46 protein-coding genes and 2 pseudogenes (2 of these 48 running past the window's edge) are annotated in these 57,671 nt (G+C 69.4%); 19 read left to right on the forward strand and 29 right to left on the reverse strand.

Annotated features, from left to right (window positions below):
- From FJR00_RS09860 to FJR00_RS09900, 9 genes are all read right to left on the reverse strand, one after another.
- Nucleotides 1-1,162, reverse strand: the 5' portion of a protein-coding gene (locus FJR00_RS09860; protein WP_141338571.1) for an MFS transporter. Its footprint begins 332 nt before the window's first position; only the first 1,162 of its 1,494 coding nucleotides appear in the window; the start codon lies at nt 1,160-1,162; the stop codon falls past the left edge of the window.
- Between the two features lie 144 nt (nt 1,163-1,306).
- Nucleotides 1,307-1,708, reverse strand: coding sequence for a hypothetical protein (locus FJR00_RS09865; RefSeq protein ID WP_141338572.1), 402 nt, complete (start codon nt 1,706-1,708; stop codon nt 1,307-1,309).
- 53 nt (nt 1,709-1,761) lie between these two features.
- Nucleotides 1,762-3,210: an amidase gene (locus tag FJR00_RS09870; RefSeq protein ID WP_141338573.1), complete on the reverse strand. Its 1,449-nt coding sequence runs from the start codon at nt 3,208-3,210 to the stop codon at nt 1,762-1,764.
- Nucleotides 3,211-3,213: 3 nt separating this feature from the next.
- The gene (locus tag FJR00_RS09875; RefSeq protein ID WP_141338574.1) at nt 3,214-3,861 is read right to left on the reverse strand and encodes a hypothetical protein; all 648 of its coding nucleotides are present in this window, start codon (nt 3,859-3,861) and stop codon (nt 3,214-3,216) included.
- Nucleotides 3,862-4,164: 303 nt separating this feature from the next.
- Nucleotides 4,165-7,281, reverse strand: a complete 3,117-nt coding sequence (locus tag FJR00_RS09880) for a helicase-related protein (protein ID WP_141338575.1) — start codon at nt 7,279-7,281, stop codon at nt 4,165-4,167.
- Complete coding sequence (locus tag FJR00_RS09885; RefSeq protein ID WP_141338576.1) at nt 7,278-9,053, reverse strand: phospholipase D family protein; 1,776 nt, start codon at nt 9,051-9,053, stop codon at nt 7,278-7,280. Before FJR00_RS09885 ends, FJR00_RS09880 begins: the two co-directional genes overlap by 4 nt.
- A 61-nt stretch (nt 9,054-9,114) precedes the next feature.
- Nucleotides 9,115-10,302: a DUF6361 family protein gene (locus FJR00_RS09890; protein ID WP_141338577.1), complete on the reverse strand. Its 1,188-nt coding sequence runs from the start codon at nt 10,300-10,302 to the stop codon at nt 9,115-9,117.
- A gap of 35 nt (nt 10,303-10,337) precedes the next feature.
- Nucleotides 10,338-11,561 (reverse strand): UvrD-helicase domain-containing protein, encoded by a 1,224-nt coding sequence (locus FJR00_RS09895; protein WP_141338578.1) that lies wholly within the window; start codon nt 11,559-11,561, stop codon nt 10,338-10,340.
- A complete protein-coding gene (locus FJR00_RS09900; RefSeq protein ID WP_181409577.1) occupies nt 11,558-13,669 on the reverse strand; it encodes an Hsp70 family protein in 2,112 nt (703 codons plus the stop codon). Before FJR00_RS09900 ends, FJR00_RS09895 begins: the two co-directional genes overlap by 4 nt.
- Before the next feature lie 1,021 nt (nt 13,670-14,690).
- Between FJR00_RS09900 and FJR00_RS09905 the strand changes: the two genes are divergently transcribed.
- The 6 genes and pseudogenes from FJR00_RS09905 to FJR00_RS09930 all read left to right on the forward strand — a co-directional run bounded on the left by FJR00_RS09905 (nt 14,691) and on the right by FJR00_RS09930 (nt 26,549).
- Nucleotides 14,691-17,648 (forward strand): SNF2-related protein, encoded by a 2,958-nt coding sequence (locus tag FJR00_RS09905; protein WP_141338580.1) that lies wholly within the window; start codon nt 14,691-14,693, stop codon nt 17,646-17,648.
- Nucleotides 17,645-19,573 carry a site-specific DNA-methyltransferase gene (locus FJR00_RS09910; protein ID WP_141338581.1) on the forward strand — a complete coding sequence of 643 codons (1,929 nt, stop codon included), beginning with the start codon at nt 17,645-17,647 and terminating at the stop codon, nt 19,571-19,573. Before FJR00_RS09905 ends, FJR00_RS09910 begins: the two co-directional genes overlap by 4 nt.
- Complete coding sequence (locus FJR00_RS09915) at nt 19,573-22,545, forward strand: restriction endonuclease (protein ID WP_141338582.1); 2,973 nt, start codon at nt 19,573-19,575, stop codon at nt 22,543-22,545. Before FJR00_RS09910 ends, FJR00_RS09915 begins: the two co-directional genes overlap by 1 nt.
- A gap of 860 nt (nt 22,546-23,405) precedes the next feature.
- Nucleotides 23,406-24,930, forward strand: a pseudogene (istA, locus tag FJR00_RS09920) (IS21 family transposase).
- The gene (gene istB / locus FJR00_RS09925; protein WP_238330424.1) at nt 24,927-25,706 is read left to right on the forward strand and encodes an IS21-like element helper ATPase IstB; all 780 of its coding nucleotides are present in this window, start codon (nt 24,927-24,929) and stop codon (nt 25,704-25,706) included. Before istA ends, istB begins: the two are co-directional and overlap by 4 nt.
- A gap of 537 nt (nt 25,707-26,243) precedes the next feature.
- Nucleotides 26,244-26,549, forward strand: coding sequence for a hypothetical protein (locus FJR00_RS09930; protein ID WP_141338583.1), 306 nt, complete (start codon nt 26,244-26,246; stop codon nt 26,547-26,549).
- Nucleotides 26,550-26,847: 298 nt separating this feature from the next.
- Here FJR00_RS09930 and FJR00_RS09935 read toward each other — a convergent pair whose 3' ends face one another.
- Both FJR00_RS09935 and FJR00_RS09940 read right to left on the reverse strand, forming a co-directional pair.
- Nucleotides 26,848-30,186, reverse strand: a complete 3,339-nt coding sequence (locus FJR00_RS09935) for a UvrD-helicase domain-containing protein (RefSeq protein WP_141338584.1) — start codon at nt 30,184-30,186, stop codon at nt 26,848-26,850.
- A complete protein-coding gene (locus tag FJR00_RS09940; protein WP_202876637.1) occupies nt 30,183-33,317 on the reverse strand; it encodes a PD-(D/E)XK nuclease family protein in 3,135 nt (1,044 codons plus the stop codon). Before FJR00_RS09940 ends, FJR00_RS09935 begins: the two co-directional genes overlap by 4 nt.
- 309 nt (nt 33,318-33,626) lie before the next feature.
- Here FJR00_RS09940 and FJR00_RS09945 point away from each other — a divergent pair, with 309 nt between their 5' ends.
- A complete protein-coding gene (locus FJR00_RS09945) occupies nt 33,627-34,556 on the forward strand; it encodes an FMN-binding negative transcriptional regulator (RefSeq protein ID WP_141338586.1) in 930 nt (309 codons plus the stop codon).
- Between the two features lie 11 nt (nt 34,557-34,567).
- On the opposite strand, the gene FJR00_RS09950 is transcribed toward FJR00_RS09945, so the two are convergent.
- The 3 genes and pseudogenes from FJR00_RS09950 to FJR00_RS09960 form a co-directional block, all read right to left on the reverse strand.
- A complete protein-coding gene (locus FJR00_RS09950; protein WP_141338668.1) occupies nt 34,568-34,987 on the reverse strand; it encodes a type II toxin-antitoxin system VapC family toxin in 420 nt (139 codons plus the stop codon).
- Complete coding sequence (locus FJR00_RS09955; RefSeq protein WP_141338587.1) at nt 34,984-35,217, reverse strand: FitA-like ribbon-helix-helix domain-containing protein; 234 nt, start codon at nt 35,215-35,217, stop codon at nt 34,984-34,986. Before FJR00_RS09955 ends, FJR00_RS09950 begins: the two co-directional genes overlap by 4 nt.
- 268 nt (nt 35,218-35,485) lie before the next feature.
- Nucleotides 35,486-35,680: pseudogene (locus FJR00_RS09960) on the reverse strand (transposase); the annotation flags it as partial.
- Between the two features lie 74 nt (nt 35,681-35,754).
- Between FJR00_RS09960 and fucP the strand changes: the two are divergent.
- The 3 genes from fucP to FJR00_RS09975 all read left to right on the forward strand — a co-directional run bounded on the left by fucP (nt 35,755) and on the right by FJR00_RS09975 (nt 39,237).
- Nucleotides 35,755-37,071 carry an L-fucose:H+ symporter permease gene (gene fucP, locus FJR00_RS09965; RefSeq protein WP_141338588.1) on the forward strand — a complete coding sequence of 439 codons (1,317 nt, stop codon included), beginning with the start codon at nt 35,755-35,757 and terminating at the stop codon, nt 37,069-37,071.
- Between the two features lie 15 nt (nt 37,072-37,086).
- Nucleotides 37,087-38,079, forward strand: a complete 993-nt coding sequence (locus tag FJR00_RS09970) for a substrate-binding domain-containing protein (protein WP_141338589.1) — start codon at nt 37,087-37,089, stop codon at nt 38,077-38,079.
- A gap of 234 nt (nt 38,080-38,313) precedes the next feature.
- Complete coding sequence (locus FJR00_RS09975; protein ID WP_238330426.1) at nt 38,314-39,237, forward strand: LysR substrate-binding domain-containing protein; 924 nt, start codon at nt 38,314-38,316, stop codon at nt 39,235-39,237.
- A 304-nt stretch (nt 39,238-39,541) separates the two neighbouring features.
- On the opposite strand, the gene FJR00_RS16315 is transcribed toward FJR00_RS09975, so the two are convergent.
- Entirely contained in the window at nt 39,542-39,754 is a 213-nt protein-coding gene (locus FJR00_RS16315; protein WP_377466665.1) for a Mu transposase domain-containing protein, read from the reverse strand.
- Between the two features lie 121 nt (nt 39,755-39,875).
- Between FJR00_RS16315 and FJR00_RS09985 the strand changes: the two genes are divergently transcribed.
- The 3 genes from FJR00_RS09985 to FJR00_RS09995 all read left to right on the forward strand — a co-directional run bounded on the left by FJR00_RS09985 (nt 39,876) and on the right by FJR00_RS09995 (nt 41,336).
- Complete coding sequence (locus tag FJR00_RS09985) at nt 39,876-40,496, forward strand: FMN-binding negative transcriptional regulator (RefSeq protein ID WP_141338670.1); 621 nt, start codon at nt 39,876-39,878, stop codon at nt 40,494-40,496.
- Between the two features lie 64 nt (nt 40,497-40,560).
- Entirely contained in the window at nt 40,561-40,998 is a 438-nt protein-coding gene (locus tag FJR00_RS09990; RefSeq protein ID WP_141338590.1) for a hypothetical protein, read from the forward strand.
- A complete protein-coding gene (locus FJR00_RS09995) occupies nt 40,995-41,336 on the forward strand; it encodes a transcriptional regulator (RefSeq protein ID WP_141338591.1) in 342 nt (113 codons plus the stop codon). Before FJR00_RS09990 ends, FJR00_RS09995 begins: the two co-directional genes overlap by 4 nt.
- Before the next feature lie 18 nt (nt 41,337-41,354).
- On the opposite strand, the gene FJR00_RS16525 is transcribed toward FJR00_RS09995, so the two are convergent.
- Genes FJR00_RS16525 through FJR00_RS16325 form a run of 4 tightly spaced genes read right to left on the reverse strand, consistent with a single transcriptional unit; the run spans nt 41,355 to nt 42,445 of the window.
- A complete protein-coding gene (locus FJR00_RS16525) occupies nt 41,355-41,663 on the reverse strand; it encodes a DUF2804 family protein (RefSeq protein WP_202876638.1) in 309 nt (102 codons plus the stop codon).
- On the reverse strand, nt 41,546-41,839 hold the full coding sequence (locus FJR00_RS16660) for a DUF2804 family protein (protein WP_202876639.1): 294 nt from the start codon (nt 41,837-41,839) through the stop codon (nt 41,546-41,548). Before FJR00_RS16660 ends, FJR00_RS16525 begins: the two co-directional genes overlap by 118 nt.
- The gene (locus FJR00_RS10005) at nt 41,775-42,170 is read right to left on the reverse strand and encodes a type II toxin-antitoxin system VapC family toxin (protein WP_141338592.1); all 396 of its coding nucleotides are present in this window, start codon (nt 42,168-42,170) and stop codon (nt 41,775-41,777) included. The genes FJR00_RS16660 and FJR00_RS10005 overlap by 65 nt, the downstream gene beginning before the upstream one ends.
- Nucleotides 42,170-42,445 carry a type II toxin-antitoxin system prevent-host-death family antitoxin gene (locus tag FJR00_RS16325; protein ID WP_238330427.1) on the reverse strand — a complete coding sequence of 92 codons (276 nt, stop codon included), beginning with the start codon at nt 42,443-42,445 and terminating at the stop codon, nt 42,170-42,172. Before FJR00_RS16325 ends, FJR00_RS10005 begins: the two co-directional genes overlap by 1 nt.
- A gap of 190 nt (nt 42,446-42,635) precedes the next feature.
- On the opposite strand from FJR00_RS16325, the gene FJR00_RS10015 reads away from it, so the two are divergent.
- Complete coding sequence (locus tag FJR00_RS10015) at nt 42,636-42,869, forward strand: type II toxin-antitoxin system VapB family antitoxin (protein WP_141338594.1); 234 nt, start codon at nt 42,636-42,638, stop codon at nt 42,867-42,869.
- Nucleotides 42,866-43,300 carry a type II toxin-antitoxin system VapC family toxin gene (locus tag FJR00_RS10020; protein ID WP_141338595.1) on the forward strand — a complete coding sequence of 145 codons (435 nt, stop codon included), beginning with the start codon at nt 42,866-42,868 and terminating at the stop codon, nt 43,298-43,300. The genes FJR00_RS10015 and FJR00_RS10020 overlap by 4 nt, the downstream gene beginning before the upstream one ends.
- A gap of 33 nt (nt 43,301-43,333) precedes the next feature.
- Here the strand turns inward: FJR00_RS10020 and FJR00_RS10025 are convergent, their stop codons facing one another.
- A complete protein-coding gene (locus FJR00_RS10025; RefSeq protein ID WP_181409578.1) occupies nt 43,334-43,906 on the reverse strand; it encodes a DUF2399 domain-containing protein in 573 nt (190 codons plus the stop codon).
- A gap of 103 nt (nt 43,907-44,009) precedes the next feature.
- Here FJR00_RS10025 and FJR00_RS15750 point away from each other — a divergent pair, with 103 nt between their 5' ends.
- Nucleotides 44,010-44,153 (forward strand): hypothetical protein, encoded by a 144-nt coding sequence (locus tag FJR00_RS15750; protein WP_181409579.1) that lies wholly within the window; start codon nt 44,010-44,012, stop codon nt 44,151-44,153.
- Between the two features lie 81 nt (nt 44,154-44,234).
- Here the strand turns inward: FJR00_RS15750 and FJR00_RS10030 are convergent, their stop codons facing one another.
- The 8 genes from FJR00_RS10030 to FJR00_RS10065 are packed head-to-tail and all read right to left on the reverse strand — an operon-like array spanning nt 44,235 to nt 53,144.
- Nucleotides 44,235-44,873: a nucleoside/nucleotide kinase family protein gene (locus FJR00_RS10030; RefSeq protein WP_141338597.1), complete on the reverse strand. Its 639-nt coding sequence runs from the start codon at nt 44,871-44,873 to the stop codon at nt 44,235-44,237.
- A gap of 31 nt (nt 44,874-44,904) precedes the next feature.
- Nucleotides 44,905-46,329 (reverse strand): xylulokinase, encoded by a 1,425-nt coding sequence (locus FJR00_RS10035; RefSeq protein ID WP_141338598.1) that lies wholly within the window; start codon nt 46,327-46,329, stop codon nt 44,905-44,907.
- A 6-nt stretch (nt 46,330-46,335) separates the two neighbouring features.
- Nucleotides 46,336-47,394, reverse strand: coding sequence for a zinc-dependent alcohol dehydrogenase family protein (locus tag FJR00_RS10040; protein ID WP_202876640.1), 1,059 nt, complete (start codon nt 47,392-47,394; stop codon nt 46,336-46,338).
- A 10-nt stretch (nt 47,395-47,404) separates the two neighbouring features.
- Nucleotides 47,405-48,454, reverse strand: a complete 1,050-nt coding sequence (locus FJR00_RS10045) for an NAD(P)-dependent alcohol dehydrogenase (RefSeq protein WP_141338599.1) — start codon at nt 48,452-48,454, stop codon at nt 47,405-47,407.
- On the reverse strand, nt 48,441-49,943 hold the full coding sequence (locus tag FJR00_RS10050) for a mannitol dehydrogenase family protein (RefSeq protein WP_141338600.1): 1,503 nt from the start codon (nt 49,941-49,943) through the stop codon (nt 48,441-48,443). The genes FJR00_RS10045 and FJR00_RS10050 overlap by 14 nt, the downstream gene beginning before the upstream one ends.
- Complete coding sequence (locus FJR00_RS10055) at nt 49,940-50,803, reverse strand: carbohydrate ABC transporter permease (RefSeq protein WP_141338601.1); 864 nt, start codon at nt 50,801-50,803, stop codon at nt 49,940-49,942. Before FJR00_RS10055 ends, FJR00_RS10050 begins: the two co-directional genes overlap by 4 nt.
- Nucleotides 50,800-51,744: a carbohydrate ABC transporter permease gene (locus FJR00_RS10060; RefSeq protein ID WP_141338602.1), complete on the reverse strand. Its 945-nt coding sequence runs from the start codon at nt 51,742-51,744 to the stop codon at nt 50,800-50,802. The genes FJR00_RS10055 and FJR00_RS10060 overlap by 4 nt, the downstream gene beginning before the upstream one ends.
- On the reverse strand, nt 51,741-53,144 hold the full coding sequence (locus FJR00_RS10065; RefSeq protein WP_377466672.1) for an ABC transporter substrate-binding protein: 1,404 nt from the start codon (nt 53,142-53,144) through the stop codon (nt 51,741-51,743). Before FJR00_RS10065 ends, FJR00_RS10060 begins: the two co-directional genes overlap by 4 nt.
- Nucleotides 53,145-53,288: 144 nt before the next feature.
- Here FJR00_RS10065 and FJR00_RS10070 point away from each other — a divergent pair, with 144 nt between their 5' ends.
- From FJR00_RS10070 to FJR00_RS15755, 3 genes are all read left to right on the forward strand, one after another.
- Nucleotides 53,289-54,233: a sugar-binding transcriptional regulator gene (locus tag FJR00_RS10070; RefSeq protein ID WP_141338603.1), complete on the forward strand. Its 945-nt coding sequence runs from the start codon at nt 53,289-53,291 to the stop codon at nt 54,231-54,233.
- A gap of 139 nt (nt 54,234-54,372) precedes the next feature.
- On the forward strand, nt 54,373-54,720 hold the full coding sequence (locus FJR00_RS10075) for a hypothetical protein (protein ID WP_141338604.1): 348 nt from the start codon (nt 54,373-54,375) through the stop codon (nt 54,718-54,720).
- 12 nt (nt 54,721-54,732) lie between these two features.
- Entirely contained in the window at nt 54,733-54,870 is a 138-nt protein-coding gene (locus FJR00_RS15755; protein ID WP_181409581.1) for a hypothetical protein, read from the forward strand.
- A gap of 24 nt (nt 54,871-54,894) precedes the next feature.
- Here the strand turns inward: FJR00_RS15755 and FJR00_RS10080 are convergent, their stop codons facing one another.
- Nucleotides 54,895-57,671, reverse strand: partial view of an ATP-binding protein gene (locus FJR00_RS10080; protein WP_141338605.1) — the 3' portion only. It continues 154 nt past the right edge of the window; only the last 2,777 of its 2,931 coding nucleotides appear in the window; the start codon falls outside the window, past its right edge — the gene reads right to left on this strand; its stop codon occupies nt 54,895-54,897.

The raw sequence follows: 57,671 nt of genomic DNA on the forward strand, positions 1-57,671 counted from the left end.
GCCACAACCAGGACCGGTCCTGGGCCCAGGCGGCGAGCACGGCCAGCAGCACGAGCCCGGTCATCATGACGCCGAGCGCCCGGACCACCAGCGACCGCCCCATCCGGGTCACCGCCCTCCCGGCCCACATCGAGGACACCGCCGAGCCGACGGCGAAGGGGGTGAGCAGCAGCCCGGTGGCCAGGGTGGAGTAGCCCAGCCCGTCCTGCAGGTAGACCGAGAGCACGAGGAACACACCGGTGAAGCCGGTGAAGTAGAGCGCGCCGACGACGATGCCGTTGCCGTAGCCGGGGGTCTGCCTCAGCAGCGCGATGTCGAGCAGGGGTGCGCCGCCGGTGCGGGTCAGCCGGCGCTCCCACGCCACGAAGGCCCAGCCGGCCACCGGCACCCCGACGAGCAGCCACAGGAGGCCGGTGGCACCGGACTCCAGCGCCACGACCGGCAGCAGCAGGCACAGCACGGCCAGCCCGAGCAGCACCGCACCGCCCGGGTCCAGCCGGGTGTCGGACTCCCCAACCTCGACCCGGGTGTCCGGCACCAGCCGGGCGATGGCCACGAGGAGCACCATCCCGATGGGCACGTTGACGAGGAAGATCCAGCGCCAGCCGCCCTCCTCGCCGGCGAGCGCGATGATCACGCCGCCCAGCACCGGCCCGATCGCCGAGGCCACCGACACCACGAGGCCGAAGAGCCCGAAGGCCCGGCCCCGTTCGGCCCCGCCGAACAGCTCCTGGATGAGCCCGGTGTTCTGGGGCGCGAGCAGCCCCGCGGAGAGGCCCTGGACCAGCCGGGCCGCGACCAGCACCTCGACCGAGGGCGCCAGCCCGCACGCGGCGCTCGCCAGCACGAAGCCGGTCAGCCCGACGAGCATGAGCCGACGCCGGCCCCAGGCGTCCCCGAGCCGGCCCCCGGTGACGAGCACGAGGCCGAAGCTGAGGGCATACCCCGACACGACCCACTGGATCGTCGCGGCCGAGGTGTCCAGGCCCAAGCGCATCGACGGGATCGCGACGTTGACGATCGTCACGTCCAGGAGCGACATGAAGCCGACGGCCAGGGTGACGGCCAGGACCCGCCAGCGCGCCGGGTCGGGCTCGGCCCCGGTGGCGTCGCCGCTCCGCCGTTCCGGCGTCACGTCGTCGCCCCTGGTCACCCGGCCCATGCTAGGACCCGGGGCGGCGCCGCAGTCCGCGGTCGCTGGCCTGGTGCGACTATCGGTGGTCGAGCCGCCCGAGGCGCTGGACATCCACCACCAGGTCCCCGGTGCGACCGGACCACCGGTGGGCCGATGCCCTTGGGGCGGCCGCTACAGGGCGAGGACGAAGGCGATCGGGCTGATGCCGAGCAGCAGCAACAGCGTGCTGCCGGCGAGGACCACGGCGGTGACGGCGGCGAGGACCCCAACGGCGATGGGGTGCCAGCGCCGGGCTCGCGTCCTCCTGGCGAGCCACACCAGGGCGAGCGCGACGGCGACGTTGGTCGTCACCGCGACCAGGAGGGCACGGACGTAGTCGTCGAGGTGGGGCGCCACGACCATCTCCCGCGGCCGGAGGACCTCTAAGGCGGCGTACGCCATACCGTGAGTCACCAGCAGCGCCCAGGCGAGCAGCCCGAGACCTGCCGTCGTGAGCAGGAGGAGGGCGAGGGTCCACCACACCGAGGCGAGTGTCGGGCGCGCCTCGACCGAGACGGACGCCGTCCTACCCATGTGCTGGAGCGTAGGGCGCTGCCGACCGGCGTGCTGGAAGGGTCACCGAGGGATCAGTGCGGCTCCGGGGCGAGCTCTGCGTACCCTGCCGACCACGGCCTGAGCTGCTCGACGAGGGCGCCCACGGCGAAGACGCGGCCGTCGTCGTAGGGGTGCCCGACGATCTGCACCCCGGTCGGCACGCCGGTGCTCGCCCTGCCGCTCGGCACGGCCAGGACGGGGCAGCGGTTGGCGATGTTGAACGGCAGCGTCAGGTGCGACTCCCAGTAGTGCTCGAGCCGCCGCTCACCCACGACGATGCCGTCGGTGTAGCTGCCGTCGGCCTCGAGGGCCGGGATCGCGTTGGTCGGGCAGAGCAGGACGTCGAAGGGCGCCATCGCCGCGGCGAGCTCGCCCTGCACCTGCGCCTGGGCGGTGAGCCCGTCGAGGAAGGTATGCCGTTCGGCCGCCGCGCGGGCGTCGGCGATGAACCGTCGGGTGTAGCCGGCGAGGTGCTCGTGGCCCTGCGTCGCGGCGGCTATCGCCGGGCCGAGGATGTGGCCGAAGTGGGTGAAGCCGATCTCGGTGATGCGGCGACTGGTCCACGGCAGCTCGACCTCCTCGACCAGGGCGCCGGCCGACGCCAGGACGTCGGCCACCGCCCGCGTGGCGGCCTCGACCTCGGTGTCGACCGGGTAGTCGCCCAGACGGACGCACAGCGCGACCCTCAGGCCCGCCGGGTCGGCGGGCTCGGCCCCCACGGTGGCCGTCGGCCACAGCGAGGTGTGGTCCGCCGGGTGCCGCCCGGCGAGCGCGTTGGTCAGCAGCGCGACGTCGGCGACGCTGCGACCCATCGGCCCGTCCCCGCGGTAGTGGTCGGCCGACAGCGGCGGCTGTCCCGGGATGCGGCCGTACGGCGCCTTGAAGCCGACGGTGCCTGTGGACGCGGCAGGGACCCGCGTCGACCCGGCGATGTCCGAGGCGGTGGCGAGCGTCGTCATACCTGCCGCCAGGGCCGCCCCGGCACCCCCGGAGGATCCGCCGGGTGAGTAGCGCGTGTTCCACGGGTTGCGGGTGACGCCCCAGAGCCGGGTGTGGGTCACGGTCGCGCAGCTGAACTCGGGGGACGTGGTGCGTGCGTGGATCACGGCACCGGAGCGCCGCAGCGCCGAGACGACCGGGTGGTCCTGGGTCGCGACGTCGTCCCGGCAGGCCACCAGCCCCTGGGACAGCGTCCGTCCGGCGAGGGCGTGCTTCTCCTTGGTGGCGACGGTCAGCCCGAGCAGGGGAGGTATGTCGTCGCCCGCGCGGTAGCGCGCCTCCGCCTCGCGCGCCCCGGCGAGGGCCTCCTCGAACAGCGTCTCGGTGAAGGCGTTGACGACACCGTCGACCTGCTCGGTGCGCTCGACCTGCGCGGCGCCGAGCTCGGTCCAGACGGCCCGTTCGAGGGAGGCACCCCGCCCACGTAGCCGGACCTCAGCGGGAGAGATCCCGCCGCCGTGGAGACGTACTCGTCCTCGCATGAGTCACTTACCCGAACGTGCTGTGCGCCAGATCTGGTGGTCGAGTCGCGTGAGCAGGGCATGGGGGGAGTTGGAATCGCCATCCGACAACTGGGCCGCTACGGCTCCGAGGAGGCTTCGAACCTCCTTTGAGGAGACGTCCCGGCTCAGTTGCTGAGAGACCCACCTGACCACCCATGTGTCTGCCTTCGCCCCCGGTCGACCGAGCAGCATCGTGAAGTACTCCCAGGTGACCCACCCAAGTCCGTGTACACGCGTGTAGGCAGGCTTGTGCTTCTCGGGCTCCAATTCGCTCGCCGATCGTAAGCCAGTGTGCACGAGGTTCTTTGCCGCCTCGACGATCGCCTCTGCCTTGGGTCGACCGCTGGTGCGCTGGTCGTTTCTGAGGGCCTCTGCGAGCCGATTCGCGTCGAAGCTCGCGAGGCGGGGGAGATCATCGAGGGGCCCGCCACCGACCCCTTGCCGATATCTCTTGATGGCACGGCGCACACCCGTGTCCTCGCTGCCGTAACGCGCACGGATCGAAAGGACGGCGTCGAGAAGTGCCGCCTCAACCTCGTCCGGCCAGCCGCCCGGCCACTCAGTCCACGGCTGCGGCAACTTCGTTTCGATCGCGCGCTGCAGCGTCGCAACATCCCTCGTGGGTGTCATGGTGTTCCCCTTCCCGGGCTGGGGTTGCGACCGCCTCCCCATCTCACCCAGGGCCTCATGCGTCGGTCGCTTCGTTGCAGGCCGTAAACGACGCTGCCCCGGACGCCGGGACGTTAGCAGAGCCCTCGAGTTTTGTCGCCAAGAGGCTGGTGAGTCGCGTCTCGTGCCCGGGCCCGCTGCCCGTCTTCACGTCTGAGAGCGTCCGCGTGGCCCTGCCGCCGCGTGCGATCGCGAAAGCCGTGTGCGGCGCGCTCGGAATGGTGCAAGGGCCCGACTCACCCAGGTGTCGCCGCCGCATCACCCTCATGGTGCGAGGTTTAGGGCGAGGTCAGAATGCTGGCCGACATACGCGAGCAGCTCCTCCTGCCGTGGCTGCCCGAGGGCCAACCGATACGCGCCCAGGGTCTTCATGAGGCGGCGGTAGTGCTGAGTTCCACGGCTCATCGGCAACAGCGGCACGAGCCGCTGGATGGAAGAGTTCCCGGGGTAGACCCAGTCCGGGAAGATCTCGGAGCGGTCACCGCGCTCCGCCGCGGCCAGCTCGAATAGGGTGGGCCACGGGTTCGCGCCGCCGACCAGGTGCGGGCTGCTTGCATGCGCTTCCGCGACGTTCTTGCGGACTGCGTGGCCACGGTAGCGGTGGACCCGCCCCTCCCGCTGCTCGAGATCGACAGGGTTCGAGGGCAGGTTCCAGTGCACGACCGCATGCGAGTAGTGGTGGAAGTCCAGCCCCTCCTGCCCCACGGACGTCGAAGCGAGGACGAACGGCCAGAATGGGGAGTTGAAGGCCTCCCGGACCTGAGTCTCGCGCTGCACGGTCTGCTGGTCGATGGCAGCGGCTCGCCCGTAGCGCACGGCGAAATGGGTACGGATCCTTCGCCGGTCAGCAACGTCGACCCCGTTGGTGAAGAAGTCCATCGCCTGGGGCGATGCGAGGAGCCCGCTGCCCTCCTTGAAGGCGCTGGCCAGCCGCACCAGCTGCTCGCCTCGGCCCTCACCGTCAAGGGAGTGGGCCGCGGTCAGCACCTGGGCGTACTCGTCGAGAACTGCCTGCAGGTTTCCCTCGAGCGCGTGGTGCAGCACCTGTCGCCAGTAGGTGTCGTCACCGGCGCCTTCGAGGACCGCCATGAGCTCGGCTCCGTTGAAGAGCGCGCGCAAGGACCAGGCCCAGTCCGATGCGGTCGAGCGCACGTCGTGGAACTCGAGCGCTTCAGGTGAGCCGGTGACCCGAGCGAGGGTGCGCAGGGATGAGACCCCCAAGCCGCTGATGGCGAGCTCAGCCAGAAGGTCGGGGAGGTCCTCCGGTCGCGGTCCGAGCTCTGCGGCCTCGATGCGCAACGCCTGGTCGAGGTGCTGCCGGAAGCCGTCGACCCCCGTGTCGGCGGCCCTGTCGCTCCCGAACGCGAGCCCCTCGACGGTGGTGACACCGAGCTGTCGGTCGAGCAGGAAGGGTGCCGCCCAGTACCACCTCTGGTCGACCGGCCCCTCCGGCCTGCCTGCAGGTATGCGGTGCAGCAGCCGCTCCACCCGAGATCGCACCTCGTTGAACAGGACGTCCCTGTCGAGAGGCAGCGTCAGGCCCAGGTCGGCGGCGACACGCAGCGGGTCACCGATCCTCGCCAGCTCGACGGACGGGTAGAGCAGGGCCAGGACCGGCATCCCACTGAGCCGTTCGTCGCTGACAGTGAAGGTCAGCAGGCCGCGGCGCCGCGTCGCGAAGTAGCCGCGGTTGCGCATGGTGGCCGACCGCTCGGCCAGCCGGCGCTCCACCTCATAGCTGAGGCTCGTCGCGATGCCCTTCGGTGCGACGGACCAGGCAGAGAAGACGAGCCGCTTGGTGAACGCTTGGAAGGGTGCCTCGGCATAGACACCCCCCGGGGTGTAGTAGGGCAGCGAAGGTGGAAGCCATGCGGCACGCCAAGCCCCCGTGGTGAGGACGTCGTCGGTGAGCCAGCGCACGCGCGGGTTTCCCGGCTCGATCTGTCGGTACGTGTCGATCTCCTGGGGCGAGAACCGCGTACGGAGGAGCCCTTGCAGCAGCCCGCTCCCGGCACGAAGCTCGTCCTCGATCCGGCGCTTGACGTGATAGCGCTCCATCAGCTCGAAGATGTGTGGCGCACTGCGCCAGTACTCCAGGACCTCCTGGGAGCCGAGTGCCTTGGCGACGGCTGCCTGTGCCAGGTAGTCCTGCACGTCCGTCGTGGTGACTCCCACGGTGTACCGCTGCGAGGTGAGCATGCCGTCACGGTCGGCGCTGGCAGCCAGTCGCTCCGTCCGAGCCATCACTCGCCGCAGCTCCGCCTCAGCCGTGTCCTTCGCCGTCGTCGCGTCGACGAGGTCACCACGGAGGAGGGCAGCTCGCATCTCGCTCATCGCGTTCTGCACGGTGCGCGCCCGGCGCTTTCCGGCCAGCACCTCGACAGTGTGCAGGAAGTCGGTGTAGTGCTCGTCGCCCTCCGGCTCGTCGGGCAGGGTGTACATCTTGAACGGCGTTGCCGACAGCAGCAGCGCACGGGCCGTGCGCTGCTGGCCCGAACGCTCGACCTCGACAGGCCCCAGCAACGACTGGACGAGCACCGACGCATCGTCGTCCCCGGTAAGGAGCTGGCTGAAGCGCTGGAACTCGTCGAGGATCACCAGATCCGGTCGCAGATGCCGGACCGAGACGGTGGCCAAGGCCTGTCGAAGGCGGCCGATCAGGCGGTAGCGCTCGGCAGAGACCGCGTAGTCAACCCTTGAGTCTTCCCGCAGCCAGCGGAATCGGTCGACGCAGTCCCGGAGTTCTTCCTCCAGTGTCTGTCCGCCTGCGGAACGCAGATCCAATGCCTCGCTGAACGCCTCGGCTAGTGGCTGAGAGATCGTCCCCCTCCGCGCCCAGCGGATCTCGTCCCGCATGCGCGGCTCACCGGCACCGCCCTGGAAGAACTTCAGCCACTTTCGCCCGTTGAGCGTCGTGCCCCAGGCACGCTCGAGCAGCACGTAGAGCAGGGCCCGTTCCGGCGCCGTTCCGCCGCTGCTGCCGAGATGGAATGACGTGCCTGGCGTGAAGGAGATGATGTTGACCTTCTCCCGGTCCATCTCGTGCAGGACGGTCGGCAGCATCGTCAGCCGGTCCGCGTGCGGGATCTCGGTATACAGGCCGGCGTGCAGCCTGCGCAGGTTCTGCCGGGCGATCTGGCTGTTGGAGCAGATGTAGACGATGTCGATCCGGTCGTCCTCGTCCCACAGGTGGTCGACCGTGCGGGCCAGGACCCCCTTGGCCACGAGCGTCTTGCCGAGCCCGACCTCGTCGGCCACGAGGAACCGCGCCGACGCGTCACCGTCGCCCCACAACCGTTGGAATGCGACGTCGACCGTACGCCGCTGGAAGTCCTTGAGACCGGCCAACGCGGACGTCAGGTCCGGCTTGCCGTCGTTCACCGTCGCCTCTCCTGTGAGGCCCGCCAGACCGCTTGCCACAGGTCGAGAAACTCCTCCGGAACCACGTTGGGTCTCTCCGGTCCGGCTCCCAGGTCTCGCAGCAGGGCCTCCACGCGGTCCAGCGTCTCGCTTCCGTCGGCGGCCGCGCGCAGGAGGGGCTCGAGGATCGCGAGGTCCTCGAATGTCCCGGACGGACCTCGCCGCCCCTCTCCGGCTGGATCCTCCAGCTCCAGGTCGTCCCAGACTGAGCCGATCTCGGCCTCGTCGAGGAGGAAGCGCAGGTAGCGCACGATGCTCTCCTCCGACCCGAGGTAGCTGCGCAGCACCTGCGCGGCCCGATCCTCCGGTGCGTCGACCAGCTCGGCCTTGAGCACGCTCGCCACCTCCAGGTCGTCCTGCCCCGGGACCGGGACGTGGGTGACAATCTCGAGGTATGGCGTGAGCTGCATCAGCTGCACACCCTCCCACCGTGCCCGGTCCGGCGGGGCAGCGTCGGTGCGAGGCCGGCTGACGAGCCGGACGCGGGTCGGCCCCGGACCGGCCGGGAAGGGGCGGGTGAACCGGAGGGACACTGCATACCGACCTTCGTCCTCCTGCTCACAGAGGAGACGTGGACCGGCCTGGAGCAGCGCCTCGTGGTGCAGCTCCGCTTCCCGCTCCGCCTCGAGCGCCAGATCTTCGCCGGGGTCGGGGTCGGTGATCTCATGGTCCTGCAGGACGTGGGCGAAGGTGATTCGGTCGCGGGATGCCTCGCCGTCGGGGAGGAGCGCCTCGACGCCACAGGTCCGGCGTGGACCCCTGAGCAGCACGCCGAACTCGACGTTGCCGTTGAATGCCGCATGGGTGGCGTTGGCCGAACCGGTGAAGACATGGCCAGTGTGCCCCTCGTCCCAGACGAGGACCTTGGCATGCAAACCGGTGCGGACCTCGCTCGGCCTCACGCGCTCGGAGCCGAGGTCTCCGTCGATCTCACCCTCCGCATGAGGGCTGAGCACCTTCACGCTGGTGTGCTGCACAGCTCGCGCGCCTACGAGGGCGTAGGTCTCCTCGCGCGACACCAGAACAGGCGTCGTGCGCGCCGCGATCCGCGCTGATGTGGGGACGTCGAGGAAGGGTGAGATGACGACGGCACGGTCGGCTCGTGCGGGCATCGGCCAAGTTGGGGGAGCGGGGCGCAGGCCGAGCGGGCGCAGTTCTCCGCTCGTGAACGGTTTGGGTAGCTGGAACCAGACGTCGCTCAACGACGAGGCGAGGTCATGTGCCTGCTCAGGGCGGTTCTCGGCGATAGGCCCTGCAGCCATGCCAGGTAGGGCGCGCACGAAGTCCGCCGCAGGAGCGCCGGGGATCCCCGTGCCGCGCTCGCCCTCGTCGAGAACCAGCAACGTGTCCCACGAGGAGTCGTCGGTGAGGTTGCGGCTGCAGACGACCAGACGGTGAACGAGCTCGGCGTCGCGGCGGAACCTGAGCGCCCATACCTTCGGGTGGAAGATGTGGCCTGGTGTGGGCGTGAAGACCTGCACCACGCAGTCCTCAGCGAAGGTGAGCAGGCGCGGGTAGGTGCCGGGAGAGCCGATACCTGAGGCGTGGCAGTAGACGGTCGTCCGGTCGGCGTAGCGGCGGACCGACTCCAGCAGCGCGAGGGTGTCCACCTGGGCGTGGTCGGCCTCATCGGTCCCGTCCAGAAGCTCCACCTCGCGGTCGTGCGCGGCCATCGCCAGGGGTGGGAGAAAGAGCATGCGCAGGTTCAGGGTGTAGGTCGTGCCGACCGCCACGTCGACGTGGTGACCTGCCGGTGGGCGGAAGGCGTCGACGAAGAGCGCACGCGTGGTGGGTTCAAGCACCGGTGCGCTCCAGCCCCTCACGGACGTCGCGGAGGAGTTGTCTAGCTTGGGGCCAGCGGTAGGTCATCAGGCCCATGCCGCTCCCGCCCTCCCACGCCTCGAGCGCGTCTGCGTTGACGAAGCGCGAACGGCGACCCTTGAGCTGGAGCTCGCGGTCTCGGATCAGCCGCTCGACCTCTGGGCTGGCGACCAGTTTGCCGCCCTCCCGGACGAGTTCGACCCACGCGTCGACGTAGTTCCGCGTAGCCGCTCGAAATCGCCAGCGTGCCTGGGCCAGGCACCTCCAGAAGTCGTCACGCTCCCAGGTCGTCAGGGCCTGTTGGGTCTCCGCGTCATCCACCCAAGCCTGGAGGCGCTCGGTGTAGTCGTGGACGCCGTCCGCCCAGTTCTTCTCCCTCGCGAGCAGCAGGTTGTAGAGAATTGGCGCGCCTTCGTGCAGCACGCTGAAGCGGCGCGCGTGGGAGAGCACACGAGCGGGGCCCGACGGAAGCCCGGCGACGAGTTCGGGGTCCCACGGCAGGTCGGGGTAGAGGCCGTGGCTGTGCTGGACGAGCCAGCCGAGGAAACGGTCGCTGGAGGAGTCGAGGATTCGGTCCCGCAGGAACTCTGCCTCGTCGCGGGTGAGGGCGAAGTTGGCGGTCGTGAGCCAGTCGTCCGGGGGAGCGGGGAGCTGGCGGAAGCACGGGTCGACGTGCCGTAGCTGCGCGATGTCGTCCTCGTCGGCGGAGGACACCGGCCGCTGAACAGCGTGGCGATGGTGTTGTTCGATGGTGTGACCACAGCGCTTGATCCCGTATGCGCTCAGGGCGCCCCAGTACACGACGCTCGGCATGCGCCCGAGGTTCGCCCTCGCGTCCCGGCCGATGACACCACCATTGATGTCCCCGTCCCGCAATGCCTCGATCAGCCGGACCTCGAGCTGCCGCATCTCCCGCAGCGCTCGGTCGACGGGCCATCTGCGCTCGGTGACGGTCGTCACCACCCAGGGCACGAAAAGCAGGTAACGAGCCCGGGTGTGCAGGGTGGACGTCCCCGGGAAGAGCACCTCGCTGAAGGTCTGCCGGATCGTGCCGATACCGAGTTCGTCGACCGTGCCCTTGTCGCGGAAGGCGTCGAGCAGGCGGTCCATCTCCCCACGGTGTGCTGAGGAGTAGTCCACCCAGGCGAGCAGCGATGCCATGTCGAGAGTCTGCCTGAGCCGGGCGGCACGCCGGACTACAGGTAGTCCTCTAGGAAGTCTGCCTCCTTCACCAGGGGAGCGGCAACGCGCCTCATAGAGGTTGCGCCTACTGGGTCAGGCGGGGCCAGGTGTGCCGTGCTGACCGACTCGAGGGTGCTCCACTCCTTGACCTCCAGACCCGCGACGGTGCTGAGGAAGAGGTATGAAGTGGCGCGGGTGAGAGCCACAAACAGCAGCGACTCGCGTGAACCCAGGCGGGCCACGCTTGAGTAGTTCGCCTCGTACAGGCGGGGCAAGAACACCGAGTCGAAGGAGAGTCCCTTGGCGCTGTGATAGGTGAGTACCTTGACAGCCCCGCTCGTCAGGTCCAGCGAGCTCTGGTCTTCGACGAAGAACTCGTTACGCAGGGCCTTTGCGAGTCCGAAGGCCCAGCGGCGCTCGGGGAGCAGCACGGCGCAGGTCTGATGTGCGTCAAGACGGGCACGGAGGGCCGCCTTGAGATGTTCCTCCTCCTCTTCCCGGGACTGAGCCACCACGCGGAGGGACGTGATCTCGGCGCCTCGTCTGGCGACGCCTGCCGGCAGTGCTGCACGATCTTCCGGGTCCACTGCCAGCGAAGACGCGATCTTGATGACGTTCTCTGAGCACCGGAAGGTCGAGAGCAGAGTCGTCGTCTCATAGCGCAAGCCCAGTGCGCCAAGCAGATCGCTCGTGGATCCACCACGCTCATACAGGCGCTGTCGTCCGTCCAGCACGACCGTCACGTGGCGACCGAGAAGCGCAAGGGTCGAGATGTCGGTAGCGCTGAGGTCCTGTGCCTCGTCTACCAGGACTGCGTCCCAAGGGGGTTCGAAGTCGAACAGTCCGCTCGAGGCTTCGTGGCTCACGAGGGAGTGGACCTCGTCGCGCAGTCTCTCGTACCGGTCGCGTCCAGCCGGCTTGTCACGGCGTTGACGTGCCCGGCCGGTGATCCGACGGTGCTGCCGCCTGACAAGGTCATCGAAACTGATCACCATTGAACGCGGTAGTCCGAACTCGTGGAGGCCCGCCGCGATGTAGTCCTCTAGCGCGTTGGTGTACGTGACGATCAGTACGCGCTCGGGTGCAGTGCCCCTCTCGATGAGTTGCAGCGCTCGGTGGAGGAGCACGAGCGTCTTACCCGAACCGGGCGCTCCGATGGCCGCGACATGGCGCGTGGTCGGGAGTCTGGCGAACTGCTGCTGCTCCGTCGTGAGGTCTTCGAACGGTACCGGTCTCATGCCACGTCAACTGCGTCGGGCAGGACGCCGCCCTCATGGTGGCCGTCACCAGCATCGGACCTTCGTGCTTCAGCCAATAAGTGCAGCACGTCCCGGTCTCCGCGTTGCTTGGCGACGTACTCCATCCACGAGCGCTCGAATGCGTTCATCGCGAGCGGGTGGCCGAACTCGTTGGTTGCCTTCTCCCAGGCATCTGCTGCCTCAGCGCGCCGCCCCATGGCCTTGAGCACCTTGCCCTGCAAAGCCAAGTTCGGGCCATCAGCGTCGTGGAGCACGCACTGATTGATTTCATGCAGAGCCGCATCCTGGTCGCCTCGTTCATGCAAGCGGTAGGCGAGGCTGAACCGTAGACCCTCCGCGCCCTTCTCCACCCCGGAGCGCAGAACTGACAAGGCTTCGTCCCGGGCTCCTCGCGACCACAGTGCCATAGCCAACGAGTGAGTCGCCCGTGCCTCGAGGACGGTCGAAGAAGCGTGCCGGAGTGCATAACGGCTCGACTCAACGGCCTTCCCATAGTGACCGATCTTGCGGTACAGGCTCATCAGTACCAGCCGGATTTCGTACTTGCGCTGCGCGGTGGTGTCGTTCTGCTGGTACTCGGCCTCAAGCTGGAGGATCTCTGCGCGGTCGTTACCCGGGTTGTCAACGAAGGTCCACGGTCTCTCCAGACGAATCGTGTGACTTCCCCCGTCCGCAAACTTCCTCTCGAGGTGCACGGTCTGGTTGGCGTCGACCCATGCGGCCAGGGTCATTGTGTCGCCGTCTTCCACACCTGGCGGCAGCGGGATGGTTTCGCTCCAGATCGTGACGCCTGCCCGTGCGAACTCCAGGCGCAGGCCGCGCTGATTGCTGCCTTCCCCTATGCGCAGCACCGTCTTGGCGCCCATCGGGTGGGCGGGCCACGGCACGTCGACCCCGCCGGGAACCACCTCTTGCGCACCTCCGGCAACGTTGACGACGAGTGGCTCATCCGTGCGGGCGCGCACCAAGGGTCCCTCGGGGTCGAGGGCCAGGGAGAAGGCCTGGAGGGCAGCACCGAGACTGATCTCTGCCTGAAGGTCGACCGTGCCCGCAGAAGCCACGAACTCTGGTTCGACTCCGAAGGCGTCCTGTAACGAGTCCAGGACGGGCACCAGCTGAGAGCTTCCTCCAGCCACCAACAATCGTTCCCCATCGTCGAACTCCCAGCCGCGCCGCTCCAGCACCTCCCGCAGAGGTGCATGGATCGATGTCGACTCGTAGTACTCCCCTTGAGCGGGGCGGATGCTCTCAGGGTCAACGAACGGGGTCAAGAGATTCTCGAACTGGCCGGCCGTGAGTTCCACCGACGCCCCGGGCAGCCGGAGCGTCTGACCCCCGAGGGTGAACTCGAGATCGCGAGATGCTCTGGCCTTGACGTCTTGGTATGGGCGCCCGATCCGACGACGCGCCACAATGGCGTCGTTGATCTTGATCTTGAGCTCTTCTGCGGTGGGCTGGAGTGCTGGGATGATCACGGCGGCGAGGTCGACGTAGGACCACTCCGCAGCCACCTTGCCGTTGGCGGCGGCGAGGATCGGGAGCAGATGCTCCACGACGATCGCTCGATCTATGTCGTCGCCACCGAGGCGGCAGTACCGTGACGTGCCGGCGAGATTCACCGCGAGTCTGTCTCCGGACTGACCCGCGGAGAGGAGCGCGACGTCGCATGTTCCTCCGCCGAAGTCTACGACCACGCACCGTTCTTCGGACTGCAGCGAGGGGCTGAGAGCGATGTGGGCAAGGTAGGCAGCGACTGGCTCATCGAAGAGCTGACTGGGTGCGATGTCCAGGCCGGCATCCAGTGCGGCTCGGATGGTGTCGTCTCGTTGGTCGAGCTGGAACGAGGCGGGCACGGTCACGACCACCTGGTCGATCTTCGACGCCGGGAACTCGTCTGCTATCCCGTCGAGGAGGAACCGAAGGATGTGCTCGGCCACGTCCTTCGGAGTCTGCAGGCCTGGCGGAGCCTTGGGGTAGGTCTTCTTTGTGCCAATGTCGTTCTTCGTCGAGGTGAAGACATTGACGCCCTCACGGATCGGAGCCGATCCCTGGCGCACGAAGTCGCGAGCTTCCTCGCCGGCGAGCACCTGTCCATCGTCGCGTACGGCCACCACAGATGGGACCAGGGGTGATCGCTTCCAACCGGCGCTGGTGCGCTGGCGAAGCGCCACGAGGTCCAGCACAGGGTTGTCATGGGGCTGGCCACTCCATGCGATCCGAGTGACCGTCGAGTAAGTAGTCCCTAGATCGATGCCGACCGCTGTGACGGGCTCACGTCGCTGCCGCAACGGCCCGCCAAGGAGTCTTTGCCAATCCACCATTGATTGCCCCGATCGTGCGAATCCCAGTGCTGCCGTCCGTGCAGCACTCGGAAGGTAGCAGCGCCCGCCGACAACGCGGGAAACGCCCTGCTGGATTCGCCGAGACCAGCTGGTCCACCGCACAGAGGTACCAAGAGCGGAACCGCTGGCCGCGTCGCCTGCGAGAGGCCCCGCGCCTCGCTGGGGCCTTCCTCCGCGGGCGTACCCGCAAGTGCATATGGACCCCGCTCGTGCGCCGGCTGGTGGCGTCAGCCTCCGTAGCGGTAGCCGGTCGGCATACCCGCCGAGCACCCCGGTCGCAAGGTCAAGTCTCACCCCGGTCCTACCCGCTGCACATTCGCGCCGGCCGGCGGGGTCCGGGATCGCCATGCCGCGCAGGTCCGCGATGCCCAGTTGGTTGCGTTGCGCAGGGATGCCGTGCTGGCGAGCTCGTGCTCGTCCTCGGCCAGCGTGACGACGACATCGGTGAGGTAGTGGCACTAGCCCGCACCTGCTCCAGCGGGTGCAGCACGGGGTGGTTGCCGTAACCGTCCATCCGCACGAGGAGGTCGCTGTCCTCGAACCGCTTCGCCTCGCTTCACTGCTTGAGCCCGACCACGAGGTGTGACGAACGTGGGAAGGCTCCTCCGCTCGGTGCAGTTGGTGGTGAACCGGATCTAGAACTCGGAAGATATCGATGTCGCCGTTGCCGTAGGCGATGACGCCTACGCGGGTATCTCTCGATACTGTCTTATAGTGACCATGACCAGTCCAGGGGGCCGTCAAGGCACCGACGGCGTGGAGGAGGATGACGGTCAGCGTGAAGGCAAGCCGTACCCGCGATGGCGCGGAGGCGGTGGCTCAACGCCACCTCGGCAACGAACCTGCCTCGCGCGAGGCGCAGGGTGAGGCGCAGACCCTTTCGCCGCATCAAGCAAAATATCTCGCCTACGAGCTGCAACGCAGCTACGCGAGCGACCATGTCGGAAAGCTGGCCGGCCTCCTGTTCGACGCGCAGGTCGAACCCAAGCCGCACCAGATCGATGCAGCCCTTTTTGCGCTGCAGACTCCGTTCCTGAAGGGCGTCATCCTCGCTGACGAGGTCGGCCTCGGGAAGACTATTGAGGCGGGCATTGTCATCACCCAGTACTGGGCCGAGCGCAGACGCAACATCCTGATCGTCGCCCCGTCCAGTCTTCGCCAGCAGTGGCAGCAGGAACTCTACGAGAAGTTCTTGATCCCCAGTTCGCTGCTCGACGCCAAGAACAAGGAGCGCCTCCTCGGAGCCGGCCACAGCCCCGAGGTGCTGATCTGCTCCTACGAGTTCGCCCAACGCCACGAACCGTCCTTGATCAAGGCATGGGATCTGGTGGTCGCCGACGAGGCCCACCGCCTGCGCAACTACTGGAACGGCAAGGCCAAGGTCGCCAACGCCGTCGCCCACATCGTTGAGGACGCGCGCAAGACGGTGTTGCTCACCGCGACCCCGCTGCAGAACAAGCTCGAGGAGCTGTACGGGCTCGTCTCGGTATTTGACTCGGAGTACTTCTACTCTCTGGACGCTTTCCGTGAGCGGTACGTCAAGAATCGGGAACCGGCCGCATTCGACGACCTGGGCGACCGCGTCGCGCAGATCACCAAGCGCACCCTGCGCCGAGACGCCGATAAGTACATCCGCTTCACTGAACGTCTCCCGCTCACGGTTGGCTTCGAGCCGTCACCCGACGAGCAGCGGCTCTATGAGCTGGTTAACGACTATCTGCAGCGCGACGAGGTCTACGCCTTCTCCAAGTCCACCCGTCACCTGAGCGCCCTGATCATCCGCAAGCGGCTGGGCTCCTCGACCTACGCCATCGCCAGCACGCTGGAGAAGATCGCCGACCGGCTGGAACGGGAGATCGCTGAAGGCAAGCAGTGGACCAACTCGGGCGCATTCATCGTCGATGCCGACCTCACCGATGAGGAGGAGGAGGTCGACGAAGCCCCGAGGGCGGGTTTCACCGCCATCGATCCGCGCGACATCGAACCGATGAGGGACGAGGTCCGCGAACTGCGCGAGTACGCCGCGCTCGCCCGATCCATCACCGTCAACGAAAAGGCCGTGCAGCTCAACCATGCCGTGGATCTCGGCTTCGAGCGCTTGTGCGAACTCGGTGCACCCGAGAAGGCGATCATCTTCACCGACTCCACCGTCACGCAGGAGTACATCGCCAGGTCGCTCACCGAAGCAGGGCGAGGAGATGGTCTGTTGCTGTTCAACGGCAACAACGACTCGCCCCAGGCCACCAAGATCTACCAGAAGTGGTTGGAGCGCAACAAGGGCAGCGACGTCATCACTGGTGTGCTTGCCGCTGACCGGCGGAAAGCTCTCGTGGACTACTTCCGCGACGAGGGCACGATCATGATCGCCACCGAGGCAGCCTCGGAGGGCATAAACCTCCAGTTCTGCTCGATGGTGGTCAACTACGACCTGCCGTGGAACCCGCAGCGCGTGGAGCAGCGCATCGGTCGCGCTCACCGTTTCGGCCAGCAGCACAACGTCGTCGTCGTGAACTTCTCTAATAAGGGCAACCTCGCTGAGCAACGCATCCTCGAACTCCTCGAAGACAAGTTCCATCTCTTCAAGGGCGTCTTCGGTGCCAGCGACGAGGTACTCGGATCGATCGAGGACGGCCTCGACTTCGAGAAGACCATCAGCGACATCCTCAACCGCTGCAAGACCGCCGACGACATCGAGTTCGCCTTCAACGAACTGGAGAAGCAGTTCGAGGGCGAAATCTCCATGGAGATGGCCAGTGCCAAGGCGAAGGTGTTCGACAACCTTGACCCGAACGTCCAGGACCGTCTGAAGTCCTATGACACCCAGAGCGGGGAGGTGCTCAACAAGTTCGAGCGCCTCCTCCTGGCTGTCACCAAGCACCAGCTCGTCGGGCACGCGACCTTCGAGGGTGACGGACGGCTCTTCGAGCTGCACACCGCCCCGATACCTGAGGCCACCCCGGGCCGGTACTTCTTTAAGTCCCAGCCACAGGAGCACGCCCACCAGTACCGCTACTCCAGCCCGCTGGCCGAGTACGTTGTACAGTCCTCGCAGTCCGCTGACACGCCACCGCGCGAGCTGACCTTCAGTCTGGGCCAGTCTGAGCGCGTGCCCACCGCGATGAAGGCGCTGGAAGGCAAGAGCGGGCGACTGGTGAGCAAGGTCGTCACCTTCCGAATCAAGGCCGGCACTGAGGACATCTCGGAGTCCTACGCGCTCTCCGGGATGCTTACCGACGACGGAAAGTGGCTCGACCACGAGTACGTCGCCGACCTGATGGACCTGGCCTGCACGACAGTGTCGGACCCGATTGAGACGATAGACGAGTCGGTGTTCGCCACGTACCTCGACGTTCAGCGTGAGACGTTCGAGAAGGAAGTCCAGTCTCGCAACGCTCGCTACTACGACCAGCAGGAGGAGCTGCTCTACCGGAACACACTCGACCGCAAGGCCGAGTCCGAAGGGTTGATTCGTGAGTACCGCCAGAAGGAGAAGGAGAGCCGCAAGGCGGCACGACAGACGGACGACCCGATGGAGCAGCTTCGACACAAGAAGGAAGCCCGCCGCTGGGCGCAGAAGGCCGAAGACGAAGACGATCGTGCGCGCGTTGAGCGCATCAAGCTCCGCGAGGAGATCGACAAGTACCTCGATCTGATCGAGCAGTCTCTCCGGGGCAAACGCGAGACCGAAGACCTGTTCTGCATCCGATGGAAAGTGACCGCATGACCACCGAGGACATCAAAGAAATCCCTGGCACTACGCCCAACTTCCAGACTGACCTGGCACGGCAGTTGGAGGAACTGGTGCCCGAGGCCATCAGCGACGGCAGGGTCGACGTGGTGAAGCTCCAAGAACTGCTGGGCGCGGATGTGGCCGACAGCAGCGAGCGGTTCGGCTTGTTCTGGCCGGGAAAGAAACGGGCGCTTCGGGCCGCCCAGGAGCCGACTTCCGCGACGCTGCGACCCGATAGGAAAAACAGCAAGGACTGGGACACTACCAAGAACGTCTTCATCGAGGGCGATAACCTCGAAGTGCTCAAGATTTTGCAGAAGCACTACCACGGCAAGATAAAGATGATCTACATCGATCCGCCGTACAACACCGGCAAGGATTTCATCTACCCCGACAACTACAAAGAGGGGCTAGACACCTACCTCGAGTGGACCAAGCAGGTCAACAAGGAAGGAAAGAAGGTCAGTACCAACTCGGAGTCCGAGGGTCGTTATCACTCCAATTGGCTCAACATGATGTACCCCCGGCTCAAGTTGGCACGCAACCTGCTCACTCTTGATGGCGTCGTGTTCATATCGATCGACGATAATGAACAGGACAACCTAAAGAAGGTCTGCAACGAGGTTTTTGGAGAGTCTAATTTCGTTGCGGAACTCCCCACGATCATGAACCTGAAGGGTAATAACGATCAGTTTGGTTTTGCAGGGACTCATGAGTACACGCTTGTTTACGCCAGAAGCGTGAACCACTTGGTCTTGGATCAGTTCCCCGTCGATGATGAGGGGCTGGAGAGGTGGGATACTGACGAGCGGGGCCCATTCAAGCGAGGCGCCAGCCTCAAGGCAACAGGCACGAACGCGCCGCGGGCCAAGCGTCCGAACCTGTTCTTTCCGATCTACGTCAGCCCTGCCCTAGAGGTTTCGCTGACCGAGCAAGCCGGTTGGACCGAACTCCTTCCCATCACAGATGGTGCGGAGATGTCCTGGCGATGGAGCAGAGAGAAGTTCCTAAACGATTTGTACGACGTCATAGTCGTGCCCTCGGGGTCTAGCTTCACCCTGTACAAGAAGCAGCGCCCGACGCTGGGTGACATCCCGACGTCCAAGCCAAAGTCGACGTTTTACAAGCCGGAGTACAGCAGCGGGAGCGGAACCGCCGCCATTAAGCAACTTTTTGACGGAAAGAAGGTGTTCGATAACCCGAAGCCTCTAGGGCTTCTTCAAGACTTCATACAGCTCGGCGCGGGACGCGACGGGATTGTCCTTGATTTGTTCGCGGGTTCGGCGGCGATTGCTCACGCGGTAATGGCACTCAACCGTTCGGACGGTGGCCAGCGACGCACTATTTCCATTCAGTTGCCGGAACCAGTGACGGAAGGTTCGGACGCTGAAGCGCTGGGCTACAAGACAATCTGTGAGGTGGCTCGGGCTCGGATCGTAAAAGCTGGGGACTCGTTTGCCGAGCAACTTGAATTCTTGGGTGTTCCGGGCGGCGTCCAAGACCTCGGTTTCCGCGCGTTCGTGCTCTCCGATACGAGTTTCTCGAAATGGCGCGTTGCTAGCGACACCGACGTAGACTCGCTGACGGAGCACCTTCTGAGTCTCCGCGACAGCGCCGCCGATGACGTCACCCATGATGCCCTCTTGACCGAGCTGCTTCTAAAGCAGGGCTACTCGCTCACAGAGGACTGGTCTGAGTTGGAAGTCGACGGGCTGGTACTGCGTTCGGTCGGCGACGGGCTCCTGCTGGCCTACCTCGACGAGCGCACCAAGCCGACCCATGACCAGCTCCGCTCGATCGTGGACGAGGAGCCCGCGCGCTTCGTGATCCTCGAAGACGCCTTCCAGGGCGACGACGAACTGAAGACCAATCTGTCCCAGCTCTGTAAGAGCAAGGGCGTGGAGCTCTGGACGGCTTGATGGAGTTTAAATTTGACCCCAAGCAGCAGTACCAGCTCGAAGCGATTGAGGCGCTGGTGCAGCTTTTCGATGGGCAGCCCAAGGACGCCGAGGAGCTGGTTGCCCGACTGCGGGGCGCGGCACACGTCGACGGCCAGGCTAACCAGACGGCGCTCGATTTGGACCTCACCCAAGAGGTCGGTGCAGTGGGTAACAACCTCGTGCTTGACCACTCGACCGTCCTGCAAAACCTGCAGGCCGTTCAGGACAGGAACGGGCTGGAGGTTGTCCAGGCGCTCGCAGGCAACTCTCTCGATTTCGATGTCGAGATGGAAACAGGGACCGGGAAGACTTACGTCTACCTGCGCACCGTCTTCGAGCTCGCCAAGGCGTACGGCTTCACCAAGTTCGTCATCCTTGTGCCGAGCGTCGCGATCAAGGAAGGCGTGATCACCAGCATCAAGGACATGCACCAGCACTTCCGTGAGCTCTACCCGGCGCAGCCTTTCGACTTCTCGGTCTATTCGGGCAAGTCCGCCGAGGAGGTGCAGGGCTTCGCGACCAGCACGAACGTGCAGATCATGGTCATGACGATCGACTCGATTCGAGGGGATGCCAACTCGCGCATCATCCATCAGACTCGAGACAGGCTGAACGGACTGCGGCCCATCGACTACCTCAAGGCCACTCGGCCAATCATCATCATGGACGAGCCGCAGAACATGGAGTCCCACCTTTCGCAGTCCTCCATAGGAGAGCTCGACCCCACCGCCACTCTGCGATTCTCGGCCACGCACCGCAAGCAGCGCAACGTCGTCTACCGGCTAGATCCGGTCGATGCTCACGATCACGGATTGGTCAAGCAGATCGTGGTAGCCGAGGTAGCGCAAGAGGGCTCGGATGCTGCGCCATACATCAAGGTCGTCGAAGTCAGGCGGGACCCGTGGGAGGCCAAGCTCGAACTCGCCGTCCGCTCTGCCGATGGCTCTCTCACGCGCAGAGTTGTGAAGGCCAAGCAAGACCAGGAGCTGTCCAATCTCACCAGCAACCCCGCCTACGAGGGCTGGTGGATCACCGAACTGTCCATCGAGCCGAAATACATCGAGCTCAACAAGCATGGCCTGCTCCAGCAGGGCGAGGAGATAGGCGGCAATTCCGACGCGATCTACCGCGAGATGATCCGCGAGACCATCAAGGAGCACTTCCGCAAGCAGGCGAAGCTGACCTCAAAGAACATTAAGGTGCTCAGCCTTTTCTTCATCGACAAGGTCGAGAACTTCCTCGGCGAAGGCGTGAACAACCACGACGCCAACGGCCAGTTCGTCCAGTGGTTCGATGAGTTGTTTCACGAGGAGCGCGCCAAGTCGCAGCAGTGGCAGGCACTGTTCGCCGACGAGCCAGCGGACCTACGCCGCGGTTATTTCTCGGTTCTCAAGGGCAAGCGCGGTGCGGCCGACACGTTCCAGGACACTGCTGGGACAACCAAGGCCGACGATGATGCCTACGACCTGATCATGCGGGACAAGGCACGGCTGCTCGATCAGTCTGAACCGGTTTGCTTCATCTTCAGCCACTCAGCGCTGCGAGAAGGTTGGGACAACCCCAATGTCTTCCAAATCTGCACGTTGCGCGAGATGGGGGCCGAGGTCGAGCGCCGCCAGACCATCGGTCGTGGGCTTCGCCTGCCGGTCACCAAGACTCCCGACGGGTTCGAACGGGTGGGGGATCGCAGCATCGCCCAGCTCACCGTTGTCGCAAATGAGTCCTACCAGGCGTTCGCCAAGTCGCTCCAGACCGAATACGAGAAGTCAGGCGTCGAGATTGGGCGTGTGCGTCCGCAGGAGTTCTCCAAGATCCCACTTATCGAGGAACACATAGAGTCAGATGGGCGCGAGTTCTTCGGCTATGAGCGCTCGACCAGCCTCTATCAGGCGTTGGAGTCTTCCGGTCTGATTAAGGACGGCAAGATCACCGACGCCTACCAGCCCAACCAGCTCGGCTTCGACCTCACGAAGCACATCCCGGACTTCTACTGGTCGTACGAAGACATCATCATCGAGTACATCGGCCGCTCCAGTATCGAGCGCTACGTCAAGCCCCAGTCGAAGCGCAAGGCGCGCAAGCTCAATAAGGAGCTGTTCGCGAGCCCGGAGTTCGAAGAATTCTGGCGCGCGATCTCTCGGCGCACGACGTACCGCGTGACCGTCGAACGCACCCGCCTGATCGCGTCCGCCGTCAAGGCGATCAAGGACGCGGCGACCATCCAGCCGCTCCGGATCAAGGTAACCCGAGCGGGCGTCAAGATTCTGCGTGGAGGCACCAAGGCCGCCGAGACGGGGCAACGATCTGTGTCGCTCAAGGGCGCCTACGATCTTCCGGACATCATTACGCAACTGCAGGAAGCCACGTCGCTCACCCGTAAGACGATCATCGACATCCTGCTCGACAGCGGACGTCTGAGCGAGTTCATCGCCAACCCGAACGACTTTATCCAGATGGTCAAGGGACGTCTGCAAGCCGTGCTGGCGGAGATCGTCATCGAAGGCATCCAATACGAGCGCGTCGGTGGCTACGTCTACGAACTGCGTGAGTTGCAGAAGGACGGACAGGAAGAGAAGGACCGCTTCCTGGACCAGATGTACAAGCTCCAGAACCCGGAGAAGTCAGACTTCGACTACGTCGTCTACGAGTCGGAGCCGGAGCGCCAGTTCGCAGAACTGCTCGACAGTCGCGAGGACATTAAGCTCTTCATGAAGCTGCCGGCCAAGTTTAAGATCGACACTCCCGTCGGCCCGTACAACCCTGACTGGGCGATCATCAAACACGAGGAGGACGAAGATCGAATTTACATGATTCGCGAGACCAAGAGCACCGAGGACGAGGTCAAGCGGCGCCCGACCGAGAACGCTAAGATCAAGGCAGCGAGCAAGCACTTCGAAGCGATCGGCGTGTCGGATTACCGCGTCTCAGTGCCCGGAGATTGGAAGATTTGAATCAATCTGCGGGCATTGCAACGGGTCGCTCGCGTCCAGTCTGCCGGGGGCGTCTGAAGAGACGATGCGCGCGGGCGGGTGCTGGACGCTACCGTGTCGGAGAGGGAAATCGCGCAATGTCAGGAATGATCGGACGTCATTAGCGACGCACAGTGGGACGACTTCATTCGATGGGGAACGCTCGTCGCTGAGCACTTGGATCTGGCAGCCGATGAGCATTCCCACAAGCGGGCGATGGATAGTGAGTTGCGGCTTCGAGGGCGTAATTTCTCTCTGGTGACGACACATGGCGTGAGTCCCTGTTCGGGGGCCCTCAAGGGCAGCAACCTCATCCACTGGATGTCGGTCTCCCGCCTGCAGCGCGGGCTGAGGCGGTGCCGACTACTTCGCGGACGCCGTCTGGGTCCTCTGGACGGAGACTTGGCGGCGGCAGGTGTCGCCGAGTTCGAGACCCGGATCCGTCGGGCGATGGAGGTAAGCCTGGGCAACGTCACGGCCTTCGGCGCCCTGCTATTGATGACGTACGACGCGGAAGCTACCGGCCCTACCGGCCCACGCCCGTCGAACGGTGGCTCCAGGTGGTTGGGGGGCGACAACCATGCCGCGGCACCGGTCGACTGATACGAGCAGCTGCTCGACCTGTGCGACGAGGTGCTGAGCCGCGCCCAGGGCAGGCTGCCCATCCGGACGTGGAGGCTGTCCATGGCCGTGGCAAAGTCCCCGCTGGTGGCCGTGTGAGGTCCCCGTTGGTGGCCAAGTAGAAGTCCCCACCCTCTGCTCGTGTCGTCCATGAGCTGAGCCCCTGGACGGTGAACGGTGGCGGTGTCGAAGCCAGTCACCGCACCGCCCAGGGAGCTCCATTGAAGAGAATGAGGGAAGAGTTGGACATCATCACCGCCTACAACTTGGTGGGGACCTACCGTGGCGCCGCGGCCATCTGCGGCACCACGCACAAGACCGTCAAGAACGTCGTGCAGCGCCACGCCACCGATGGGGCCCGTCCGGAGCGGGCGCCGCGGCCGGCGAACTACGAGGTCGTGCGCGACCTCGTCGCTACCTGTATCGACACCTCCAAGGGTCGGATCAGCGCCAAGCGGCTGCTGCCAAGGGCCCGGGCGGCCGGGTACACCGGCTCACCGCGCAACTTCCGCCGCCTCGTGGCCGATGAGAAGAAACGGTATCGCAGTGAGCACGGACGCCGGCATCGGCCGGTGTCGTGGTCCCCGGGTGAGCACCTGGTCATCGACTGGGGCGTGATCGCCGGCGTGCACGTCTTCGCCGCGGTGCTGGCGTGGTCGCGGTTCCGGTTCGTCCGCTTTGCCGCTGATGAGAAGGCGACGACGACGATGGGCATGCTGGCCGAGTGCTTCGAGGTCCTCGGCGGCACACCCAAGGTCGTGCTCGCTGACGGGATGGGGTGCCTGAGGGGTGGTGGTCGCCAACCGGGTCGTGCCCACCCCGGACTACGTCCGGTTCGCTACGCACTACCGGTTCCGGCCCGACTTCTGCGAGGCGGCCGACCCCGCCTCCAAGGGCGTCGTGGAGAACCTGGTCCGCTACGGCAAGGACGACCTCCTGCGGCCGCTGCTGCTCGAGCACGCCGGACCCGGTGGCGACCTGGCCGCCGGCGCGGCCCGGGTCCTGGCCGACCTCGGCGCCGCGAACCAGCGCGCGGCCGACTGGTGCGCGCAGGTCAACGCCGCCGTGCACTCAGAGGTCGCCGCCGTCCCGGACGAACGGTTGGCCAGCGAGGTGGACCTGCTCACGCCGCTGCCGTCGTTGCGCCCGCTCATCGGGCCGGCACCGGTGAGGCGCAAGGTCGACAAGCTGTCCACGATTCGCCTCGGTTCGGACCGCTACTCGGTGCCCACCGCGCTGATCGGCACCACGGTGGGCGTTCTCGTCGAGGGCACGCGGGTGCTGATCCTGGACGTCGGCACCGGTGAGGTCCACGCCGAGCACCCCCTCACCCCGCCCGGTGAGGCCTCGGTGCTCGATGAGCACTACGGGAGTGCCCGCCCGTCGGTCCCGGTGCGGGCGATCCGACCCCGGTCCGCGGCCGAGGTCGCGTTCTGCGCGCTCGGCCCGGCCGCGGAGGCGTTCATCGCCGGTGCTGCCGGGGCCGGGCACACCCGCCTGGGTCCCGAGCTGGCCGAGCTGAACACCCTGACCGCCGCCCACGGACAGCCCGCGATGGTCGCCGCCCTGGAACGGGCGACCGTGTTCGGGCGGTGGCGCGCGGCCGACGTCCGCTCGATCCTGGCCGCCGGCACCGGCCTGCCCACCCCGCGCCCGGCCGGACAGGCCCTGGTCATCGATCTGCCCTCGGCACCCGGGCGGTCGCTGGCCGAGTACGCCCCGGCCACGCAGGCGGTGTCCTCGTGAGCGCCCCGACCGCGCCGGTGCTGGATGCGGACCTGACCGCGGGGCTGCGCCGGCTCAAGCTGGCCGCGATGCGACAGCTCGCACCCGAACTGCTGGTGACGGCCAAGACCCAACGGTGGGCACCCGAGGAGGTGCTGCGCGCCCTCGTCGAGGCTGAGATCGCCGCCCGGGACGCCTCCAACGAACGAGCACGCCTCAAGGCCGCGACCTTCCCCGTCCTGAAGACGGTTCAGGAGTTCGACCTGGCCGCCTCCTCCATCCCGACCCCGACCTGGGCGTACCTGACCTCCCTGGAGTGGATCGGGGCCAAGGAGAACGTCGCCCTCATCGGCCCCGCCGGCACGGGCAAGTCCCACACCCTCATCGCCCTGGGTCACGCGGCCGTCCTGGCCGGGCACCGGGTCTGGTACCTCACCGCGGCCGACCTCGTCGAGACGCTCTACCGAGGCCTGGCCGACAACACCGTCGGCAAGACCATCGAGACCCTGCTGCGCAACGACCTCGTGCTGGTCGATGAGATCGGCTTCGCCCCGCTGGACGACACCGGCGCCCAGCTGCTCTTCCGGTTCGTCGCCGCCGCCTACGAACGCCGCTCCCTCGGGGTCGCCTCCCACCACTCCTTCGAGGACTGGGGACGGTTCCTGCCCGAGCACACCACCGCCGTGTCCATGCTCGACCGGCTCCTTCACCACGCCACCACCGTCGTCACCAACGGCCAGTCCTACCGCATGCGCCAAGCCCGTCAACGTCGAGGAGGTGAGCTACCCACCCCCTGATCACCCCCGCAGAGGGTGGGGACTTCCACCTGGCCAAAACCGGGGACTTCTACCTGACCGTTGACAGAGGCGCAGGGGCTCGCGTGGACTCTGTTCAAATTAGACGTCGACCAGATGACCCTTCCGGAGCCCGAGGCCAGGGTGCTCGCGGACTGGAGGGGCGACAAACTGGCAGCGGCGCGGGTCGACCGCGGGAGAGGCTCAGCGCCCGACCTCGTGTCGGCAGCGTGGGTGGTGCTCTCCGCCGGCCTACGGGGGAGTCCTCGCCATCACCGGGAGGCCGACGGCGTGGACGACGAATAGTGTGGCGGACCTGCCCGACCGGTTGCAGCGCGACCCCGGCACCCGGGGGGCATGGACAAGCTCACCGTGCAGATCCGGGACGCCTCCTCCCGACCTCGAGTCGGCAGCGTGGCTGGTGCTCTCCGCCGGCCTACGGGGGAGTCCTCGCCATCACCGGGAGACCGACGGCGTGGATGACGAAAGGTGTGGCGGACCTGCCCGACCGGTTGCAGCGCGACCCCGGCACCGGGGGGCATGGACACGCTCACTATGCAGATCCGGGACGCCTCCTCCGAGTCCATCCTGCTCGCTGTCGATATGGTCTACCTCCCATGCGTCGCCCTCTTCGATCTCAAGCCGGAGACCAAGGCGGCCCGGGTGCAGGCAGGCCTGGACCTCCTGCCGGACAAGCCGGTTCTGCCCTCCGCTCTGCGGAACCCGCTTAGCGCCGGCGGTGCGTTTGCCGGCGGCCAGGGGTGGCACGCGCAGATCGCCCGGCACATCGAGTGGCTCACGGAGTTCGTCCAGGAGTGGCTCGACCTCAGCCCGGTCAGCGGTTAGCCGCGCTCGAAGACCCCTACCACTTCGCTGAGGTCACCAGTGGTGTCTCTCCGGGCGCGGCCGTCTCCATGGAGCCCGCGCTCAACTACCTGGTCTGGCGGGGTGCCACGTTCCCCTGTCGCGCGGCTCGGTCCGATGTCTTCGATGCTGTCCGGCGAAGGGTCCGCCTGCAGCAGCTGGGCCTCGTCGTGAGGGTTGCTGGCGCGGGAGGGTTAGGCGGTGACCACGAGTGTGCGGCGACGATCTTCGCGCTCAGGCCCACCGGGCTTTCCACCGAAATGCTCGAGGAGAGACGTCGTCATCGAGGACCTTCGCCTTGCCGGACGGCAAAATCCCCGCTCGTCGTTGCGATGAGTGCCCGAACCCCGCTGTGCGCGCAGGCCCGTCCGACGATCTCACCGTATGCCCGCAACTGCGGCGCGTAAGACCGGGCCCGCGCCACCCACCCCTCCTCGGGCACGTCGTCCGTCTTGTAGTCGACGACGACCAGACGCCCGTCGTCCTCCTGGTAGAGCAGGTCGACGAAACCTTCCAGCACCGTGCCGTCCTCCTGCACTGTGCCGACGTAGGACTCCCGCCAGTGCTCGCGCTGGGCTGCACGACGCACGACATCCGATCGCAGGAACGATCTGGCCAGGTTCCGGACGACGTCGGCGTGGTCCGCCACGCCCTCGGCCCAGCACTGCGCCTCAACGGCGTCGTCCAGACCCAGCCCAGTGGTGAGGTCCACCGTCTGCATCACCCCGTGCACCGCACGGCCGATCACCGACCCGTAGCGGCCCTTGACCCACGCAGGTCGCTCTACGTCACGGCCACCCTTGGCCTTCGATCGGGTGACCTGCTCGTCAGCCGCCACCGACACGCTTTCGGCAGCCCCTTCGTGAGCAGCTCCGACGGGCAGCCCCGTCAGCTCGACCTCAGGGTCCGTGCCCTCCAGCCCGGACGCGCTCACCGCGCTGCGTTGCCGAGACGCGGTGATCGCCTCATCAAGGCTCGCCCGCCACGCCGCCCACTCCGGTGGTGGCGGGACCGGGGTAGCCGAGCTGGTTGACGTGCCGCGGTCCGGGGCGTCGACAGCTTTTAGGCCGACGGCCCCTCCGGCATTCACGGCGCCTGCGTCGGCCAAGAGGTGTGCCAGGGTCCCGTTGCCGCCATTCGCGGACCGGTGCATCGAGACCACCAGGTGGTCCTTCGCCCGGGTCGTCGCGACGTAGAGCAGGCGCCGCTTCTCCAGGTCGCTCATCTGCTCGTCCACCGGCTGGGCGTCGGCGAAGTCACCGGTGGTCAGGTCCTTGCCGAGTGAGATCGCGAAGCCGTCGTCGGTCCACAGCAGCTGGACGCCGCCGCGGTTGTTCGGCTTCGACGACAGGCCCGAGACCACGACCATGGGGAACTGCAGACCTTTGGCCGCGTGCACGGTCATGATCCGCACCGAGTCGACGTCCGACTCCGGCAGCACCGCCTCGCCCGCGCGGGAGGTCTCCGACGCCTGCGCCTGAGCCCATGCCAGGTAGGCGCGCAGGCCGCCGTGCTCGGTCTCCGACCACGCCCGGGCCTGGTCCACGACATACCGCAGCCGTCGCCAGGTGTCCCGCGCGCGAGGTCCGTCCGCCGCCACCTCCTGCATGCGGCGGTCGACCACGAGCCGGGCGAGCACCTCGCTCGGGGTCAGCCAGCGCGCCTCGTCGTGAAGGCCCCGCAGGTATGCCGTCGCCCGCCCCACGGGGTGCTCGCTCAGGTGCTCGGGCAACGGCGCCAGCAGGTGGAACGTGCCACCGCCCCGCTTGAAGGTGAACAGGTCGTCGTCGCCGCAGCCGAACAGGCTGGAGCGCAGCGCCGTGACGAGGGAGAAGCCGTCGGAGGTGTCGGCGATGCTGCGCAGCGCGGCGAACAGGTCGCGCATCTCCTGGGCCTGGTAGACGATCGAGCTCGACTCGGTGCGGTAGTCGACGCCGGCCGCGTCCAGCGCCTCCTCCAGGAAGGGTACCGACGTCCGGGCGGGCACGAGGATCGCGATGTCGTCCTCCCGCAGCGGTCGCCAGACGCGACGGCGCCGGCCGTGCTCGTCCCGCTCGTCCGTCTCCGCCTCGGTGGTCCACCCCTCGTCGAGGGCCCGCCGGATCGCGGCCGCGACGTCGGTCGCCTCCCGGCGGCGCACCTCGTCGGCGGACGGCTTGTCGGTGTGCTCCTCCGAGCCGAGCACGGCCACCGCCGGACCGACCGTCGGGGCGGACCGGTGCGGTGCCAGCGCCTCGTAGGCCGGCTGCCTGTCGGGCTGCTCCGTGATCAGCTCGGCGAAGACGGCGTTGACCCACTCCAGCACCGGTGCGCCGCTGCGGAAGTTGGTGGTGAGCGACACCTGGTCGCCCAGCGTGTCGCGCGCCTGGAGGTACATGCGGATGTCGGCCCGGCGGAAGCGGTAGATCGACTGCTTGGGGTCGCCCACGACAAAGAGGGAGCCGGCCGGCACCTCCACGTCACGCCAGTCGGGCTGGCCGGCCGCCGCGCCGCCGGCGATGCGGACCGCGATCTCGACCTGGATCGGGTCGGTGTCCTGGAACTCGTCGAGCAGCAGCCGCCGGTAGCGCTGCTGCAGCGTCTGCCGCACCTCAGGGTTGCGCTGGAGCAGGTCTCGGGCGAGCACCAGCAGGTCGTGGAACTCCAGCCGACCCTCCCGCCGGCGCGCGTGGGCGGCCTCGAGCACCCGCTCACCGCACCAGCGCACGATGACCCGCAGGCAGCGGTCCTTGAGCTCGGCCAGCACCTGGGCGACCTCGGTCTGCCAGGTCTTGCAGTCCGTCTTGAGCTGCTTGTGCCGTCCGGCCCACCCCTTGTTGGCCCCGTAGCGGAACTTGAGGTCCTTCACGGCGGTCAGCGATGCCACCACCTCCGTCGGGTCTGGCCCGATCTGGCGGTGCCGCTGGGCCCACGAGGCCAGCTCGGCCAGGTCGGGGAGCAGTTTGTCGTTCGGGTCGGCACAGGTGTCGGCGTTGGCGGCGAGCTCCATCGCGCGCTCCACGAGGTGGTCGACGTCGGGCAGCGTCGCGGGTTCCGGCGCCGGAGCTCCGACGACGTGCGTCTCCACGAGGTCCCAGTCCGCGTTGAGCTTGGCCACGATCGCGCGCACCTGGTCGACCTTCACCCCGGCCGCCAGGGCCAGCTCGAGCGTCGGCGCGAGCTCGTCGTCGTCCAGCAGCAGCCCCCGCAGCTCCGCCCACCGGGCCTCGAACGCGACGGAGGAGCCGACCTCGTCGAGCACCTCGACCAGGGGCGGCACACCGGCCTCGATCGGGTGCTCAGAGAGGATCCGCTGGGCGAAGGAGTGCAGGGTGCCGATCGCGGCCAGGTCGAGCCCCTCGAGCGCCGCCTCGGCCCGGGTGCGCTGCTCGTCGTCTCCCGTGCGTGCGACGTGCTCGAACGAGGCCCGCAGCCGGTCGCGCAGCTCGGCCGCGGCGCGCTCGGTGAAGGTCACCGCCGCCACCGCCTCGATCGGTATGCCGTCGCGCAGCACGAGCGTGGACACCCGCTCCACGAGGGAGCGCGTCTTGCCCGACCCGGCGCCCGCCTCGACGAAGAGGGTCTCGTCGGTCCGCTCCCGGATGCGCCGGCGGGCGGCCTCGTCGGTGAGCTGCGTCATACCCCGTCCTCCTCCTCGCCCTCGGCCGGCGCGGCCAGGGCGTCGGGCTCGACCAGCCCGGTGTAGTCCTGCAGCTCGGGCGTGGTGCGGAGCAGCTCCCACCGCTCGCGGATGTCGGCGTGCCCGAGGCCGTCCGGGTTGCACGCCGAGCACTGCGTGAAGCTGAAGTCGGCCGTCTTCGGTGCCCGTTGGGGGAAGGCGCCCCGGGCGATGCCGTCGACGAGCAGGGCGAGCGTCTCGGCATACCGGTGCATGACCGCCTCGGTGAGCGGCAGCTGGACCCGGCCGGTGTCCTTGCCGGCGAACCAGTAGAGAGCCTCGACCGGGGTCTGCCCGTCCCCGTGCGCCGCCCGGGCGGCCAGGGCGTAGGCCGGGAGCTGGAGCTTGCTACCACCGAGCACCGGGTCGTCCTCCATGCCCTTGAACGAGCCCTTCCTGCCGGTCTTGATGTCCGTCACGAGCAGACTCCCGTCGCGGCGCCGGTCCACCTTGTCGGCGGACCCGCTTAGCAATACCTCCCGGCCGTCCGGCAGCGTGACGCGCACGGGCTCCGCGCCGTGCATCCCGAACCTCAGCTCGCTGGTGACCACCGCCGCGCCGTGCTCCGCGCGCCAGGCGTCGTCCTCGGTCAGCATCCGGTCCAGGACGGTGCGGAGCCACTGGCGCTGACGGGCCCACAGGCGGGGGTGCCCGGTGCGACCCTCCGCCTCGTAGCGCCCGCCGAGCTCCTCCCCGAGCTCGAGCAGCCGCGCCCGCTGGGCCGGGGTCCACGGCTGCCCGTGACCTGGCAGCTGCCCCTGCGCCGCGGCCTCGGCGACCAGGCCGTCCATGGCCTCGTGGACGAGGGAGCCGAGGTCGGCGGCGCTGATGGTGATGATCTCCTCGGGGGCCTCCACCGGCTCGACCTTGAGCAGCCGCTGCAGGAAGTAGGCGTGCGGGCAGGTGGCGTAGCTCTCCAGGGCGGTGGGGGAGATCGCGGTCGTGCCCGCCCCGTGGTCGGGGAGCCCGGTGACGCCCGCGAGGTTGCCGTCGAAGCGGCTGAACGTCTCCCCGCGACGAGCCCGGACCAGCTCCTGGGTCGCGGCCACGACCGGGTCGTGCGGGGCGACGCCCGCCAGGTGCGCCCGGACCCGCCACTCCTGCTCGGTGGCGGGGTGGGGAGTCGTGCGCAGGCTGCCGGCGAACGAGGGGGAGCCTTCGATGGTGTCGCGCGCGTTGCTGGCACCGCGCTCCCACTCGGTGGCGGGGAGGTCGGGGTCGCCGCTGAGAGTGCGCAGCGAGGGGAGCAGCCAGCGCGAGGGGAGGCGGTGAGAGTGCCGGCGCAGGTCGCCGCGGGGGAAGCTGGCGGTCACGTGTGGCGCGGAGTCGAACGCGGCCAGCAGGCTCCGGTGCGTCCTGTCGGCGCGGCGTCGGCTGCTGCGGAGGGTCCAATTGGTGGCCTCCCGCGCGCGTTCGGGCAGGAGGGAGTCCTCCCGCAGCGTGCCGGGGCACAGGTCCTCGGTGAGACCGACGACATACAGGGCGTCGAGGTCGAGCCCGACCGCCTGTTCGACGGGGGCGACGAGCACGCCCTGACCGAAGGTGCCGACGCGGGGGAGCGCGCCGTCGAGCTCGAGGCCCAGGATCTCCTCCACGCCGGCGAGGGAGGGGCTGGTCGGGGTGCTGTCGAGCGCGCGCAGCTGCGACAGTGCGCTGCGCACCGTCACGAGGGCGTGCTGCTCGGCGGGAGGCAGGTGCCGGTGGGTGGAGGGCGGCAGGAGGTCTTCGAGTATGCCGTGCAGCACCTCGGCGGCCGCGGTCCAGGCGGGCGCCCGGTCCAGGTCGGCGAGCCGCCGGCGCAGGGTCGCCATGAAGTGCAGCATGGACGCGGTCGCGTCGCGGTGCCGGGTGAGCCGGTCTCGTCTGCTGTCGTGGAGGTCGTCGTCCTCGAGCTGCTGCTCCAGGGACCGTCGGTGGAAGTCCAGGCGCTCGTGCCAGTCGTCTCCGGCGACGACGCCAGCCTCCCGGGTGATGCGCTCCCAGAGCGGGAGGGGGAGCGTCGTCGTCGCGCGGTCGGGATCTTCCAACGTGGTGACCGGGAGCTCGCCGACGGCCCGGAGCACGTCAGCGCGGCAGTAGCCGGTGCGTGCGGTCTCCAGCAGGCCCAGTACCAGGCGGGCCACCGCACGCTCGGCGACGGGGCGCACCCCGGCGCCGTTGACCTCGATCCCGGCGGCGGCGAGGTGCTCGTGGAGCAGGCGCGCGTAGGGGTCGCGAGCGGCATACAGGACCGCGACGCGGTGGGCGGGAGCGGTGCGCAGGGTCTGCACGACGTCCCGGACGACGCAGCGCACCTCGTCGTCGGAGTCGGAGGCGTGCATGACCCGCTGCACGGTGGGCGCGGTGCGGAGCGGCGGGGGTGGGACGTCGGGCGCGATGGCTGCGACCGACTCGGTGACGGCCGCGTCGGCGCGAGGGTCGCCGGTGTGCCCGGGGACGACGTGGGTGTCGGCGAGCCCGGCGAGCCCCGCGGCCAGGGCGGTCTCGGCGTGGGTGAGGTCCTGGGGCAGGTAGATCACCACGCTGCCGAGCTCGGCTGCACGTTCGGCCGTGAGGGTGGCGGCCGCCGTGTGGAGCAGGTCGGTCTCGTCGTAGTGGCCGTCGGTGATCCGTTCCCGTGCTGCACGGTGGACCCGCACGACCTCGGCGCACAGGCTGCTGGTCCCGGAGACTAGGTCGCACGCCGAGTCGTCCACGTCGCGCAGGTCGTGGTGGGCCCGGGCGAGGGCCCGCGCCGTCGACGGGTGGTCGGCCACCTCGCCGAAGACGCCCGGGTCGTCCAGCAGCACCCCGCGGACCGTGGCGCCGACGAACGCGCGGGTGGCTGGTCGGCGGCCCGTGCCGGTGAGCCGTGGTGCGGCGAGCTGCTCAGCCAGCCGGGGGAGTGTGGTGATCCACAGGCCTGCGATGGCGGGGCGGTCGGGGTGGAAGCCGTGGGCGAGGTGCCGGCGGGCGACGATGCCGGCGATGTTGCTCGGTACGACGAGGATGACGGGATGGAGCGGGTCGTCCTGCTTGAGCGCTGCGACGACGTCGGTCACGCAGTCAAGCGCCGGACGGCCGTAGGTCGTCCAGGTCACGGCTGCCGGCACTGGCCCCTCCTCGAGCGTTTCGTCGACACCGTACACAGGCGCGCCGACGGTCCTCAGGTCAGGAGGTCCGCCGCGCAGACGGCTTGCGCTTCCCTTAACCGGGATATGTCTTCCGTCGATGCGAAGTCGGGGGCCGGCCCCGCTGCCGATCTTCCGATCCCAGCACCAGGCGCCGGGGAGGACTGATGGTCCGGTGGGGACTGCGCCCCACGCGTGGCCGCGCTGGGGCGGAATGTGCGTCGACACCGAGGAGAATGGCGAAACCCAGGACGGGCCGGGGAGACGGCCGCGGACGACGACGGAGGCGAGATGCGGCATACCCCGCACTATCTGATGACCGACCCCGACGAGGTCCGCCGACTGATCCGGAACCATCCGTGGGCCACGATCGTGTCACCGAGCAGCACCGGGCTGGTCGCGTCGCACTACCCGGTGATCCTCGACGAGAGCGCCGGCGGCCCGGACATCACCATCCTCAGCCATTTCGGGCGTCTCGACGACCGGCTGCACGAGCTCGGGCGGCACGAGATCCTCGTCATCGTCCAGGGGCCGCACGACTACATCTCGCCGAGCTGGTACGCCCCCAGTGAGCTCGTGCCGACGTGGAACCACGTGACGGCACATCTCTACGGGGCGCCCGAGATCCTCGACGAGGAGGAGAACTACGCGGCGCTCTCCCTCCTGACCGACCACTTCGAGCAGGGCCNGCCCGGCGACCTCGTGCCGACCTGGAACCACGTGACGGCGCACCTCTACGGGACGCCCGAGATCCTCGACGAGGAGGAGAACTACGCGGCGCTGTCGCTGCTGACCGACCACTTCGAGCGCGACCGACCCGGCGGGCGCTCGCTCGCCGAGGACGAGGCGGCCACCCGGCGGGAGGCGAGGGGTGCGGTGAGCTTCCGGCTGCGGGTCGACCGGTTCGACGCCCGCGCCAAGCTCAGCCAGAACAAGGCGCCTGAGGTCGTGGACCACGTCATCGNCTCCCTCCTGACCGACCACTTCGAGCAGGGCCGTCCCGGCGGTCGCTCGCTCGCCGAGGACGAGGCGGCCACCCGGCGGGAGGCCAGGGGCGCGGTGAGCTTCCGGATGCGGGTCGACCGGTTCGACGCCCGCGCCAAGCTCAGCCAGAACAAGGCGCCGGTGGTCGTCGACAACGTGATCGACCGTGTGGAGGAGCACAACCCCGGACTCGCGGAGGAGATGAATCGAGTCCGGGAGGGACGCCCGGCCGGCTGAACGGTCGGTGCTCAGGCGGCCCAGGGGTCGACGAGCTGGATGCCGGTCAGCTCAAAGTCCTTGGTGTTGCGCGTCGCGCAGGTCGCGGCGTGCGCCCGGCAGATCGCCGCGATCTGTGCGTCAGCCGTGCTGATGGGCAGCCCCGCCTGTTCGCGAGCGACGAGGACGGCGGCGTAGTGATCTGCCGCCGTGTCGTCGAACGCCAGGACGGCGCTGGTCCCGCGGTAGGGCCGGAGCGCTGTCTCGAGCTGGTTGCCCAGCACCGTCTTACGCCGACCCTTCGGGAGGCGGCGTACGCCTGCGAGCAGCTCTGCCAGGGTGATCGACGTGATGACGACGTCGCCGTTGATCGACTGCAACCATGCCAGCACGTTCGCGTCAGGCTGCGGTCGGAGCGCCTCGGACAGGACGTTGGTGTCGAGGACGATCAACCGAGGTCTGCCGCCCGTGCGATGTCGGTGCGCCCGGGGACGGGGAGGTCCTCGATGCCGCCGACCTCCTGCGCTGCCCGGAAGAGCGCAAGACCGACGTTGGGGTGTTGCGTGGCCTTCGTGAGGATGTCGCGGGCCTCGGCCTCCATGGACCGGCCGTGCTCCCTCGCCTGGGCCGCCAGCTGGTCCTTCACGGACTGGTCGAGTCCTCGGATGACGATCGATGCCATGGTGTCCACCTCTCCGTAGCGATATCAAGAATGATAGCAATGCACACCCTGCGGGTCGTGCTTGTGACGCGTCCACATACCTCCTCTCGTCCCGATGGCGCGCTGCGCGAGATAGGCCCGTCGACCAGCACGAGCTCCTCATACGTCTTGCCGCCGCCTGGGCCGACAAGACCAAGCAACCGCTGGACCGGGACTTGCTCGGGACGGTCCTGTAGCTGCGCGACGAGACCGATCGACCGTTACGGTTCTCCCTCTTGTGCGGAGTCGCCCCGCGGCGCCTGCACGAGCGCAACAGGTCGGCCCAGGACTCGGTCGACTCACGGTGCCCGTCATCCAGCGCGATCAGCTCCTTGGTGCCATCGGCCCTCACCCCGACCATGACCAGGGGGTCCCCCCAGCGAAGCGAGGGGGCCAGGCAGACCTTGTCCGGGGTCAGGCAGACCTTGAGGTGGATCCCGTCGACCGTAGCGTCACGTTCTTCATAGAGGCTAGGGTCCCAACATCGCAGTTGAGGCGAGGTCAAGAGAAAGGGATGCGATGGCAACGACGCCGAAGGACACCGCCGAGCCCAGCGCTCCCCTGGTGGCCCGCCACCTCCGCGTCCCGTTCCTCCTGCTCATCCTCTGTTTCGCAGCGTGGGGTATGGCCGCCAACCTCACCGACATCCTGGTCGGGGTCTTCCGCGGCATCTTCGACATGTCGAACTTCCAGGCCTCGCTGGTCCAGTTCGCCTACTACGGCGCCTATTTCCTGCTGGCGGTCCCGGCCGCGTTCATCAACGCCCGTTACGGCTTCAAGGCCGGTGTCCTGGTGGGGCTGGGGCTGGCGGCCGTGGGTGGTTTCCTCTTCATTCCGGCCAGCAACCTGCTCGCCTACGAGATGTTCCTGCTGGCGCTCTTCGTGCTCGCGGCGGGTCTGTCCATCCTGGAGACCTCCGCCAACCCCTTCGTCATCGGCATGGGCGAGGAGGCCAGTGCCACCCAGCGGCTCAACCTCGCGCAGTCCTTCAACCCGGTCGGTGCCAACGTCGGTGTGCTGATGGGCGCGATCCTCATCCTGCCGAACCTGACGCCGGAGGAGAGCAAGACCATCATGGGCGAGGACGAGCTCCTGGCCGCCACGGAGTCCGACCTGGCGTTGGTGCTGCAGCCCTACCTGGTGATCGCCGGGATCCTGGTGCTCATCTGGCTGCTCATCGCCTTCCGCAAGATGGAGCTGCCCAGCGCGCCGGCGCCGGTCGACCTGACCTCGGGCCGCGGTGGCACACTGGCCCGGTTGTGGGCCAACCGGCACTACCGCTACGGCGTGGTGGCACAGTTCTTCAACGTCGCGGCCCAGACGTGCACCTGGACCTTCACCATCCTGTATGCCCAGGACGTCGCCGGAACCTCCCCCGGCGAGGCCGGCTGGTGGCTGCAAGCGAGCCTGGTCCTGTTCCTGATCTCACGCTTCGTGATGACCTACCTGCTGGGGATCTTCCGGCCGGCCCTGCTGCTGCTGATCATGGCGGTCTTCGGCGTGATCTGTTGCCTGACCTCCATCTTCGTCCTCAACGTCGTCGGGTTGATCGCGGTGGTGGCCATCTCGGCCTCGCTGTCGCTGATGTTCCCGACCATCTACGGCCTCTCGCTGCAGGGGCTGGGCCCGGACGCCAAGTTCGGCTCGGCCGGTCTGGTCATGGCCATCCTCGGCGGTGCGCTGGTGCCGATGGTGCACGCGGCCGTGATGGATGCGGCCGGATCGGCGCTGGGGTACATCGTGCCGGGCATCTGCCTGGCGGTGGTCGCGGCATACGCCCTGTTCGCGTTGAAGAACACCCGTCCGGCGGCGGGCGCCGCGACGGATCAGGCCTGAAGGGTGGCGATCGGTATGCGCACACGCACGTGGATCACGCTGGGCGCAGTGCTCTGCGGCCTCACCCTGGCGGGTTGTGCCGGTGAGGAGCAGGAGTCCGTGTCGGTGGGGCTGATCACCAAGCAGGAGGAGAACCCCTACTGGGTCTCGATGAAGGACGTCGCCCAGGAGACGGCCGATGACCTGGACGTCGAGCTGACCACGGCCACCGGTGCCAGCGACACCGACGTCACGTCACAGGAGGCTGCTCTCGCGGACATGGTCGCCGAGGGGGTGGACGGCATCCTGATCGCGCCGACGGATCCGGTCGCCCTGCTTCCGGCGATCCAGGAGGCACGCGACGCCGGGGTGCTGGTGCTCGCGCTGGACACCCCGGTCGATCCGCCGGAGGCGGTGGACGCCTTCTTCGCCACGGACAACGAGGCGGCAGGCCGTTCGATCGGGGAGTATGCCGCCGCGAAGGCCGACGACCTCGGACTGGATCCGCGGGTGGTCATGCTCAACCTGTCCGGAGACATCAGTTCCGGGGAGCTGCGGCGCGTGGGGTTCCTGGAGGGCTTCGGGCTGACCGAGGACGATCCGGCGATCGTGGCCTCGGTCGACACCCAGGGTGACCGGGACAACGCTGCCGTCAGGATGACCCAGGTGCTGGCCGAGCATCCGGACGTCAACGTGATCTACACGGTGAACGAGCCGGCCGCGCTCGGAGCCCTGGCAGCGCTCGAAGCTGCCGAGGTGGACCTGGACGAGGTGGTCCTGGTCTCGGTGGACGGTGGCTGCCGTGCGATGCGCGAAGCGGTGCGGCCCGGGGACATCGACGCCACGGCGACGCAGTATCCGCAGAACATGGCCCGCGAAGGTGTCCGGGCGATCGCTGCGGCGGTGCGCGAGGGTGAGACGCCCAGCGGATTCCTGGACACGGGCAGCGAGCTGGTCAGCGACGACCCGGTGGAGGGGGTGGAGTCGCGGCGGGTGGAGTTCGGGATCCGGACCTGCTGGGGCAACTGATCCGGCTTCGGCCGGCGAGCAGGGTACTCAGCGCCGGTCGGCCGGGGCGCTCAGCGCTCGGTGAGCTGGGAGGGCCAGGCGACGATGGTGGCACCGCGGGTGGCCGGGAAGGCCATGGTGTCGCGGGGGGAGCCGGTCAGGATGCGGTACATGAATGTGGCCATGCATCCAGGGTCGTCGGATCCGACTGATACGTCCAATGCCTCCTAGGCAGGCAACTCATACGTTAACGTCATGAGTATGGAGACGGAGACTCTGCGCTGGTTCCAGCTCGTCGCGGACGGCGTGACGGTGACCGAGGTGAGCGAGATCGAGGGGATCTCACAGCCTGCAGTGTCCCGGGCCTTGAGCCGGCTCGAGCTTCAGGTGGGCACCCCACTGCTGCGACGCGAGGGACGGGTGCTGCGGCTGACGCACGCCGGGTCTGCGTTCAAGCAGCACGTGGACACGGTGCTGCACCACCTCGATGACGGGATCGCGGCGGTGCAACAGATCTTGGACCCCGAACGGGGCACGGTGACGATCGCCTTCCAACCCTCCTTCGGCAGCTGGCTCGTCCCAGACCTGGTGAGCAGTTTCCACGCGGAGCACCCGCACGTTCACCTCGACCTTCGCACGACGGCCGACGAGACGGTGCCGGACGTCGATCCGCGCAGCGACGTGGACGTCGAGCTCTCTACCTTGCGACCCCCGCCGGGCCCCGAGCACCCACGCTGGAGGGTCCTGGCCGTGGAGCCCCTGCGCCTGCTGGTCGGACCCGGCCACCGCCTCGAAGGCACCCACGAGGTCGCGCTGAGCCAGGTCGCCGATGAGCCGTTCGTCATGATCAAGCCGACCTCGCTGCTTCGCCGGCAGTCCGAACGATTGTGCGCCGAAGCTCATTTCGAGCCCAACGTCGCCTTCGTGGCCGACGACCTCCCCACCCTGCGGGGGTATGTCGCTGCCGGCCTGGGTGTGGCCATCGCACCGGCCCTGTGGGGTGGATCAGTGGCCGCCCCGGTGGCGGGTCTGCACGTCCTGGCGCTGACCGACCCGGGCGCGACCCGGGAGGTGGGACTCAGCTGGGCCCCTCAGCGGCGCATGCTGCCAGCGGCCGAACTGTTCCGTGAGCACGTGCTGGCCCGGGCACGCGCCGGGAAGCTGCCCCGACCCGTCTGAGGCGGACGACCAGCCCCGTTCCATCGAGCTGCGGGTGCTGGACCTTCAGCCCGGTGGTGTCAACCCATTCTGCTAGGTCACGCAGCCAGATTCGTTCCCGGTCGACCTCAAGTGGCTCGTCGAAGAGCGCACTCCGCAAGACGGCACTGACATGGACCGTCCCGGTCGACTGCTCCAGGGACCGCCCGGCGTCCCTGCCGGGCTGCGGCGACGCCCAGGTGCGTCTTGCCGGCGCACGACCGGGGCTGCTGATAGGCGTGCCGTAAGGCCTCGGCCGCGGTGACGTGGGCGGGGTCGGTCACGGTCATGCTCCGGGCCCACCGGCGCGGGTGCTCGGCCACCAGCTACCGACCGAGTAGTCATTGGTGTCGACGCGCACGTAGTAGTCCCGGCTCAGGCGCACGTCTTCGCGCCAGCCCAGGTGCGCCCGCCGCCGGCGGCAAGGACAGCATCGCGTCGGTGTCCGCCGCGAGCAGGCCCACGGGGGGCGGGCCTTGGCCCACCTCTTGGGGAGCATGAAGGACTTCAAGCTAAGGCGGGCCTCCACCGGGTGGCGCGACACCTTCCTCGACACCGAGGAGAATGGCTGAAACCCAGGACGGGCCGGGGTGACGGCCGAGGACGACGACGGAGGCGCGATGCGGCATACCCCGCACTATCTGATGACCGACCCCGACGAGGTCCGCCGACTGATCCGGAACCATCCGTGGGCCACGATCGTCTCGCCGGCCAGCACCGGTCTGGTCGCGTCGCACTACCCGGTGATCCTCGACGAGAGCCCCGACGGCCCGGGCATCTCGATCCTCAGTCATGTCGGGCGACCGGACGACCGGCTGCACGAGCTGGGTCGCCACGAGGTCCTCTTCATCGTCCAGGGGCCGCACGACTACATCTCGCCGAGCTGGTACGCGCCCGGCGACCTCGTGCCGACCTGGAACCACGTGACGGCGCACCTCTACGGGACGCCCGAGATCCTCGACGAGGAGGAGAACTACGCGGCGCTGTCGCTGCTGACCGACCACTTCGAGCGCGACCGACCCGGCGGGCGCTCGCTCGCCGAGGACGAGGCGGCCACCCGGCGGGAGGCGAGGGGTGCGGTGAGCTTCCGGCTGCGGGTCGACCGGTTCGACGCCCGCGCCAAGCTCAGCCAGAACAAGGCGCCTGAGGTCGTGGACCACGTCATCGAGCGTGTGGGGGAGGACAACCCCGGACTCGCGGAGGAGATGCGGCGCGTCCGGGATTGCTCACGAGAGGAGTGACCTCGCCAGGGACTTGCGTCAGGTGACTTGCATCTGACGCAAGAAACTGTCTAGGGTGCCGGGTGTGACTTCCTCCCCGACGCCGGCCGACGCCACCGACCTGCTTCGCCAGCTGGACGAGGACCGGTCCCGGCTGGCCGGCCTCACCGCGACTCCGTGGTGGGCCCCTGCGCTTCTCGGGCTGGTCGTCGGACTGTGGGTCGCCTCGCCGGCCGTCGGCGACCGGACGACGAACTACCTCTTCGCGCTCGCGGCCGCGGTCGTGGTCGTCCACCTGGTGCGGGTGAGGACCGGGATCCGCCTGCGGGGGGCCGGGGCACGGCAGCTGGTGCTGGGTGTCCTGTGGCTGCTGGTCACGCTGCTGCTCTACTCCGCGGCGCTCGGCCTCGTCTCGCTCGACCGGGAGGTCTGGACCGTGCTTCCGGCCGCCGTCGCGGGCGTGGTGACCTACGCGCTGGCCGTCGTCTCCGACCGGTGGGCGCGCGAGAGCCTGCGGATGTGAACGCCGCCGAGGCCGTCTTCGACGAGCTGATCCACTTCCCGGTCCGGCTGCGGATCTGCGGGCTGCTGCGCCGCGCCGACGCCGTCGCGTTCCGGACGCTCGAGGAGGCGCTGGAGCTGCCGGCGTCGCAGCTGTCGCGTCATCTCAAGGCGATGGCCGAGGCCGGTTACGTGTCGGTCAGCAAGACCGCGTCCCCTGATCGCGGGGACGCCAGGCGCGTCGCGTGGGTGACCCTCACCCCGACTGGCCGCAGCGCGCTCGACCGGCACATGGCCGCCCTGACCCTGATCGCCCAGGGTCAGGAGGTCGGCGGGGAACAGGACGACGGGGTCGGGTGACCGACACGTTCATACCCCTCACCAGCGGTTCCGAGCCTCCTCGGCCCAGCCCACCAGTCCGTCCAGGTCGACGCGCTGCCCGTGGTCGTCCACGGCCCATCCGCTGAAGGTGCCGAAGCACTGGTGCGTCTCGCCCGCGACCACGAGCAGGTTGGTCCGTGCCACGCGCTCGAAGGGCGTCAACCGCACGCTCACGCGCTCACCCTCGATCAGCCACGGCGCCGTCCAGTCCTCGCGGTCGTAGGTCCGAAGAGCTCCTCGTGAATCTTGTGCAGCCGTCCGCCCACGAAGAGCCCGTTCTCCGTCTGGCCGGTGCCCTCTGTCCACCGACCGCCGAGCTGGATGCCGAGGTCCCCGCCCGGCCGGCAGGCCGGGTCACCGGCATGCCCTCCGCCGGCCCGCCCCAGATCGGCAGGTAGGCGGCGGCAGGCGAGGTCGTCAGCGTCCCGGAGCGAGGACGGAGAACCCCAGCAGTCGTGTCGCCTCCGCGAGCCGTTCGTCATAGGTCACCACGCCGAGCAGGTCTTCCTCCAGCAAGAGCGCGGCCGCCAGGTGCAGCGCATCCAGCGAGCGCAGTCCGGGTGGCTCCAGGCGGGCAGCCTCCTCGAAGACACTGGTCTCCAGCCGGAGGACCGTCAGCGTGTCGAGCACCTGTCGGGCCAGCGGCGCCGACTTCGGCAGGACGCGCCGGACCGCGCGGAAGAGCTCCGTCCGGGCGAGGTCCGAGGTCACCAGCGCCTCCGCCCGGGCCTCGATCCACTGTCGGAGCACATCGGACTCAGGCTCGGGAGCGACCAGTTTCACGAGGGCGGAGGTGTCCAGGTAGTAGGTCATCAGTAGCGCTGGTCCTCGCGGTCCTCGTCGAGGGCCCGCGACAGCGCGGTGCTCGGTGCTCCCTGCGGCCGAGGAAGGTCCGCCAGCAGCCCCCGGGGCGGGCGCGCGAGCCCAGCGGTGACGAGCTCAGACATACGGCTCGCGCCGAGGGGCACCAGTCGTGCGACCGGCCTGCCGTGGTCGGTCACCACCAGCGCCTCGCCGGCAGCCGCTCGAGCCACGGCCGCGGAGGCGTTCTGCTTGAGCTCACGAATGCCGATGGACTGCTCTGCCACGGCGCCCTCCGTCCTGAATGTGCTACACGGTAGCACCTCGGCGGTGCTGCCGGAACTGAGCCGCCGAGGACAGCATCGAGGTTGCCACTCCTCGTCGCGGGCCGCTGGCCGGGTGGGTGGGGAACGACGATCAACAAGGCGCCTCCAGGGGGGAGTACGGGAGTACGGGTCATCGAGTACAGTCGTCCGTATGAAGACGACGATCGACATCCCCGACGCCCTGGCGGCTGAGGCGAAGGCTGCTGCTCGGCGGTCGGGGGCGACCCTCCGGGAGCTCGTCCTGTCAGGCCTGAGGGCGGAGGTGGCTCGTCGACAACGGTCGGACGTGGTCGACTTCCACTTCCCGACGGTGGCCGGCGAAGGGCTTGGCGCGGACCTGGCGCCGGAGGAGGCTGTGGCGAGGTCCTACGGGTTGCCCTCGTGATCGCGGTCGACACCAACCTTCTCGTCTACGCGCACCGGGAGGACAGTCCCCACCACGCCAGGGCGTCCGAGGTCCTGAACGCCCTGGCCGTCGGTCGGGCCACCTGGGCCATCCCGTGGCCATGTCTCCACGAGTTCCTGGCGGTGGTGACGCACCCACGGATCTACCGCCCCCCCACCGCACCCCAGGTCGCACTGCGGGCCGTCGACGCGCTCGTCGCGCTCCCCACCGTCCATCTCCTCTCGGAGACCTCGGACCACCACGCCATCCTGGCGAGGCTGGTGAGTGTGCCCGCCGTGGTCGGCCCGAAGATCCACGACGCGCGGGTCGCCGCGATCTGTCTGGGTCACGGTGTGGACACGCTCTGGTCCGCGGACCGCGACTTCTCGTGGTTCCCAGAGCTCCGTGTCGTCAACCCGCTGACGTCGTAGGGCACCGAGAGAAGGGCCCGCAGACCTGGACGGCTACCGCCCGTGCCCCATGGCGTCCAGCAGCCGGGGCAGGACTGTCTCCTCGTGCACGGCATGTCCGTGGTGCCGCATCGCGGCACCCAGCTCGGGGTCCCACGACGGGTCCACCGGGGTTCCGACCAGCTGCGGGCCGCCGACGGCCACGCCGGCCAGGTAGTCCGCCACCCCCATCAGCCACGGGCGCACCCCGTGCCGTCCGGCCGCCCGCTCGGCCAGGGCCAGCCCGGGCCAGTCGAAGTCGCCGTGGTAGCGCAGGTCGCCGCCCGCCGCGGCCAGCAGCCCGAGCACCTCGTCCACCACCAGGTTGGGCTCGCCCGCGGTGCACACGACCACCCAGCCCTCCACCTGCCGCTCGGCCACCGCCTCGAGCACCTGGGGGTTCTCGCAGACCAGGACCGGCGCGTCGACGACAGGCTGCATGCCCTCGGCGCGACGCAGGTCCCACGCGCTCAGGTGGACGGGGTCACCCGCCCTTGTCGCCTCCGCCAGCCGCCGGGCCAGCGGGCCGTCCCCCTCGAGCCGCAGCCCCAGCACGAGGCAGGTGCGGGAGACCAGGTCCGGCGCCACCCCCCACGCATTGTGGGGACGGCTGGCCCGACGCGCCGGTCGGTCCCGGACGAGCGTCGGACAGGAAGCAGTCCCCGGCCGACGCGCCGCATAGGGCGAGGACGTGGCTGACCCGGTGCGCGCGCAGCGCCTGAACGCAGCCCGTGCGGTGGTCTCCGGCTTTCGTGCGGACCTCACCGACGAGGACGCCTCCCACATCACGAGGGCGGACCAGGACCTCTACGACGAGAAGGGGCTACCCCGTTGATCGGACATCCGCACGCGGCGGAGCAGCGCGGGCACGATGCACGGACGGGTCGACAGGGTGGTGGACGGCCACCCCACCAGGTCATAGCCGCACGATGCGTGTCGCGTTTTCCCTGAGCGCCTCCACCGCGACGGCGTTGTCGTGGTCCGGCCCGAACGCCCGCTGATGTGCGCGCCCCGGGTCCTCGCCGTGCCGGACGTGCCGCTCGACCAGACGCTCGTTCCGCACCTGCGGGTCGAGGTCGAGGAACCACACCTCGTCCAGCGCGGCGCGCGCCTGCGGCCACGCGCCGGTCGTGGCGAGGAGATAGTTGCCCTCGGTGACCACGAGCGGCACCGACGGCAGGATGGGCAGGGCCGAGCCGATCGAGGTCTCGAGGTCCCTTTCGTAGCGGGGGGCGTAGACGATCTCGTCAGGTGCCTGGGAGCGCAGCCGGGCGAGGAGAGCGGCATACCCGGCGTCGTCGAAGGTGTCGATGGCACCCTTGCGGCCGCGGGCTCCGCGCTCGTGCAGGATCGCGTCGTCGAGGTGGAAGCCGTCCATCGGGGCGAGGGCGAGCAGCTCGGGCCCGAGCGCGTCCGCCAGGGCGGCCGCCAGCGTCGACTTGCCGGCCCCGGGAGCCCCGGTGAGCCCGAGGATGGTCCGTCCGGGGCGTGCTGCCAGGCGGCGGGCGTCCTCGACGAGCGAGTCGAGCGTGTCCGGAGCCGGCTCGGACGTCATGCCCTGCCCGACCGCGCCCGGGCAGGAGACGTCACTGCCGCACCCCGTGCACGGTGGAGAGCAGCTCGGCGTACCGCCCCTTGATTTCCTCGACCACCGGGTCGACGACCGGCTCCGCGCTCACCACGTGCTCCACGGCGGCCCACGCCGGGCAGGCGTCCTCGCCCGAGAGCACCCAGGCGGCCTGGCGGGCCGCCCCGCGGGCGACGTACTCGCCCGGGGCGGGCACGACGAGCGGGACGCCGATGAAGGTCGCCGCGATTTCCCGCACGGCCGCCGAGCCGGTGGCGCCGCCGATGAGGAGCACCCGCCGGACGTCCACCCCCTCGCGGCGGAGGGCATCCACGCCGGCGGCGACGTTGAGCAGCATGCCCTCGACGAAGGCGCGTGCCACGTTGGCCGGGGTGAGGTTGTCCCGGGTCATGCCCGACAGGGTGCCGCTGGCCGTCGGCAGGTTGGGTGTCCGCTCGCCGTCGAGGTAGGGCAGCAGGGTCAGCCCGCCCGCACCGGGCTCGGCCCCCAGCGCCAGGCGTTCCAGCCCGGCCAGGTCGGTGCCCAGCGCCTGCGCCCCGGCCCCGAGCACGCGGGCGGCGTTGAGCGTGCACATCAGCGGCAGGTGGCCGCCGGCGGCGTCGGCGAAACCGGCCACCTCGCCCGTGGGGTCCTGGGTGGGACGAGAGTGGGAGGCGAAGGCGGTGCCGCTCGTGCCGAGCGAGACCGCCACGTCCCCGCCGACCAGGCCGAGCCCCAGCGCCGCGGCCGCGTTGTCCCCGGCACCGGGGCCCACCACCCGGCCTCCGGGGGTGCGTCCGGCGGCGGTGGCGGGGCCGAGCACCTCGGGCAGCTCCAGGTCGTCGCGGCCGGTCGCCAGCCGCAGGAGGTCGAGGTGGTAGGAGTTCGTCGACGCCGAGAAGTAGCCGGTGCCGGACGCGTCGGAGCGGTCGGTCACCCACCGCTCCACCCGCCCGTCCCCCGCGAGCAGCCGGCTGGTCAGCCAGTCGTGCGGCAGCACGCAGGTGCGCGTGCGGGCCAGGTGGTCCGGCTCGTTGCGGGCCAGCCAGCGCAGCTTGGACACGGTGATCGCGGCCACCGGCACCACGCCGATCGCCTCGGCCCACGCCTGCGGCCCGCCGAGCTCATCGATGAGGTCGAGCGCGTCCGGGGCCGACCGGGTGTCGTTCCACAGCAGCGCCGGGCGGACCACCTGCTGGTCCTCGTCGAGGCACACCATGCCGTGCTGCTGGCCGGCGACGGAGATCGCCGACACCCCCTCCAGCAGCCCGCCGGAGGTCGTCTCCTGCAGCGCGCCCCACCAGTGGTCCGGGTGCACCTCGGTGCCGTCGGGGTGGGGCGCGCGACCGGTGCGCACCACCTCGCCGGTCCGGGCGTCGCAGACCATCACCTTGCACGACTGCGTCGAGCTGTCGATGCCGGCGACCAGGGTGGGGGTGTCCATCAGTGCTCAGTCCTCCCAGACGATGCAGACCTTGCCCGCCTGCCCGCGGTCGGCGACCTCGTAGGCGGTGCCGGCCTCGCTCAGCGGGTAGCGGTGGGTCACGATCCTCCCAGGGTGCTCGCCCCACCGCACGAGCAGCTCGAGCAGCTCGGCCATGTGCTGCACCGACGACACCCAGGACCCGTGCACGCTGACCTGCGGGTGGATGAGCAGCGGCGAGACGTCCATCGTCATCGTGCCGCCCTCGCCGACGAGGACGCACCGGCCCCAGTGCCGGGTATGACGCAGCGCCGCCAGCCGGGCGTCGGGGTGGCCGGAGCAGTCGATGGTCACCTCGCAGCCCCGGCCCCCGGTGGCCGAGCCGAGCGCCTCCGCCAGGTCGGCCGGGTCGGCCACCGCCACGTCGAGGAGGTCCAGGCTCTGGGCCAGCTCCACCCGGCTGGCGACCGGGTCCATCCCGATCACGCGGGCCGCGCCGAGGTGCCGGCCCAGCATCGCGGCGGCCAGCCCGACCGGCCCCAGCCCGGTGACCAGGAGCGTGTCGCGCCCGCTCACCCGACCTCGGAGCAGACCCTCGAAGGCGGTGCCGAAGCCGCACGAGACCAGTGCACCGTCGACGAAGGTGAGCGGCTCGGGCAGCAGCAGGCAGCTGGACTCCTCGGCGAGCAGGTAGTCGGCGTGCCCGCCGTCGCGCTGCCAGCCGTGCGCCGCCCGGTGGTCGGAGGAGCAGCCGACCGGATAGCCGCGGCGGCACTCCTCGCACTGGCCGCACCCGCTGATGTGGTAGACGACGACCCGGTCGCCGGGGGAGAGCCGGCGAGCCCCGGGACCCGCCTCCACGACCTCACCGCACGGCTCGTGGCCGGCGACGACGCCCTGGTAGGCCTCGGCACCGACGCCGAGGTGCTCGCGGTAGATCGCCCGGATGTCCGACCCGCAGATGCTCGAGGCCCGCATCCGCAGCAGCACCTGGCCCGGCCCGGGCTCGGGCACGGCGACGGTGACGTGCTCGACGGTGGAGCTGCCCGGCAGCCGGACGCCGCGCATCGTGGAGGGCAGGGTCATCGAGGCTCTCTCAGGTCTGCGGGTGGATCATCGACTTGATGGCGTGCGGGTCGTCCGACGCGGCGGTGAGCGCCTCGGCGGTCTGGTCGAGGCGGAAGTGCCCGGTGACGAGGTCGTCGAGCTGCACCTGCCCGGAGGCGACCAGGGCGATCGCGGCCGGCCAGGTGTTGGCGTAGCGGAAGACCCCGGTGACCAGCAGCTCCCGCTCCTGGACCAGCGAGACCGGCAGGTCGAGGGTGTCGCCGCCCATCCCGACGAGCACGGCCCGTCCGGCCGGGGCCAGGGACCGCAGGCCGGCCAGCGTCGAGCCGGGATGACCGCTGCACTCCAGCAGCACGTGGAGGGCGGGGCGTCCGCCGTACCAGGTCTCGAGCGGCACCTCGCGGGCGTCCACGGTGTCCGTGGCCCCGTGCGCGGCCGCCACCGCGAGCCGGTGCGGGTTGACGTCGACGACCACGACCTCGGACGCCCCGGCCACGCGGGCCACCTGGGCGCAGAGCAGACCGACCGGTCCGGCCCCCGTGACGAGCACGCGGTCGCCGGGTCCCACGGCCGCCTTGCGGCAGGCCCACAGCGCCACCGAAAGCGGTTCGACCATCGCCGCGGCGTCGTCCCCGACCTCGTCCGGCACGGGGTGGGCGAAGGCGTGGTGGTGCACGATGACCTCGCTGAGCGAGCCGTCGACCGGGGGAGTGGCGTGGAAGACCATCTCGGGGCACAGGTTGTAGCGTCCGGACAGGCACTGCTCGCACTCCCGGCAGGGCACGCCGGGCTCCAGCGAGACCCGCTGGCCGACCCGGGCCGGGTCGACGTCGGCGCCGACGCCCACGACGACCCCGGCCGCCTCGTGACCGAGGACGAGCGGCGCCGTCACGGCATACGACCCGATCCGCCCGTGCGTGTAGTAGTGCGTGTCGGACCCGCACACCCCCACCGAGGTCACCTGCACGAGGACCTCGTCCGGCCCGGGCCGCGGCCGTGGCCGCTCGTGCACCTGGATCGTGCCCGGCTCGAGCAGGACGGCTGTCCTCGTCGTCTGCGGACCGTCAGCCGCGGACATGATCCTCCAGGGTCAGGCGGGCACCCTTGTCGTGCAAGGACGTGAGAAACCCGAGGTAGGCGGTGGTGAACCGTTCGTCGTGCCGCAGGTCGCCGAAGAAGGACTCGTCCTCGAGGAAGGCGAGCGGCTCCTCGCGCTGACGGGCGGCCGCCGCCATGACCTTGTCCTTGAACCGGTCGACCACCTCGATCGGCTCGCCTTGCTCGTCCACGCCCTCGGCATACCGCGCCCAGGAGGCGACGACGAGCGCGGACGACTCGATCCGCCCGCCGTGCTCGAGGTTGTGCTGGATGACCGGCACCAACCACTTCGGTATGCGGTCGCTGGACTCCGCGCACAGGCGCGCCAGGGTGTCGCGCACCTCGGGGTTGGCGAAGCGCGCGATGAGCTCGCGACGGTAGGCGTCGAGGTCGACGCCCGGGACCTCGGGCAGGGTGGGCGTGCCCTCGTGCTCCATGTAGCCGAGGAGGAAGTCCACGAACAGCGGGTCCTGGCAAACCTCGTGGGCGTAGCGGTAGCCGGCGAGGTACCCCAGGTAGCACAGCGCCTGGTGGCTGGCGTTGAGCAGGCGCAGCTTCATCAGCTCGTAGGGGACCACGTCGTCGACGACCTGGGCGCCGGCCTCCTCGAAGGCGGGGCGGCCGGTGGGGAAGGAGTCCTCCAGCACCCACTGGGTGAACGGCTCGCAGACGACCGGCCAGGCGTCCTCCACCCCGAACCGCCCGGCCAGGGCGCTGATGTCCTCCTGGCTGGTGACCGGGGTGATGCGGTCCACCATGGAGTTGGGGAAGGCGACGTGCTCGGCCAGCCACTGCGCCAGCGGCTCCCCGTCGGGGGACCGCTCGTCCTGGAGGGCGGCGAAGGCGCCGATCATGTCCCGTGCGACGTCGCCGTTGCCGGGCAGGTTGTCGCACGACATCACCGTGAACGGCTCGGTCCCGGCCGCGCGGCGACGCCGCAGGGCCTCGGTGACGAACCCGAAGGCGCTGCGCGGGGTACCGGGGGAGTCGAGGTCGGCCTGCAGGGCCGGGTCGTCGGGGTCGAACCGCCCGGTCACCTGGTTGACGTGGTAGCCGCCCTCGGTGATCGTCAGCGAGACGACGCGCACCCGGGGGTCGACCATGGCGGCCAGCACCGCCTCGGGGTCGTCCGGGGCGAAGAGGTAGTCGACGATGGACCCGATCACCCGGGGCTCCAGCGTCCCGTCCGGGTGCTTGATCACCAGGGTGTAGAGGCAGTCCTGCCCCTTGAGCGCGTCCCGCATGCGGACGTCGCCGGGCATGGTGCCGACCCCCACGATGGCCCAGTCGTGATCGCGGCCGTCCTCCATGAGGCGGTCGAGGTACATCGCCTCGTGCGCCCGGTGGAAGCCGCCGACGCCGAGGTGGACGATGCCTGGCGACAGGGCGGAGCGGTCGTAGGTGGGCCGGGCGACCGTGCCGGGCAGCTGGTCGAGCGTCGCGTCGCTGAGCCGGGTCGTGGCTGTCACTTGACCGCTCCCATCGACAGGCCCTGGACGAGCTTGTCCTGGGCGGCGAAGCCGGCCGTCAGCACCGGGATCGACACGACCAGGCTGGCCGCGCAGACCTGCGCGAGGAACAGGCCCTGGCTGGTGACGAAGCCGGTGAGGTAGACCGGTGCCGTCTGCGCGACGGTGCTGGTCAGCACCCGGGCCAGGAGCAGCTCGTTCCAGCTGAAGATGAAGCAGATGAGCGCCGCCGCGGCGATGCCGGGCATCACGACGGGGGCGATCACCTTGCGCAGGGTGGTCGACAGGTTGGCCCCGTCGATCTGGGCCGCCTCGATCATCTCCACGGGCACCTCCGCGAGGAAGGAGCGCAGCATCCAGACGGCGATCGGCAGGTTCATCGAGGTGTAGAAGATCGTCAGCAGGAAGATGTTGTCCAGCAGCCCGGAGAACTGCGCGAAGAGGTAGATCGGCAGGATCGCCGCGACGATCGGCAGCATCTTGGTGGACAGCAGGAAGAACAGGACGTCCTGCCACTTGCCCACGGGTCGGATCGACAGGGCGTAGGCGGCCGGGAAGGCCAGGAGGATGACCAGCGCCGTGGACAGCACGCTGGCCGTGGCCGAGTTGAGCAGCGGCCCCCACGGGTCCGAGCCGAAGAAGTTGCGGTAGCCCTCCACGCTGAAGGGGGCGAACAGCTGGGGCGGGTTGGTCGCGGCGTCGGTCTCGCTGCGGAAGGAGACCAGGACCATCCACAGGAACGGGATGAAGAAGAGCAGGCCGATGGCCCAGGCCAGGACCGCCAGGCCGAGGCCCTGCCGTCCGGCCTTGTCCCGGAACGGTGTCCGGCGCTGGCTCGAGGGCTTCAGGGCGATGGTCATCGTGACTCCTCCTGGAAGACGGTGAAGACGGTCCTCAGGGCGAGCATCGCCACGACGAGGGTGCCGGCCACCGTGACGACGCCGGCGGCGGACGCGCGGCCGTAGTCCTGGGCGGTGTAGAAGGTCTGGTAGACGAAGTAGGGCAGGTTGGCGCTGCCGGTGGCACCGGCGGTGATGGTGAAGACGTGGTCGAAGTTCTGGACCACGTAGATGGTGCCGAGGAGCACGCTCAGCTCGATGTAGGGGCGCAGGTGCGGCAGCGTCATGTGGATGAAGATCTGCCAGGCGCTGGCGCCGTCGATGCGCGCGGCCTCGACCACGTCCATCGGTCGGCTCTGCAGCCCGGCGAGCAGGATGAGCATCATGAACGGCGTCCACTGCCAGGAGATCGCCACGATGAGGGCCGGCAGCGGCATGCTGCCCACCCAGTCGGGCTGGGGTGCGTCGTCACCGAGGAAGAGCGTGAGCAGACCGTTGAACAGGCCGTACTCGGGGTTGTACAAGGCGTGCTTCCACAGCAGGGCCGCCGCGATCGGCACGAGGAGGAAGGGGGTGATCATCATCGTGCGCACGACGCCCCGGCCGGGGAACTTCCGGTCGAGCAGCAGCGCGATGACCAGACCCAGGACGAGGCAGATGAGCACCACGCTCACGGTCAGCACGACCGTGACGACCACCGCCGAGCGGGCGTCGACGTTGGTGAAGACCCGGGCGTAGTTGCTGAAGCCCGCGAACCCCCGGTCGTCGGGGTAGTAGGCGTTCCAGTTCATGAACGAGACGATCAGCGTGCCGAGGAACGGCAGCTGGGTCAGCACGATGACGAAGATGAGGGCGGGCAGCAGCGGCAGCCGGCGCCGCCACGCCTCCGACATCCCGCTCTGCCGCTCGGCGGGCGGGGGTGCCCCCGTCCGAGCGGCCTCCGGGGCTACCTGGGTGCTCATCGGTCGCTCTCCTCCCGTGCCTCGTACCGCTCGGCGATGTCCTCGGCCAGCCGCTGACCCTTGTCGAGGGCGTCCTCGACGCTCATCCGCCCCGCGATCGCGGCGCTGATGTCCTGACTCACCTGGGTACCCAGCTCGGGAAACTCGGGCAGGCCGATGAACTGGATCCCCATCGCCGGTCGAGGCTGGAGGCCGGGGTTCTCCGGGTCGGCCGCCTCGATCGCCTGTCTCGTCGGCTCGGCGAAGGCTCCGGCGACCTCGAGGTAGTCGGGGTTCTCGTAGGTCGAGGCCCGCTTGCCCGAGGGCACCTGGGCCCAGCCGACCTCCTGGCCGACGAGTTCCTCGTACTCCTTGCTGGAGGCCCAGGAGATGAACTCCCAGGCGTCGTCCTTGTTCTCCGAGGCCTCCTGGATCGCGAAGGACCAGGCGTAGAGCCATCCGGAGCTGTCCGTCTCGACCACCGGTGCGGGCGCGTAGCCGAGCAGGCCCTGGACGGGTGAGCCGTCGGCCTCGAGCGAGCCGGCGGCGGAGGTGGCGTCGTACCACATCGCCGAGTTGCCCTGGCTGAGGTTGTTGAGGCACTCCACGAAGCCGGAGTTGGGCGCCCCGCGCTGGCCGTGCTCGCGGACCAGGTCGACGTAGAAGGTGACGGCCTCGGTGAACTCGGGCGCGTTGACCTTCGGCTGCATCCCGCTGGTGGAGTTCTGCTCGTCCGACTCGAACCAGGTGCCGCCGAAGGTGTTGACCACGGTGGTCAGCGGGGCGAAGATCTGGCCCCAGCCGGGCTGCCCGCGCAGGCAGATGCCCGACATGCCGGGCTCGGCCCCGTCGACCTGGGCGGCGATGTCGGCGACCTCCTGCCAGGTGGGGTGCTCGGGCATCTCGATGCCCTCCCGGTCGAGGATGTCCTTGCGGTACATCAGGAACGAGGACTCGCCGTAGAAAGGCTCGCCGTAGACGCTGCCGTCGACGGTCAACGAGGTCGTCATCGACCCGAGGATGTCGTCCTGGTCGAAGTCCGGGTCGGCGGCGATGTAGTCGTCGAGGTTGGCGACCCACCCGGCCCGGGCGTAGATCGGGATCTCGAAGTTGGACAGGGTGGCCACGTCGTACTGCCCCGACTGGCTGGTGAACTCCTGGCTGACCAGGTCGCGCAGGTCGTTCTCCGGCAGGATCGTGTAGTTGACCGAGATGCCGGTCTCCTCGGTGAAGTGCTCCGCGGTGAGCCGCTGGAGGTCGGCCATCTGGGGGTTGTTGACCATGATCACGTTCAGCGACCCCTCCGCCCCCGCGTCTCCTCCCGCCCAGCCCGCGGTGCAGGCGCTGAGCGCGAGGGAGGCGGTGACGGTCAGTCCCAGAGCCGTGGTCGTCGCGGTGCGTGGTCGTCTGCTTCGTTGCACTGTCTCGAACCCTTCGTGGGGTGTCTCAAGCGAGCAGCATGTGTGCACGTTTGAGCGAACGGCCCGAGTCAACTAGTCTTTGCCCTGGGTGTCAAGGGTCTGGCGACGTCGTCGTCAGGCCCGGATAGGGAGAGGCGGCGCGGGATGGGACGAGGAGACGTGCTGGATCTGGGTGAGCGCCGCGCCGCGGCCGCGGTGGCCCGCCGCTACTACCTCGACGGCGAGTCCAAGGTGGACATCGCCACCGAGCTCGGCCTGAGCCGCTTCAAGGTGGCGCGTCTGCTGGACGTGGCCAAGGAGACGGGGATCGTGCGGATCGAGGTCGTCGAGCCGGTCGAGGAGCAGGTGCTCGAGCTGGCGGCGCAGGTCAGGAGCCGGTGGGGCCTGCGCGAGTGCCGCGTCGTGCCGGACTCGGACTCGCCCCGGGAGGACGTCGGTCGCGCTGCCGCGGACCTGCTCGGTCGCCTGGTCGGTCCGCAGGACGTGCTCGGAATGCCGTGGAGCCGGTCGGTGCACGCGATGGTGGACTCCTTGACGAGCCTGCCGAGGGTGCCGGTCGTGCAGCTCAGCGGCGCGATGGCCACCAACCAGGTCGACAGCAGCACGGTCGCCATCGTGCGTCGTGCCTCACGGATCGCCGGCGGCGGCCGTCACGTCTTCTTCGCCCCCCTCGTCATGCCCGACGAGGAGGCCGCCGCGGCGGTGCGCCGCGACCCCGCCGTGCGTGAGGCCCTGGCCGCCGCCGACACCGTGACGGTGGCGATGGTGGGTGTCGGAGCCTGGGCGCCGGGGGAGTCGACGATCTACGACGCCGTCGACGAGGCGGCCCGCGAGGAGGTCGCCGCCGCCGGTGCGGTGGGCGAGATCGCGGCCGTCTTCTTCGACGAGCAGGGCAGCCTGGTCGAGACGTCGGTCTCCCGGCGGGTGATCGCCCTGAGCGGGCAGCAGCTCGTCCGGATCCCCACGGTGCTCACCAGCTGCCACCAGCTCTCGCGCGTGCCGGCGTTGGTCCCCGCGTTGAGAGGCGGCCTGGTCAACGCGCTGGTCCTCACCGCAGAGGTCGCCGAGGAGCTGCTGGCCGTCCCGTGACCCGGACGCGCTCCACCGGGTCACCCGGCGAACCGGTTCGTGGAACCAGGGAACGACGCTGCCGCCGGTGAACGGGCGGGACAGGGATGACGGCGGTGGGCCCCACCCGGATCGCGGACGGACGGCATACAGTCGCACCATGAGCGACCTCCAGTGCGCGGCCCGCATCATCCTCCTCACCCCGCTCGGGCTCAATGACGTGAAGTGGCTGGCCTCCGAGCTCTACCGGGAGCGCGTCCAGGCGGTGTACGCCGCCGACGACGTGCCCGACACCGGCCCGGTCGAGACCCTCGCCGAGGACCTCGGAGTGCCCTGCCACAGCGGCCACGGGGAACTCGGGGACGGCTCGGCGGGGCTGGAGGAGATCGTCGACCGGCACCGCGGCGAGACGGTGGTCGTCGTGCGCGGCGGCTCGGCCGCCGAACCGGTGCTCATGCGCGTCGACGCCGACGGCACGAGCATCGGCCGGCTCGGCGACGACGCATGAGGGGGCGCGGGCGTGGGTGAGATCTGGACGATCCTGCTGATCGTCGCCGTGGCGATCCCGGTGTTCCTCCTGCTGCGGTACCTGGCAGGGAGGCGGGCCCTGGCTCAGGCGCAGCGCATGCGGGAGCAGGGGGGCCGGCGGAGGTCCTGACCGTTCCTCGGCACCCCCGGCGCCCTACGGCAGCAGCCGCATCGCCCGCCGGACCACCTGGGCCCGCGGCGTGGTCGCGGCCACCGCCTGGACCTGCTGCAGGACAGCTGGTCCGACCTCGTCGGCCAGCCGCTGCCGCAGGTCGGCGTGCCGTGCGACGTCCTCGCCCATGAGCGGCGGCGCCGACGGGTCGTGCCCGGCCGCCCCGAGGAGGAACGCGGCGTCCGCGAACGCCCCCTCGTCGGCGAGAAGCTCGGCGAGCACGCGGAGCATCGTCCAGATCTGCGCCCACGACCCGGTCCGGTGCAGGTCGCGCAGCAGCGACCCGCCCAGCGACCGCGCCTCCTCCGTCTCACCGTCCCGCACCAGCCGGGCGAGCAGCGCGAGCCGGGCCACCTTGCTCACCTGCCCGGCACCGATCCGTCCCGCCTCGGCGGCGGCCTCGCGCAGCCGGGCGGTCCCCGCCGCCGGGTCGGAGCGGGCCAGCACCTCGCCCTCGGCGTAGAGCGTGAACGCCCGCCCGGCGTCCGACCCCGCCCCGGCCGCCGCCGTCGCGACCGCGACGTGCTCGCGCGCGGCCTGGAGGTCGTCGGCGTAGAGCGCCATCAGCGCCCGGGAGACGTGGCTCTCGCCGGTCAGCTCGGGGGTGCGGCCCATGCGCCCGAACCAGTCGGCGGCCGCCGTCGCGTCCCCGCGGTACATCGCCTCCACCCCCAGCACCAGGCACGCCAGCGGCTCGTCCGCGCCGCCGGCCAGGTCTCTCCCCGCCAGGGCCAGGCGCCGTGCCCGGTCGAGCTCACCGTGCTCGACGGCGATCATCGCCCCCGCCCCGACGCCGCCGGCGGCGGCCAGCTCGTCGTCGGAGAGGTCACCGGGCGACAGGTGGGTGACACCCAGCTCGGCGACCTCGAGCATCGCCCCGCCCAGCGCCGGCCCGGGCACCCAGTGCAGGCACCGGCCGACGGCGGCCACGATGCGCAGCGCGACGACGAGGTCGTCCCTGGCGACGTCGGGTGCCTGGGGGCGCGCGGTCCGGCGCAGCGCCGCCGTGGCGTCCGGGACGAGCGCCTCGACCCGGTCGCGCAGCAGCACCCCGTCCTCGGTCGCCCAGGCGTCCGCGACCTGCTCGCACTCCCGGGCCACCCACGCCGCATGCGCCCGGTGCGCCGCCGCCTCGTGGTCCGGGCCGGCCTCGCGCAGGCGCGCCGCGGCATACTCGCGCACCACCCCCAGCAGCCGGAGCCGGGCACCCCGGCCCTCCACCCGGCACGCCACGAGCGAGGTCTCGACCAGCTCCGCCAGGGCTGCGCCGGGGTCGGACCGCGGATCGAGGTATGCCGTGACCGCCCGCACCGCCTCGGGCGTGAACTCGCTGGCGAAGACCGACAGCCACGCGAGCAGCCGGCGCTGCTCATCCTTGAGCAGGCGGTAGGACCAGTCGACCGTCCGGTCCAGGCCCAGCCCCTCGGCCGTCCCGCCGGGGGTCGACGTCTCGTCGGCGGGCAGCAGCGCGAGCACCTCGTCGAGCCCGGCGGTCGCGGTGCGTGACGCCGCCAGCTCCAGCGCCAGCGGCAGCCCGTCGAGCCGTCGGCACAGCTCGGCCACCGCCGCCGCGTTGGTCGGGTCGACGCCGAACGCGGCCCGCAGCCGTCGGACCCGGTCGGTGAACAGCCGGACGGCGGCCGAGGTGCCGACCGCGGACCTCGCACCGGGGGAGTGCGTGGCGAGCGGGGCCAGGGGCAGGACGGTCTCCTCAGGCAGGTCGAGCCGGCGTCGGCTGGTGACCAGCACGCGGGTGCCCCGGCAACGGCGGGCGACCCGGCCGACGAGGTCGGCCACCTCGGCCAGCAGGTGCTCGGCGTCGTCGACCACGAGGAGGTGGGGCGTGGTGGCCAGGACGTCCACCACGTCCTCGGCGGGATCGTCGGTCCGGCGCCCGAGCCGCAGCGCACCGGCGACCGCGGTCGCCACCCCGCCGGGGTCGGTGCCGGCGAGCTCGGCCACGGTGGCAGGCAGGTGGGAGCGCTCGGGCAGCACGCGCACCGCCTCGGCGGCCAGCCGGGTCTTGCCCACTCCGCCGGGGCCGGTCACGGTCGTCACCGGTCCCTCGAGCACCGCCCCGACGAGCCGGGCGAGGTCGTCCTCCCGCCCGACGAGGGGAGCGGCGACCTCCAGCCACGTGACCGGTGGTCGGTCCGACGGCGTGCGCTCCGCAGGGCTCTCCTGCTCCAGCTCGTGCCCGAGGACCCGTGCCTGCAGGTCCACCAGCTCGGGGGAGGGGTCCAGCCCGAGCTCGTCGGCCATCCGGCGCCGGTGCCGGTCGAGCACGTCCAGCGCGTCGGCCTGGCGGCCGAGCCGGTAGAGCGCCCGGACGAGCAGGGCCACGGCGTGCTCGCGGTAGGGTTCCTCGGCCAGCAGCTCCTCCAGCAGCGGCACTGCCGGGGCCGGGTCCCCGAGGTCCAGCAGCGCGGCGGCGTGCAGCTCGGCGGCCTCGTGCCGCATACCCTCCAGGCGCGCCGCGGCGGCCAGCACGGGCGCGCTCGACCCGAGCTCCCCGAACGGCGGTCCCCGCCACTGCAGGCGGGCCTGCTCCAGCAGGTACAGCGCGATGCCGGGGTCGGCCGTGCGGGCGCGGGCGAGCAGGTCCTCCAGGAGCAGGGCGTCGACCTCGGCGGGCGGCACCGGCAGGCGGTAGCCGCCCTCCACCGTCTCCACCGCGTCCGGCCCCAGCAGCGCCCGCAGCCGTGAGACCACGGTCTGCAGGGCGGCCCGCGGGTCGGTCGGCGGCTCCCCGCCCCAGG

The organism is Ornithinimicrobium kibberense, assembly GCF_006519705.1.
In the GTDB taxonomy this organism is placed as follows: Bacteria; Actinomycetota; Actinomycetes; order Actinomycetales; family Dermatophilaceae; genus Ornithinicoccus; species Ornithinicoccus kibberensis.

Bases quoted from the DNA above. Each gene is read 5' to 3' on its own strand.
- FJR00_RS09930 (WP_141338583.1), top strand. From the start codon at position 26,244: ATGGACACGCTCACTATGCAGATCCGGGACGCCTCCTCCGAGTCCATC.
- FJR00_RS09905 (WP_141338580.1), top strand. From the start codon at position 14,691: ATGACGGTCAGCGTGAAGGCAAGCCGTACCCGCGATGGCGCGGAGGCG.
- FJR00_RS10030 (WP_141338597.1), bottom strand. From the start codon at position 44,873: ATGACGTCCGAGCCGGCTCCGGACACGCTCGACTCGCTCGTCGAGGAC.
- FJR00_RS10070 (WP_141338603.1), top strand. From the start codon at position 53,289: ATGGGACGAGGAGACGTGCTGGATCTGGGTGAGCGCCGCGCCGCGGCC.
- FJR00_RS16660 (WP_202876639.1), bottom strand. From the start codon at position 41,839: ATGACGAACGGCTCGCGGAGGCGACACGACTGCTGGGGTTCTCCGTCC.
- FJR00_RS09865 (WP_141338572.1), bottom strand. From the start codon at position 1,708: ATGGGTAGGACGGCGTCCGTCTCGGTCGAGGCGCGCCCGACACTCGCC.
- FJR00_RS10075 (WP_141338604.1), top strand. From the start codon at position 54,373: ATGAGCGACCTCCAGTGCGCGGCCCGCATCATCCTCCTCACCCCGCTC.
- FJR00_RS10040 (WP_202876640.1), bottom strand. From the start codon at position 47,394: ATGACCCTGCCCTCCACGATGCGCGGCGTCCGGCTGCCGGGCAGCTCC.
- FJR00_RS09955 (WP_141338587.1), bottom strand. From the start codon at position 35,217: ATGGCATCGATCGTCATCCGAGGACTCGACCAGTCCGTGAAGGACCAG.
- FJR00_RS10060 (WP_141338602.1), bottom strand. From the start codon at position 51,744: ATGAGCACCCAGGTAGCCCCGGAGGCCGCTCGGACGGGGGCACCCCCG.
- FJR00_RS09870 (WP_141338573.1), bottom strand. From the start codon at position 3,210: ATGCGAGGACGAGTACGTCTCCACGGCGGCGGGATCTCTCCCGCTGAG.
- FJR00_RS09910 (WP_141338581.1), top strand. From the start codon at position 17,645: ATGACCACCGAGGACATCAAAGAAATCCCTGGCACTACGCCCAACTTC.
- FJR00_RS09875 (WP_141338574.1), bottom strand. From the start codon at position 3,861: ATGACACCCACGAGGGATGTTGCGACGCTGCAGCGCGCGATCGAAACG.
- FJR00_RS09970 (WP_141338589.1), top strand. From the start codon at position 37,087: ATGCGCACACGCACGTGGATCACGCTGGGCGCAGTGCTCTGCGGCCTC.
- FJR00_RS09895 (WP_141338578.1), bottom strand. From the start codon at position 11,561: ATGAGACCGGTACCGTTCGAAGACCTCACGACGGAGCAGCAGCAGTTC.
- FJR00_RS09975 (WP_238330426.1), top strand. From the start codon at position 38,314: ATGAGTATGGAGACGGAGACTCTGCGCTGGTTCCAGCTCGTCGCGGAC.
- FJR00_RS09985 (WP_141338670.1), top strand. From the start codon at position 39,876: ATGCGGCATACCCCGCACTATCTGATGACCGACCCCGACGAGGTCCGC.
- FJR00_RS10055 (WP_141338601.1), bottom strand. From the start codon at position 50,803: ATGACCATCGCCCTGAAGCCCTCGAGCCAGCGCCGGACACCGTTCCGG.
- FJR00_RS09890 (WP_141338577.1), bottom strand. From the start codon at position 10,302: ATGGCATCGCTGCTCGCCTGGGTGGACTACTCCTCAGCACACCGTGGG.
- FJR00_RS09935 (WP_141338584.1), bottom strand. From the start codon at position 30,186: ATGACGCAGCTCACCGACGAGGCCGCCCGCCGGCGCATCCGGGAGCGG.
- fucP (WP_141338588.1), top strand. From the start codon at position 35,755: ATGGCAACGACGCCGAAGGACACCGCCGAGCCCAGCGCTCCCCTGGTG.
- FJR00_RS10015 (WP_141338594.1), top strand. From the start codon at position 42,636: ATGAAGACGACGATCGACATCCCCGACGCCCTGGCGGCTGAGGCGAAG.
- FJR00_RS10005 (WP_141338592.1), bottom strand. From the start codon at position 42,170: ATGACCTACTACCTGGACACCTCCGCCCTCGTGAAACTGGTCGCTCCC.
- FJR00_RS10035 (WP_141338598.1), bottom strand. From the start codon at position 46,329: ATGGACACCCCCACCCTGGTCGCCGGCATCGACAGCTCGACGCAGTCG.
- FJR00_RS10045 (WP_141338599.1), bottom strand. From the start codon at position 48,454: ATGTCCGCGGCTGACGGTCCGCAGACGACGAGGACAGCCGTCCTGCTC.
- FJR00_RS16315 (WP_377466665.1), bottom strand. From the start codon at position 39,754: ATGCTCCCCAAGAGGTGGGCCAAGGCCCGCCCCCCGTGGGCCTGCTCG.
- FJR00_RS09915 (WP_141338582.1), top strand. From the start codon at position 19,573: ATGGAGTTTAAATTTGACCCCAAGCAGCAGTACCAGCTCGAAGCGATT.